Source organism: Bacillus sp. AY2-1, from assembly GCF_008368965.1.
In the GTDB taxonomy this organism is placed as follows: domain Bacteria; phylum Bacillota; class Bacilli; order Bacillales; family Bacillaceae_G; genus Bacillus_A; species Bacillus_A thuringiensis_S.
This window is the reverse complement of the sequence record NZ_QPEL01000052.1, coordinates 357-58,027: the sequence shown is the minus strand read 5'-3', so window position 1 is coordinate 58,027 and position 57,671 is coordinate 357. Positions and strand designations below refer to the sequence as shown.

The following is a 57,671-nucleotide window of genomic DNA, read 5'->3' as shown; positions in this document are numbered from 1 at the left end:
GTATACATAATAGTACAAACTTAGATTTTAGGGGGGAATGGCATGCCTAAATCCACTTTTAAATGGGTTGTTGGTGCTACTGTGAGCGCTGTTTTACTAACAGGGTGTGGCTTTATAAATCAGGAGAAAGCAACTGAACAAATTGATCCGCCAAAACAAGTTACGTATACAGAGGGTGGGAAGAAAGAAGTAGCTAAAAAAGATAAGCAAGGGCAAATGGTAAATAGAGAACTATACCTTGTTGATAAAAATGGTTATGTTGTACCACAAACATTAGCTATACCTACTCCGAAAGCAAATGAGACTGTGAAGCAAACGTTAGAATACCTTGTGAAAGATGGACCAGTAACGAATTTATTACCGAATGGGTTTCGTGCAGTCATTCCGGCGAATACAACGATGACCTTAGATTTGAAAAAGGACGGGACGGCAGTTATTGATTTCTCTAAAGAAATGAAAAACTATGCGAAAGAAGAAGAGCGGCAAATCGTTGAATCTATAGCGTGGACGTTGACGCAATTTACAGAGATAAAACAAGTGCAGTTCCAAATAAATGGTGAGAAATTGGCAAAGATGCCTGTTGGTGGTACACCGCTTGGTGAAGGAGTGAGCCGTGCAAATGGTATTAACTTCGATGATGAACAAGTAGCAGATGTAACAAATACAAAACCAGTCACACTGTATTTTATGGCGCAAAATAATAATAAACAGCAATATTACGTACCAGTAACGCGCCGCGTTGCTGAAGGAAAAGAAAATGATTATGCAGCAATTATAGATGAGCTTGTAAAAGGTCCGATTCATCAATCGCTCCTGAATGATTTTAATCCAGGCGTTAAGCTTATTACGAATCCGAAATTACAAGACGGAAATCTTACATTAAACTTTAATGAAAATATATTTGTAAACCCAGATAAAAATATGATTTCAAATTACGTATTGAAGTCGTTAGTTTTATCTTTAACAGAAAAGAAAGGTGTGAAAAATGTTTCTATTGAAGTGAATGGAAAAGCAAATCTTATAGATGAAAAGGGCGGAAAGTTAATAAAACCTGTAGATCGTCCAGAAAACGTGAATACAGGTAGTTTTTAATCTTGAATAATTTGATATACTTAAGTAAGAAAGGAGAATTGCTTTTTGGGTTCTCCTTCTTTTATTGTATACATATCATACATTTAAAATTGGCTATACTAACGAGTAGTAATTAAGAGGAGGTTATTTTTATGCGAGTAGATGGTAGAGAGAAAACAGAATTACGCCATATACATATTCATACGAATTATTTAAAACATCCAGAGGGATCTGTATTAATTGAAGTTGGGGATACAAAGGTGATTTGCTCAGCGACAATTGAAGAGCGTGTACCACCGTTTATGCGTGGAGAAGGAAAGGGCTGGGTAACAGCTGAATACGCGATGATTCCGCGTGCAACAGAACAACGTACAATTAGAGAGTCAAGCAAAGGGAAAGTAACAGGACGTACAATGGAAATTCAGCGTCTAATTGGACGAGCATTACGTGCGGTAGTTGATTTAGAAGCGCTTGGCGAGAGAACAGTTTGGATTGACTGTGATGTTATCCAAGCAGATGGTGGAACGAGAACAGCGTCTATTACAGGTGCATATGTAGCGATGGTACTAGCTTTTGAGAAGTTATTACAAGCAGAAAAAGTATCTAAAATTCCAGTAAAAGATTATTTAGCAGCAACGTCAGTAGGGATTGTTGAAGAGCAAGGTGTTGTTTTAGATTTAAACTATGCAGAAGATTCTAAAGCAGACGTTGATATGAACGTGATTATGACTGGAAAAGGCCAATTTGTTGAAGTGCAAGGAACTGGAGAAGAAGCGACGTTTAGTAGAGCGCAGTTAAATGAACTACTTGATGCTGCGGAAAAAGGCATTTTCCAACTGATTGATATGCAAAAAGAAGCTTTAGGCGACATCGTATCTCATATAGAGTAGAGGTGGAAAGTATGAAACAAGTTGTTGTAGCGACAAAAAATATGGGTAAAGTACGTGAGTTTGCTGAGTTATTTGAGCGATTTGATTTAGAAGTAAAATCATTACACGATTTTCCTCATATTGAAGAAGTTGAAGAAACAGGTGAAACATTTGAAGAAAATGCGATCTTAAAAGCGGATAGTTTGAGTAGACAGCTGAATTCGATCGTAATTGCGGATGATTCGGGTCTTATTGTAGATGCTTTAAACGGAAAACCAGGAGTGTATTCAGCGCGTTTTGCTGGTGAACCGAAAAATGATCAAGCAAATATCGATAAAGTGTTACAAGAATTAAATGGCATTGACTTTGAAAAGCGTAAAGCACGTTTCTATTGTGCATTAGCAGTTGCTTTCCCTGAAGGTGATAAAAAGCCTGTCATTGTAAATGGGACATGTGAAGGATTTATTTTAGAACAACGCCGCGGAGAAAATGGTTTTGGATACGATCCGATCTTTTATGTGGAAGAATACAAAAAAGCAATGGCGGAATTAAGTTCAGATGAGAAAAATGCTATTAGCCACCGTGGTCGTGCTCTTCGTAAGTTAGAAGAAAAAATCCCGGAATGGTTTTTAGGAGAATAAGGGAGAGAGTATGATGAAAGCTTTAATCGTAAGCGATAGTCATAGCTCTGTGAAGGAATTACAGCAGTTGAAAGAGAAATATGAAGGGAAAGTAGATATCATGATTCATTGCGGTGATTCAGAGCTAACGCCTGCTCATGAAGAAATGCAAGGTTTCCGTGTTGTAAAAGGAAACTGTGATTATGCTAACTTTCAAGATGAAATTGTAACTGATGTAAATGGAATTCGCTTCTTAGTTGTGCATGGACATCGCCATAATGTGAAAATGACATTACAAACGCTAGCGTACCATGCGGAAGAAGTAGGAGCGCAAGTTGCATGCTTCGGACATTCTCACGTATTAGGTGCGGAATTAATCGACGGCGTTTTATTTATTAATCCAGGCAGTATTTTATTACCACGTCAGCGTGTAGAAAAGACATTTGCTGTATTAGAAATGGATGAAAATCAAATGGAAGTTCGTTTTGAAACATTAGACGGACAACTAGTTGAACAAGCAGTTTTTAAAAGAGGATAATAAAATTTATCCTCTTTTAAAAAAGGTGTTGACTTTATGTATGGTTATACATATAATAAATATTGTCGATAGGGCAACGGCGCTAACGAAGAAAAGAAAATAACATATGCGGGTGTAGTTTAGTGGTAAAACAAGAGCCTTCCAAGCTCTGGTCGAGAGTTCGATTCTCTTCACCCGCTCCATGTCCCAGTAGCTCAGCCGGATAGAGCATACGCCTTCTAAGCGTACGGTCGGGAGTTCGAATCTCTCCTGGGACGCTAACAAAAACCTTGTTATCTTTTGATAACAAGGTTTTTGTTTGTCTAAAAATTGATGTTTGGGTTATAAGTGTAGTTCATTCTTAATATCTGCGACCTTTCCTTCGATATTAAGCAGTTGCATATGTACTTCTTTTTCTTAAATAAAAAGAGCGCCGTTTATCCCGCTATTTGCCGGGCAGTAAGACCCCCACCTCAAAATTCAGCGGAAGCAAAGAAGTTAGGTGGGGTCGGGCTGTCCATAAAAGTCCGATTGGTGAGGGTTGATTAAAGTTACACTTTATGCGCCCTGTTCCTCATATTTAATTTAAAGAATCAATAGGCTTATGGTAGAACTCAAATCCATATCCAGATTCTCCTAATTGTTCACTTGCAATGTTATAAAAGTTTTTACCATTCTAGTGTGATTGAGTAGCCGTTATCGGAACTTATCCTTGATAGTGTGTTACAATTAATAGAAGCGGAAAACGAGAATCTCCAATTGACTGGACGTGTGATTAGTTGGACAGTTTAAGAAGGTTGTATAAAAAGGGAGATGGCGCAAAGATGGCGAGAACAAAAGAGAATGATTTAACGGAGAAATTGGCAGAAGGTCAACGGAAATATGGTGACGGCAACTTTACAGTACAGAACATCGGTGATGAAACTAATCCGAATTGGACTGTCGTAAAAAATGTGAGGAAGGGATCGGCAGGCATTCGCGAAGGAGAAGATATATTAAGACTGCGATCAAAATATATAAAATAGTATGGAATGGGCGGAGCGGGAGTTCGAATCTCTCCTGGGACGCTAAAAAAACCTTGTTATCTTTTGATAACAAGGTTTTTTGTTTTAAATTAGTTATTAATAAACTTCTCAAATACAAAACCATAATCTTTCACATTGTATTGTTTCTTCGTATCAACAAGCCAGTTAAAGGCAATCTCGTTCATCTCTTTAAATTGCTCTGCTAAGTTTACTTGTGCGTTTGAAATACGGCTGAAAGCATTAGATGCCATATCTAAACTTTTATGTGCATATTGTAATGTAATGTCGTTGTCGTATGAAATTTCTTCAATTTTAAGTAAAGCCTTATATAAATCTTTTAATTCTTCAATATGTTTTTTATGAACATCAATTGAGTAATGCTCATCTCCCATTTGAAACTTAATTTCTATATCTAAATCAATCGTTCCTGCAGTTTCAAGTGCTACGTTTTTAATTTGATATTTACTATAGCTATAGCGGCGCAGTGTGCGTTTTTTACTTGTTGCGCTTGTACCATCTAGGTGGAGTAATCCTTTGTTTGTGAAGCAATATTCATCTGATTTGGATTTAATTAGAAAATAAATTTTCTCTCCATCTTCGTGCATCACGTAATCATCAGCATCAACTTTATCGTAATCTTTCGGTGTAATGACAGAACCTACATCGCTTAACCCTAAAACATCAGCAGCTACTTTTTTGAACATATATAATCCCCCTTGTAAATTAAATTCTTAATTGTACAAAAATATATTAACATGATTTTCATTTTTTGTTTTCTTGTAATACGAAAATATCTGAAGGTAAGTTAAGAAAAGTAACGCATAATTATTTTGATCCTAAATTATTTAGTAAATCTATTAGTCTAAGAGTCGATTCGCCGAAAAGTAACCAAGAGAAAAAAGCTAATTTTGCAAGTGATTATAGAGAAATTTCGTGAAAGCACCTCAAGCGATATGAGGTGTTTTTCAATCCCTTTTTGAAATCTTACAATTCTGTAAGGTAACTGTAAGGTAGTTCGATGGTAAGAAATTGCTAATCTTTTATAATGAAGATAACAACGATAAAACGAGGAGGAAGAAATGATGAAAGGGTTAGTTGTAACGGGCTTAACGGTTGCTTTTGGATTTGTAGCGTATGAGAAATTAACGTATGTAGTCGATGTTGTGAAACATTTGATTGCTTAGAGAAAACAGCTATGAGAGGGAAAGGGAATGAGTGAATGAATGGAATGGTTATTTGGAATTATAGGTACTTGTAGTGTAGTGTTATTGTTCTTTGTCCCAAGTGGTATACTTAGTTCGACAACAAGTTTGTTCTTCTTAAGTTTGTTTGCTTGTACGATGCTTATTATTATGTTTTTAATGAAGCGAAGTAAACCAATCTTCTATTTTAGCATGATTGTTATGGCAATTATTGTTCTCCAAATTATTACCCTTGTAATATACCCCACAATTATAAAAGCTTTCCATTAATGATGAATCCTCTGCGCTTGTTGCTGGGGATTTTTATTTGTACAATTTTAATTTTTAGTAGAGATTTACTCGTATCGGAATATAAAAATTAAATATTTTTATATTTCAAACAAATGATTTAGGGATGTTGTGTTCTCATTACGCATTTGATATATTTACTTTGAGCATAATTAAAATCAAGAAAAAGAGGCGGACGTATGGATAAAAAAGAAAATACGGTCGTATTGTTTCCACAACTATCAGAGCGCTATATTGATGAAGGTTTTTTAGCGCTGAAAGAGCGGAAATTCGAAGATGCATTGCGTTGCTTTGAAATATTACGTCAGTATAATGCGGAAACGGAACAAACGGAATTAGCTTCAGTTATTTGTTTACTCGAATTAAAACGTATGGAAGAAGCGAAAGATAAATGTGAACAGTTGCTTAAAACAGGAGTTGTCTTATTTGGTGATATTCTTGAAACGTACGTAACAATTTTAGTTCAAACAAATGATTATGAAGGTGTTATTGAAACTGTTGAAAAGGTTTTACAAACGAAAGATATAATGCCTGATCAAAAGGAAAAATTAGCGCAGCTTGCTTTATTTGCGGAAGGTATGCTAAATGAGGGAGACGCATCGCTAGTGGATTCAAACTTTGAATTGGATGAGTTTACTAATGAAATTTTTGGAGAAAACTTTGGACAGAAGCTAAGAGCGATTCAGCGACTTTCGTTAAAAGATTTAGATCTTGCATTACCTGTTTTAAAGAAATTTTTAATAGACGAAGAGCAGCACCCCTATTTGAAAACTTCTATTTTGTATAAAATGATAGAAAGTCAGGTAGAAGAAGAAATAGAGGTAGAAAAGTTTGGAAATACGATTAAGGTGATTCCAGCATTTACAGGTCATAATGAGGAGCAATCCAATAACATTATACATAAATTATCAAGCCGATTAGAGCAAAATTATCCCGATATATTTGAAGCGATGGTTACATATTGGAAAGAGTTGCAAATTAGCGTTTTCCCATTCGCTCTATTAATGGATAAAGAAGAGATTTGGTCAGCTGTTTTAGAGAGAATTGGAAGAAAGCGTTTCGGATTGGCTATTGATGAAGAAGAGCTTATGGCAGCATATAATATCGAATTGGAAGAGTTTCATATTGCCTATCAATGGTTATTACGTGTTGAAAGAGAAGGATATTTGCCCGTATAATTATGAAAAAGAATCGTTCAGTTCTTGAAACGAGCATATTCTATGTTATAATGTAAGGGTTGCAAAAGGCAGAAATCTGCCTGTTTGTAAGAGAAGAGAAGTGCAATTCTCTTACTTAATATGTTTCATATTATTCTCGAACAAAATATACCGTAGTTGTCTTCTGGGCAATTAGTAGATTGGAACATTATATCTGAAAGCTTTTGCTAGAGGGTTATTTGTGTATTTGTTATTTCAAAAAAGAGATAATGAAGATTTTAATCTATAGAGGTATGTGCATACATTATTATAGTTGGAGGGAAAGAATAAATGTCTACAAAATGGGAAAAATTAGAAGGTAACGTTGGCGTTTTAACAATCGAAGTTGATGCTAAAGAAGTAAACAACTCTATCGACGCTGCGTTCAAAAAAGTAGTAAAAACAATTAACGTACCAGGTTTCCGTAAAGGAAAAATGCCTCGTCCATTATTCGAACAACGCTTTGGTATTGAATCTTTATACCAAGATGCTTTAGATATCATTTTACCAAAAGCATACGGTGAAGCGATTGAAGAAGCTGGTATCTTCCCAGTTGATCATCCTGAAATCGACATCGAGAAGTTCGAAAAAAATGCTAACCTTATCTTCACTGCAAAAGTTACAGTGAAACCTGAAGTTAAATTAGGTGAGTACAAAGGTTTAGCAGTAGAAAAAGTTGAAACAACTGTAACTGACGAAGATGTAGAGAACGAATTAAAATCTTTACAAGAGCGTCAAGCTGAACTAGTTGTTAAAGAAGAAGGAACTGTTGAAAACGGTGATACAGCTGTAATCGACTTCGAAGGTTTCGTTGATGGCGAAGCATTTGAAGGCGGAAAAGGCGAAAACTACTCTCTAGCAATCGGTTCTGGTACATTCATCCCAGGTTTCGAAGAGCAAGTAATCGGTCTTAAATCTGGTGAGTCTAAAGACGTTGAAGTATCATTCCCAGAAGAGTACCATGCTGCTGAATTAGCTGGCAAACCAGCAACATTCAAAGTAACAATTCACGAAATCAAAACAAAAGAACTTCCTGAGTTAAACGACGAGTTCGCTAAAGAAGCAGACGAAGCGGTTGCAACTCTTGATGAATTAAAAGCAAAACTTCGCACAAACTTAGAAGAAGGCAAAAAGCACGAAGCTGAGCACAAAGTACGTGACGAAGTAGTAGAATTAGCTGCTGCTAACGCTGAAATCGAAATTCCAGAAGCTATGATCAACACTGAGTTAGATCGTATGGTTCGTGAATTCGAGCAACGTTTAAGCCAACAAGGTATGAACCTTGAGCTTTACTACCAATTCACAGGTACTGACGCTGACAAATTAAAAGAGCAAATGAAAGAAGATGCACAAAAACGTGTAAGAATCAATCTTGTTCTTGAAGCTATCATTGAAGCTGAAAACATCGAAGTTACTGAAGAAGAAGTAACTGCAGAAGTTGAAAAAATGGCTGAAATGTACGGTATGCCAGTAGACGCTATCAAGCAAGCTCTTGGAAGTGTAGACGCTTTAGCTGAAGATCTTAAAGTGCGTAAAGCTGTAGACTTCTTAGTAGAAAACGCTGCATAATAAAATAACAGGGCACGATTTTAATCGTGCCTTGTTTTATAAATATAGAAATATATTTATAAAACTTTTCGATGGAGAAGGAAAAGTTCCTTTACAAGTCGAATATACATATTTCAAAAGTTTTAAAATTTTTTTATTTGTACATAACTAGTCATATTATTTGTATTTCTCGCCACGTAGTGACATAATATGTATTTACATACGATACATTTATCGTGTACATACGAAGGCAAGAGGTTAGCACTTTGTAAGGGGTGTGAAAATATGTTTAAATTTAATGATGAAAAAGGGCAATTAAAATGTTCTTTCTGTGGTAAAACACAAACGCAAGTTCGAAAGTTAGTGGCAGGTCCAGGTGTTTACATTTGTGACGAGTGTATCGAACTTTGTACTGAAATTGTACAAGAGGAGCTTGCGAAGGACGAAGAAGTAGAATTCAAAGATGTACCGAAACCGGTAGAAATTCGTGAAATCTTAGATGAGTATGTCATCGGGCAAGATAGCGCGAAAAAAGCACTAGCGGTAGCGGTATATAATCATTACAAACGCATTAATTCTAACAGCAAAATTGATGATGTAGAATTAGCGAAGAGTAATATCGCACTTATCGGGCCAACAGGTAGTGGTAAAACATTACTGGCACAAACGTTAGCGCGTATTTTAAATGTTCCATTTGCAATCGCGGACGCAACATCTTTAACAGAAGCTGGATATGTTGGGGAAGATGTAGAAAATATCTTACTAAAATTAATTCAAGCAGCTGATTATGATGTAGAGAAAGCGGAAAAAGGAATCATTTATATTGATGAGATTGATAAAGTGGCACGTAAGTCCGAAAATCCATCAATTACACGTGATGTATCTGGTGAAGGTGTGCAGCAGGCACTTCTGAAAATTTTAGAAGGTACTGTAGCAAGCGTTCCACCTCAAGGTGGTCGTAAGCATCCGCACCAAGAGTTCATTCAAATTGATACAACGAACATCTTATTCATTTGTGGTGGAGCGTTTGATGGCATTGAGCCGATTATTAAACGTCGCCTTGGTGAGAAAGTAATTGGATTTGGTTCTGAGAAGAAAAATGCTGATGTAAATGAGAAGCATGTTTTATCTCACGTATTACCAGAGGATCTTTTAAGATTTGGTTTAATTCCAGAGTTTATCGGTCGTCTTCCAGTTATTGCGAACCTAGAGCCACTTGATGAAGATGCTCTTGTTGATATTTTAACGAAACCGAAAAATGCACTTGTTAAGCAATTCCAAAAACTATTGGAGCTTGACGATGTTGAGTTAGAGTTTGAAGAAGGTGCACTAATCGAAATTGCGAAAAAAGCAATTGAACGTAAAACGGGTGCTCGTGGACTTCGTTCTATTATTGAAGGCTTAATGCTTGATGTAATGTTCGAACTTCCATCTCGTAAAGATATCGAGAAGTGTATTCTTACAAAAGAAACGGTAGCTGATAATGAACCGCCAAAATTGGTGTTACAAGACGGTACTGTACTTGATACAAAAACATCTGCATAATGCGAAAGGGAAACAGCAATTTTTATAATTGCTGTTTTTCTTTATGTTTAGCTACGTTCCTCCGCGGAAATACTAAGAGATAAAATATTGCGGGAGGAAATAAATAATGAGCTGGACAAATATATTTTTAGTTGTTCAACTTGTTTTTGGTGTAATTGTCGGATTATATTTCTGGCATTTACTTCGAAATCAACGAACACAAAAAGTTTCAATTGATCGAGAATCGAAAAAAGAATTAGAACAGCTTCGTAAAATGCGTGAGATTTCTTTAACAGAGCCGCTAGCAGAAAAGGTGCGTCCTACAACCTTTTTAGATATTGTAGGGCAAGAGGACGGGATTAAGTCGTTAAAAGCGGCTCTTTGTGGTCCGAATCCGCAACATGTAATCATATATGGCCCGCCAGGTGTTGGGAAAACAGCGGCAGCACGTCTTGTATTAGAAGAAGCGAAACGAAATCCTAAATCTCCATTTCGTACGAATGCAACATTTATTGAACTTGATGCGACGACAGCTCGGTTTGATGAACGTGGTATCGCAGACCCTTTAATTGGTTCGGTGCATGATCCGATTTATCAAGGTGCTGGGGCGATGGGACAAGCAGGTATTCCGCAACCGAAAAAAGGTGCTGTAACAGATGCGCATGGTGGTATTTTGTTTATTGATGAGATTGGCGAACTCCATCCGATTCAAATGAACAAAATGTTAAAGGTGTTAGAAGATCGAAAAGTATTTTTAGAAAGTGCGTACTATAGTGAAGAAAATACGATGATCCCAACATATATACATGATATTTTCCAAAAAGGCTTACCGGCAGATTTTCGCTTAGTTGGAGCAACGACACGTTCGCCAGAGGAAATTCCTCCTGCTATTCGGTCACGTTGCTTAGAAGTATTTTTCCGTGAATTAGATACGGAAGAAATTCAAAAAGTAGCGAAAAATGCCGCGGAAAAAGTAGAAATGCAAATAGGCGAAAATGGTATTGAAATGATTGGGATGTATGCAAGAAATGGACGAGAAGCGATTAATCTCGTGCAAATCTCTGCTGGTATGGCGATAAATGAAGAACGTTCTTTCATTAAAGATGAAGATATAGAGTGGGTTGTTCACTCAAGTCAGCTTACACCGAAATACGAAAAGCACATTTATCCGATTCCAAGGATTGGTCTTGTAAATGGTCTTGCTGTATACGGGCCAAATACAGGTGCGTTATTAGAAATTGAAGTAACAGCAATTCCGGCGAAAGATAAAGGGTCGGTAAATGTTACCGGAATTGTAGAAGAAGAAAGTATTGGTAGTCAAACGAAATCGATTCGCCGTAAAAGTATGGCAAAAGGCTCTGTTGATAATGTATTAACAGTACTTCGTTCTTTAGATGTGTTGCCAGAAGGATACGATATACATATTAATTTTCCAGGTGGTATCCCAATTGATGGACCTTCTGCAGGAATCGCTATGGCAACAGGTGTATATTCTGCGGTGCATCGCACATATGTAAATAATGAAGTAGCGATGACAGGTGAAATAAGTATACACGGAGAAGTAAAGCCTATTGGTGGCGTGTACGCAAAAATAAAAGCTGCGAAAAAAGCGGGAGCTAAGAAAGTCATTATTCCTGCTGAAAATATGCAACCATTTTTGTATACTATAAAGGGAATCGAAATTATTCCTGTCCGTAAGTTAAAAGAAGTATTTGAGTTAACATTTATGCAAGAAAATGCGCATAGAGAGCTAGATGTACATACTAACGTAGACGAAACAGATGCACAATCTATGTAAAAATAAACAATAATAAAATTTGCCAGACTTCGTTTAAGTTTGTATGCTTAATCGGAGTCTTTTTTCTTTTCGTGAGGTAGAAAAATAAGCTATTTATAATTGCGAGGAATCTCAGCAATTGCATCTAGGTGTATTGTAATATAAAATAGTTGAACAGGAGTTTAATTTATTATGGAGGTGCTATGTCTAGTATGAATACGAACGAAAGAATCGTGCCCCTCCTACCATTAAGAGGCGTTCTCGTATATCCAACGATGGTTTTGCATCTTGATGTAGGACGTGATAAATCGATACAAGCACTAGAGCAGGCGGCAATGGATGAAAATATCATCTTTTTAGCAATGCAAAAAGAAATGAATATCGATGATCCGAAAGAAGATGACATATATAGTGTAGGTACAGTGGCGAAAGTCAAGCAAATGTTAAAATTGCCGAACGGTACGCTTCGTGTCCTTGTGGAAGGTTTACATAGAGCAGAAGTAATAGAGTTTATCGAAGAAGAAAATATAGTACAAGTGTCTATTAAAACGGTAACTGAAGAAGTAGAAGATGATTTAGAAGAGAAAGCTCTTATGCGTACGTTACTGGAGCATTTCGAACAATATATTAAAGTTTCGAAAAAAGTTTCAAATGAAACATTTGCAACGGTAGCTGATGTAGAAGAACCAGGGAGATTAGCTGATCTAATTGCTTCTCACTTGCCGATTAAAACGAAGCAGAAACAAGAGATTCTAGAGATTGTATCTGTAAAAGAACGATTACATACACTTATTTCAATTATTCAAGATGAACAAGAGTTACTTAGCCTAGAAAAGAAGATTGGACAAAAAGTGAAACGTTCAATGGAGCGCACGCAAAAAGAATATTTCTTACGTGAGCAAATGAAGGCGATTCAAACTGAACTTGGCGACAAAGAAGGTAAGGGCGGAGAAGTAGAAGAACTTCGTGAAAAAATTGAACAGTCAGGAATGCCTGAAGAAACAATGAAGGCTGCGCTGAAAGAATTAGATCGTTATGAAAAGTTACCAGCAAGTTCTGCGGAGAGTGGTGTTATTCGCAATTATATTGATTGGTTATTAGCGCTTCCGTGGACAGAGGCAACAGAAGATATAATTGATCTTGCTCATTCAGAAGAGATTTTAAATAACGATCATTACGGTCTTGAAAAAGTGAAAGAGCGTGTACTTGAATATTTAGCTGTACAGAAGTTAACGAATTCATTAAAAGGACCTATCCTTTGTTTAGTAGGCCCTCCTGGGGTCGGCAAAACTTCGTTAGCGCGTTCAATTGCAACATCATTGAATCGTAAATTTGTCCGTGCATCTCTTGGTGGTGTGCGTGATGAATCTGAAATTCGTGGTCACCGCCGTACATATGTTGGAGCAATGCCAGGACGCATTATTCAAGGTATGAAAAAGGCGAAAACAGTTAATCCAGTCTTCTTATTAGATGAGATTGATAAAATGTCTAACGATTTCCGTGGAGATCCATCAGCGGCATTACTTGAAGTATTAGATCCAGAACAAAACCATAACTTCAGTGATCATTACATTGAAGAACCATATGATCTATCGAAAGTTATGTTTGTAGCAACCGCTAATACACTTTCAAGTATTCCAGGTCCATTACTTGACCGTATGGAAATCATTTCGATTGCTGGCTATACAGAACTTGAAAAAGTACACATTGCTCGTGAGCATTTATTGCCGAAACAATTAAAAGAGCATGGCTTACGAAAAGGTAATTTACAAGTGCGTGATGAGGCGCTTCTTGAAATTATTCGTTATTATACACGTGAGGCTGGTGTTCGTACGTTAGAACGCCAAATTGCAAAAGTTTGCCGTAAAGTAGCGAAAATTATCGTTACAGCAGAACGTAAACGTATCGTTGTGACAGAGAAAAAGATTGTTGATTTACTTGGTAAACACATATTCCGTTATGGGCAAGCTGAAAAAACAGACCAAGTTGGTATGGCAACAGGTCTAGCTTACACAGCAGCAGGCGGCGATACACTTGCAATTGAAGTTTCTGTAGCGCCAGGAAAAGGGAAACTAATTTTAACGGGGAAACTTGGGGATGTTATGAAAGAATCAGCACAAGCTGCGTTTAGTTATATACGCTCTCGTGCAGAAGAGCTTCAGATTGACCCGAATTTCCATGAGAAAAATGATATTCATATTCATGTTCCAGAAGGAGCAGTTCCAAAAGATGGACCGTCAGCAGGTATTACGATGGCAACGGCACTTATTTCTGCACTAACAGGTATTCCTGTAAGTAAAGAAGTAGGTATGACAGGTGAAATTACACTTCGTGGTCGTGTATTACCAATTGGTGGCTTAAAAGAAAAAACATTAAGTGCTCACCGCGCAGGCTTAACAAAAATTATTTTGCCAGCAGAAAACGAGAAAGATTTAGATGATATTCCAGAGAGCGTAAAAGAAAACTTTACGTTTGTGCTTGCATCTCATTTAGATGAAGTATTGGAGCACGCATTAGTAGGAGTGAAACAATGAAAGTAACAAAAGCAGATATTGTAATTAGTGCTGTTAAACCAGAACAATATCCAGACAGTGATTTACCAGAAATTGCATTAGCAGGTCGTTCAAATGTCGGGAAGTCTTCCTTTATTAATAAAATTTTAAATCGTAAAAAGTTAGTGCGTATTTCTTCTAAACCAGGAAAAACGCAAACACTGAACTTTTTCTTAATCAATGAGATGATGCATTTTGTTGACGTTCCAGGTTATGGATATGCGAAAGTGTCTAAATCGGAGCGCGCGGCATGGGGGAAAATGATTGAAACGTACTTTACAACGCGTAAGCAATTAGACGCAGCTGTATTAGTAGTTGATTTACGTCACCAACCAACAAGTGATGACGTGATGATGTATGATTTCTTAAAGCATTATGAAATCCCAACAATTATTATTGCGACGAAAGCCGATAAAATCCCGAAAGGGAAATGGCAAAAGCATTTAAAAGTTGTAAAAGAAACGCTTGCTGTTGAAATTGGCGATGAAATCGTTCTATTCTCTTCTGAAACAGGAATTGGAAAAGAAGAAGCGTGGAAGGCAATTCATAAAATGACAAAAACAAAAAACGCGTGACGAATGTCGCGCGTTTTTTTCTTTATATAAGCTGTTAACGTACGTTTAATGTAACTTCAATATTACCTCGTGTTGCTTTAGAGTAAGGACATACACCGTGAGCCGCTTCTACAAGTTCTTTTGCTTCGCTATGTGAAACGCCAGCGACATGTACATCAAGCACGGCAGATAGGCCAAAACCACCATCTGTATCTTTTCCGATAGAAACGTGAGCGGTTACTTCTGTACTTTCTACTTTCATACGTTTTGTACGAATGACAAGTTGTAATGCACTATCAAAACAAGCTGCATAACCAGCTGCAAATAGTTGTTCTGGATTTGTTGCTTCTCCGCCTGCACCACCTAGTGCTTTCGGCATTTTTACATCAAGATTTAATATGCCATCATCTGAAACTACTTTCCCATTTCTTCCACCTGTTGCTGTTACTGAAGCAGTATATAATTTATCCATATTTATTCCCCTTTTCCATCATTAATTGTTTTCATTGTTTCAATTAGTTTATTTAGCTCAATTAATAAAGAGCGATATTCTTGCTCTGTAATTCCTAAATTTGTAGCCATCGTTGTCGGTAATGAACAAGCCTTTTCCTTTAAATCTTTGCCTTGTTCTGTTAATTCAATACAAACTTTTCGCTCGTCTTCTTTGGAACGAACACGTTTTACAAGTTTTAATGATTCCATTCGTTTTAACATAGGTGTTAACGTACCGGAATCTAAAAATAGACGTTCTCCAATTTCTTTTACTGTTAGTCCATCTTGCTCCCATAGTACGAGTAAAGTAATGTACTGGGGATACGTAATACCCATCTCTTCTAAATAAGGTCGATAAAAACGAGTAACCTCTCTAGAACAGGCATAAATAGAAAAACAAAGTTGGTTATCTAGATGCAAAGAGTCCTCTGTCATACATAACTCCCTTCTAATTAAGTTGTGCACAATTTAATTTTGTAAAATCAATATAACGAAAAAGAAATAAAATGTCAAATACATTGTATTGAGAAAGTGTTTGCTACATTTTGGAACAATCATACATATTTTCCTTCATGATGAAAGAAGATAGGAAAGATGATGTTATAATTTATATGGAATAGTTTCCATCACTTGATTATGAGGACTTTTTTTGGTAACGTACAAATAGAGTTATTAATTTATAATCATTATAAAGTAGAAGATTTTTTTATTAGTTTACTGAATCTCCTTTATTACATACGGAGAATAATTAAAAAATAATCGGTTGTTCACACGATTGTCAGATTCATAAGAGGAAAGTTGTATTATGATAGTAGATAAAGTGATAAAACGGGTGAAGGGGGACATGCTGCGTGCATATTCTTGTTGTTAGTGTAAATTATCGAACAGCCCCTGTAGAATTTCGTGAGAAACTCACATTTCAGGCAGCAGAGCTAGAGCGAGCGATGACTACATTACAAAATCAAAAGAGCGTGTTAGAGAATGTCATTGTATCAACTTGTAATCGCACTGAGATTTATGCTGTTGTCGATCAATTACACACGGGACGGTATTATATTAAGAAGTTTTTAGCTGATTGGTTTCAGCTTGAAATAGAAGAAGTCGCGCCATATTTAACTATTTTTGAACAAGATGGTGCAATAGATCATTTATTCCGCGTAACGTGCGGTTTAGATTCGATGGTAGTCGGAGAAACGCAGATTTTAGGTCAAATAAAAGATAGCTTTTTAGAAGCGCAACAAGTTAAAGCAACAGGCACAATTTTTAATGAATTGTTTAAGCAAGTCATTACATTAGCAAAACGTGCCCACTCAGAAACAACAATCGGGGAAAGTGCAATGTCTGTTAGTTATGCTGCTGTTGAGCTTGGAAAGAAAATATTTGGCGAGTTAACAGATTGTCATGTGCTTATTCTTGGTGCTGGTAAAATGGGCGAACTTGCACTGCAAAACTTATATGGAAGTGGTGCTCGTAAAGTAACAGTTATGAATAGGACACTTTCGAAAGCAGAAGTAATGGCTGAGAAATATATGGGACATGCAAAATCGTTAAGCGAATTGCAATGTGCATTATTAGAAGCAGATATTTTAATTAGTTCAACTGGTGCATCTGAGTATGTCATTACGAAAGAGATGATGACAAAGGTGGAGAAAATGCGCTCTGGTCGCCCTTTATTTATGGTTGATATTGCAGTACCACGTGATATTGATCCAGCGATTGATGAGTTAGAAGGTTCTTTTTTATATGACATTGATGATCTGCAAGGAGTAGTGGAAGCAAATCGTGCCGAGCGTTTGAAAGAAGCGGAGAAAATTCAATTTATGATTGAAGAGGAAATTGTTCTATTTAAAACGTGGTTAAGTACACTTGGTGTTGTTCCATTAATATCAGCTCTTCGTGATAAGGCACTTGCAATCCAAAGTGAAACGATGGTAAGCCTAGAGCGAAAAATACCAAACCTTAGTGATCGTGAGAAAAAAGTCATTAGTAAGCATACGAAAAGTATTATTAATCAATTATTAAAAGACCCAATTTTAGTAGCGAAAGAAATAGCTGCTGAAGAGGGAGCGAGCGAAAAATTAGCGTTATTTGCGAAGATTTTCGATTTAGAAACGGAAGAAGTAGAGAGTCGTGCGGAAGAAGTAGAACATAAAAGAGTGTGGACACCATCCGTTCCATCTTTATAATTTGGAAGGATGATCGGATGAGTTTTTTAAATAACAGTATTATTTATCATATTGCAATTATTTTATATGCTTGTAGCATTAGTTTATATTTTATAGATTATTTCCAAAGTAACCGAAAGGCGAACCGATTTGCTTTTTGGTTACTTTCGATTGTATGGGTATTGCAGTCTATTTTTATGTTGCTTAGGGCGACAGATTCAGAAACGACCCCCATTTTAACTTTATTATCAGGGATTTATTTTTATGTTTGGTTATTGATTACGATGTCGTTAGTCATAAATCGATTTATGCGCGTTGACTTTTTAGTCTTCTTTACAAATGTTGTTGCATTTGGCGTAAGCGCTTTTTCTATTTTTACACCGCTCGGAAAGATGTCGCCAGTACTTGCAGAGCAATTAGTTTCAGAACTTGTATACGTGCATGTCGGAATGGCGATTATTTCTTATGCAACGTTTACGGTATCATTTATTTTTTCTATTATGTATTTACTGCAATATCGCCTATTAAAAAAGAAAAAGTGGAATGCGAGATTAAGAAGGTTAGGGAATTTACCGAAGCTTGAATCTACGTCTTACGGATTAAATTTATTTTCTGTTCCATTTTTCTTACTAGCAATTTTATTAGGATGTATATGGGGATATACAAAATTAGATAATTTTCATTGGTATGATACGAAAGTAATTGGTTCGTTTGTCGTTCTATTTGTATACTGTGCGGGCTTGTATTTAAGAGCGGCAGATGTGTTGCAAGGGAAGAAAATTGTACTGTGGAATGTAGGGGCCTTTCTCGTAATGCTAGTTAACATTTTTTTATTAAGTAGTTTATCTAATTTCCACTTTTGGTATTTATAATGAGGAGAGAGAATTATGCGCAAAATTATTGTAGGGTCACGAAAGAGTAAGCTAGCATTAACACAAACAAACTGGTTTATTGATCAGTTAAAAGCACTTGGTTTACCATATGAATTTGAAGTGAAAGAAATTGTCACCAAAGGTGATGTGATTTTAGATGTTACTCTTTCAAAAGTAGGCGGAAAAGGTTTGTTCGTTAAAGAAATTGAGCATGCGTTACTTACGAAAGAAATCGATATGGCTGTACATAGTATGAAAGATATGCCAGCCGTACTTCCAGAAGGGTTAATGATTGGCTGTACACCAAAGCGTGTTGACCCTCGTGATGCTTTTATCTCAAAAAATGGAGCATCGTTTAAAGAGTTAGCGGAAGGTGCTATTTTAGGTACGAGTAGTTTAAGACGTAGTGCACAGCTACTCGCTGCGAGACCAGATTTACAAGTGAAGTGGATTCGCGGAAATATCGATACACGTTTACGTAAATTAAAAGAAGAGGATTACGATGCGATTATTTTAGCGACAGCTGGATTACAAAGAATGGGCTGGGATGATGAAGTTATTACAGAACATTTAGATGAAACGTTATGTGTACCTGCTGTAGGACAAGGTGCATTAGCGATTGAATGTCGTGAGGATGATAAGGATTTATTGCAGTTGTTAGCGCATATGAATGATGCGATAACAGAAAGAACAGTGGCAGCGGAGCGAGTATTTCTTCATAAACTTGAAGGTGGATGTCAAGTTCCAATCGCTGGATATGCAACCCTTAAAGAAAACGATACAATCGAATTAACAGCTCTTGTTGGCTCTATGGATGGCTCTGTTTTATTAAAAGAGACAGTAGTAGGTACTAATCCTGAGGAAGTAGGATTAGAAGCCGCGGGCCGTTTAATTAAACAAGGCGCCAAAGAACTCATTCTTGCTGCAAATAAGGAGCAACAATAAATATGAACGCTCTCGCTGGAAAAACGGTATTGATTACACGTGCCCAGCATCAAGCGAAACAAATGAGTGTAGCAGTGAAAGAAAAGAGCGGAATTCCATTGGAAATTCCGCTTTTGCATATGGAAGGTATGTCTCATAGGCAAATTCAACATATTGAAGGGCAGCTACATTCGTATGACTGGGTTATTTTTACGAGCAGAAATGGTGTAGCTTTTTTTCTAGATAGTTTGAACAAGAAACTACCGCTAACCATTAAAATCGCTGCGGTAGGTGTGAAAACAAAATTAGAGTTAGAAAAAAGGGGCTATCAAGTTCATTTTGTTCCAACTTCATTTGTTGCAGAAGCATTTGCAGAAGAGTTTCTAAAAGAATTAAGTGGAAACGAACGTATTTTATTTCCGAAAGGGAATATAGCAAGAGAGGTAATTCCGGTTGCACTTCGGGAAATTGGTGTTTCTCTAGATGAGCTAATCGTATACGGTACGAAAGTGAATATAGAAAAAAAGCAAGAGCTTATAGCGGCATTGAAGTTAGGGAAAGTAGACATTATTACATTTACGAGCCCTTCAACTGTTACTAGTTTTGTTCGTTTACTTGAGGGTGCAAACTGGAGAGAATGGACAAAAAAATGTACAATTGCTTGTATAGGACCTATTACGGAAAAAGAGGCAAGTCGTTATTTTCCGTCTGTTATTGTGCCGAAAGAGTACACTGTAGAAGCATTACTACAATGTGTTTGTGAATCTATAAAATGAAAGAATGGGGATAGAAATCTATGAACTCTTTACAATTTAATCGTCATCGTCGTTTAAGACAAAGCGGTAGTATGCGTGCACTTGTGCGTGAAACGTTTTTACATACGGAAGATTTTATTTACCCTATTTTTGTATTAGAAGGTGAAAATGTTCGTAATGAAGTTCCTTCTATGCCAGGCGTATATCAAATGTCTTTAGATTTATTGCAAGCTGAAATGCAAGAAGTTGTTGATTTAGGTATTCGTTCTGTTATTGTATTTGGTTTACCTGCTGAAAAAGACGAAGTTGGATCATCAGCATATTGTGATCATGGAATTGTACAACGTGCTATTCAACAAATTAAAGGCGATTTCCCTGAGCTAGTAGTAGTTGCAGATACATGTTTATGTCAATTTACAAGTCATGGTCATTGCGGTGTAATTGAAGATGGTATTATTTTAAATGACGAGTCTCTTGCAGTTCTTGCGAAAACAGCTGTAAGTCAAGCGAAGGCAGGAGCGGACATTATTGCGCCATCAAACATGATGGACGGCTTCGTAACAGCAATTCGCCATGCATTAGATGAAAATGGTTTTGGACACGTGCCAGTTATGTCGTACGCTGTGAAATATTCATCAGCGTTTTATGGGCCATTCCGTGATGCTGCGCACGGTGCGCCGCAATTTGGTGACCGTAAAACATATCAAATGGACCCAGCGAACCGTATGGAAGCATTCCGTGAAGCAGAATCAGATGTAATGGAAGGGGCTGATTTCTTAATTGTAAAGCCAGCTCTTTCTTACTTAGATATCATTCGTGATGTGAAAAATAACTTTAATTTACCAATCGTTGCTTACAACGTAAGTGGTGAATATTCAATGATTAAAGCGGCAGCGCAAAATGGTTGGATTAATGAAAAAGAAGTTGTGCTTGAAAAATTAATTAGCATGAAACGTGCAGGAGCAGACTTAATTATTACGTATCATGCGAAAGATGCAGCAAAATGGTTGCAAGAAGGAGGCGTTAAATAATGAAAAAGTTTGATAAGTCAATTGCAGCGTTTGAAGAGGCGCAAGATTTAATGCCTGGTGGCGTAAATAGCCCAGTTCGTGCCTTTAAGTCTGTTGGGATGAATCCGTTGTTTATGGAGCGTGGTAAAGGCTCTAAAGTATATGATATTGATGGAAATGAATACATCGACTACGTATTATCATGGGGGCCTTTAATTCATGGGCATGCAAATGATCGTGTTGTTGAAGCGTTAAAATCTGTTGCTGAAAGAGGTACAAGCTTCGGTGCACCGACAGAAATCGAAAATAAATTAGCGAAACTTGTTATTGAGCGTGTACCATCGATTGAAATTGTCCGCATGGTTAACTCTGGAACAGAAGCGACAATGAGTGCACTACGTTTAGCTCGTGGTTATACAGGCCGTAATAAAATCTTGAAATTCATCGGTTGTTACCACGGTCATGGTGATTCGTTATTAATTAAAGCTGGTTCTGGTGTGGCGACTCTAGGTTTACCAGATAGCCCTGGCGTACCAGAAGGTGTAGCGAAAAATACGATTACAGTAGCTTATAATGATTTAGAAAGTGTGAAATACGCTTTTGAACAATTCGGTGATGATATTGCTTGTGTAATTGTAGAACCAGTGGCAGGGAATATGGGTGTTGTTCCTCCGCAACCAGGATTTTTAGAGGGACTTCGTGAAGTAACAGAACAAAACGGTGCACTGCTTATTTTTGATGAAGTAATGACAGGATTCCGTGTTGCTTATAACTGTGGACAAGGTTACTACGGTGTAACACCTGATTTAACTTGTTTAGGTAAAGTAATCGGTGGTGGCTTACCAGTAGGAGCGTACGGTGGTAAAGCAGAAATTATGCGCCAAATTGCGCCAAGCGGACCGATTTATCAAGCTGGTACTTTATCAGGTAACCCACTTGCAATGGCAGCAGGTTATGAAACGTTAGTACAGTTAACGCCAGAATCGTATGTAGAATTTGAGCGTAAAGCTGAAATGTTAGAAGCTGGATTACGTAAAGCAGCTGAAAAACATGGCATTCCACATCATATTAATCGTGCAGGTTCTATGATTGGTATTTTCTTTACAGATGAGCCCGTTATTAATTACGATGCAGCAAAATCTTCAAACTTAGAGTTCTTTGCGGCTTACTATCGTGAAATGGTAGAACAAGGTGTATTCTTGCCACCATCTCAATTCGAAGGTTTATTCTTATCGACAGCACATAGTGACGCAGATATTGAGGCGACAATTGCAGCGGCTGAAATTGCAATGTCAAAATTAAAATAATGTATTAGAGAAAAATCGCTCTCCATAAGGGGAGCGATTTTTTTTATTCATAAAGTAAGCTTTCCCTACATAAATCTGTAATGACATATAGTTTGGGAGGGGGAAAAGAAGTGGCTGCAGATCATTCGTTACGATTTTCATTAAAAGAATCTGTTTGGTTCCAAAAGGGACAGGAAGTCGATGAACTTTTGTCAATTTCGTTAGATCCAGACGTTGAGATAGAAGAGCTTGATCATGAAGTAATCGTGAGAGGGCAATTAGATTTAACGGGAGAGTATGTTGCAAGGCAAGATGATTCGGCGTATTCACTAAGAGAACTATCGCCAGCAAAGTCAATTGATTATGTAGAAACAAGGGAAGATGGGGTTAATGAACTTGTTCATTCCTTTCCGCTTGAAATATCAATTCCGAGAAATCGCGTGAAAGTAATTGAAGAACTATATGTATCAATTGAGGAATTTGATTATGAATTAAAGGAAAATGGTTGCTTACAATTATTAGCGGATATATCTATTACTGGTTTATGTGATGAAGAGAGAAGCGAGGATGAAGAAGAAACGGTGTATGCTGATTTAGAAGAAGATTCAGCGCAAGAGGATGAGAATAGACCGGCGCCCCATGTAGAAGAACCAACATACAAGGAATCAGATGAGTGGGAAGATTACGCATTTGAACCGTTCCAATTAGAGGAAAGAAAAGAGCAGGAATTAGAAGAAGAGAAAATAGAAGAACATGAATTTGTGGAACGTGAAGAGGAGCAAGAAACAACGCCGCAATTTGAATTGTTCGGACGAAAAGATTTCAAGAAAGAAAAAGCGAAAAAGCAGGAAGAACAAGAAGAAGAGTATTCACAGCGAGATGAAAATGCGCTTTATTTAACAAAACTATTTACGAAAGAACCGGAAGAGGAATTTACAAAGTTAAGAATGTATTTCGTACAAGAAGGGGATACAATTGAATCTATTGCAGACCGTTATGAAACATCGGTACAAAATTTGTACCGTGTCAATCAAACAGAAGATATATTTTTAAATACGGGGCAAATTATTTATATTCCCGTTTCAAGAGTAAAGGCGAAATAAAGAAGTGAGTGTTTTCACTCACTTCTTTTCTTAGAAGTTATGTTTTGAATAGAAAGGGTTATTCGTATGGATATTGAATTGCGAAATCACTATGAACCTATCGTGAGGCAATATAGATTGGATACGCAGCATATGGAAGAGCACGGAAATGTAATGAAAATTTATACGAATCAAGGTCCATATGCACTTAAGAAAATAGAAGGCAGAAAGTTAGAGCGGAATAACTTTCTGCATCATATTCAATATTTGAAGGAGAAAGGTTTTTCAAATTATGTACCTATATACCATGCGACGGATGGAAATTATATTTTAAGTGACGGGACGTATAATTATTATTTAATGCCTTGGTTAGAACGTGCAGAAGGAAATGGTGAGGACAATGATCAATACCATAAAATGTTTCAGACACTCGGAACGTTGCATCAAAAAACTGTGAAGGAAGAAACGTATACGGAAGAAGATTTAGAAAAACATTATACAACTATATCCAATCGCTGGGAAAATGATGGTGAGATGTTAGAAGAGTTTCTCGTAGAATCTGAATCAAAATGGTATATGTCCCCGCTTGAATTGCAATATTGTACGTACTATCATCATGTAATGAGAGCGCGTGAATTTGCAACGAAGCAATTAAATGAGTGGAACGATGCGATGAAAGAAAAAGATAAAACGCGTATTACTTTTGTACATGGTAACGTGTCACTTAATCATTTTTTATTTGACTATGAGCGGAATGGCTATTTTATTAGTTTGGAAAAATCGAAGTTTGCAACGCCTGTGCAAGATATAGTAGGTTTTTATTCACGGTCTTTAAACACATATCCGATCGCAAGAAGTGATCGGTTTGAATGGTTTCAAATGTATCAAAAAAATTTTCCGTTTACGAAAGAAGAGCAACTTCTCATGTTTGCTTATATGACGTACCCATCACAATTTATTCGACAAATCGGTTCGTATAGAAAAAGAAAAGATAATCGCAACGAGGAAAATGAATTGCTGGAAGTAAAGAGTTTGCAACAATCGCATTGGCTCGTTAGCAATATAGAATATTTCCTATCACAATTACAAGCTGCCCAGCAAGGGAACGGGTAAAGTAAAACTTTAATCAGCGGGGCTCCCGCCTAACTTCTTTGCTTCAGCTGAATTTTGATGTAGGGATCTTACTGCCCGCAAATAGCGAGATAAAGAAGATAAGTAGAGAATGCTACTTATCTTTTTTGTGCGCCTGAAAATTCATAGACTTAAATTTATCTTGACGAATAAGGTTTCGTTTTTTACACTATTGTATATAATAATTAACAATCATATAAATGCCTTGAAGGGGAAGAGTATAACATGAAACGTCTTCAGAGAGGAGAATCATTAGCTGGGAGATTCTCTAGATAGTTATGTTAGAAGGTAGCCCTGGAGCATCTTTTCTGAACGGAATAGTTCTTATTAGGAAAAGACGGATTTGTCCGTTATCAAATTAAGAGTATAAACAAATTATGAATTTGTTTGTGAATAAAGGTGGTACCGCGATGTCCCTCGTCCTTTTTGGATGAGGGACATTTTTTATTTTAAGGAGGGAAAATAATGTCAAACACGGAAAAGAATTTACCAACTAAATATGATCATATGTCCGTTGAAGAAGGCCTTTATCAATGGTGGCTTGAAGGCAAATATTTTGAAGCAACAGGAGACGAGAAGAAACAACCGTATACAATTGTAATTCCACCTCCGAACGTAACTGGTAAGTTACACTTAGGTCATGCTTGGGATACAACTCTTCAAGATATTTTAACTCGTACGAAGCGTATGCAAGGATACGATGTACTATGGCTTCCAGGAATGGACCATGCTGGTATCGCAACACAAGCGAAAGTAGAAGGAAAACTTCGTGAAGAAGGTATTTCACGTTACGATCTTGGCCGTGAAAAATTCCTTGAAAAAGCTTGGGAGTGGAAAGAAGAGTACGCTTCTCACATTCGTCAACAATGGGGGAAAGTTGGTTTAGGACTAGACTATTCTCGTGAACGCTTCACATTAGACAAAGGTTTATCAGATGCGGTTAATAAAGTATTCGTTCAATTATACGAAAAAGGCTTAATTTACCGTGGTGAATATATCATCAACTGGGATCCAGCAACACGCACAGCTCTTTCTGATATTGAAGTAATTCATAAAGAAGTTCAAGGTGCATTCTACCATATGAACTATCCGTTAACAGATGGTTCTGGCCACATTCGTCTTGCGACAACTCGTCCAGAAACGATGCTTGGTGATACAGCAGTAGCAGTTCATCCAGAAGACGATCGTTACAAACATTTAATCGGAAAAACAGTTACACTTCCAATTGTAGGCCGTGAGATTCCGATTATTGCTGATGAGTACGTAGAAAAAGACTTCGGAACAGGTGTTGTAAAAATTACACCAGCTCATGACCCGAATGATTTTGAAGTAGGTAACCGTCATGACTTACCACGCATCTTAGTAATGAATGAAGATGGATCGATGAACGAAAAAGCTGGTAAGTATAACGGTATGGATCGTTTCGAATGCCGTAAAGCATTAGTGAAAGACTTACAAGAGGCTGGCGTATTAGTAGAAATCGAGCCTCATATGCATTCAGTAGGTCATAGTGAGCGTAGCGGTGCAGTAGTTGAGCCTTACTTATCAACACAATGGTTCGTAAAAATGGCTCCACTTGCAGAAAAAGCAGTAGCACTTCAACAAAAAGAAGAAGAAAAAGTAACGTTCGTACCAGAGCGTTTTGAAAACACATACTTACGCTGGATGGAAAACATTCATGACTGGTGTATTTCTCGTCAATTATGGTGGGGACACCGTATTCCAGCTTGGTATCATAAAGAAACTGGTGAGGTATACGTAGGTACAGAAGCACCAGCAGATATTGAAAACTGGAATCAAGATAATGACGTACTGGATACATGGTTCAGTTCAGCGCTATGGCCGTTCTCAACACTTGGTTGGCCGGATGAAGATTCAGCAGACTTTAAGCGCTACTATTCAACAGATGCATTAGTAACTGGTTATGACATCATCTTCTTCTGGGTATCTCGTATGATTTTCCAAGGTTTAGAGTTTACAGGCGAGCGTCCATTTAAAGATGTATTAATTCACGGTTTAGTTCGTGATGAGCAAGGTCGTAAGATGAGTAAATCTCTTGGTAACGGTATTGACCCAATGGATGTTATCGAGAAGTACGGTGCAGATGCAATGCGCTATTTCTTATCAACAGGAAGTGCACCAGGTCAAGATTTACGCTTCAGCATGGAGAAAGTAGAATCTACTTGGAACTTCATTAATAAAATTTGGAATGCATCACGCTTCGTATTAATGAACATGGATGATATGAAGTATGAAGAAATCGATTTAACTGGTGAAAAATCAGTTGCAGATAAGTGGATCTTAACTCGCTTAAACGAAACAATCGAAAGTGTAACACGTAACATGGATAAATATGAGTTCGGTGAAGCTGGACGTTCATTATACAACTTCATTTGGGACGATTTCTGTGACTGGTACATTGAAATGGCGAAGCTTCCACTATACGGTGAAGATGAAGCAGCTAAGAAAACAACTCGTTCTATTTTAGCTTACGTATTAGACCAAACAATGCGTCTATTACATCCATTCATGCCATTCGTAACAGAAAAGATTTGGCAACATTTACCACATGAAGGCGAATCTATTACAGTAGCTGCGTGGCCAACAGTTCGCGAGGATTTACAAGATACGGAAGCTGCGGCAGAAATGCACCTTCTAGTTGATATCATTCGCTCTGTTCGTAACATCCGTGCAGAAGTAAATACGCCAATGAGCAAAAAAGTTCAAATGCAAATTAAAGCAAAAGATGAGGCTGTACTTGCTCAACTTACGAAAAACAGCTCTTACATTGAGCGTTTCTGTAATCCAAGCGAATTAACAATTCAAACGGATTTACAAGCGCCAGAAAAAGCAATGACTGCAATCGTATCAGGTGCAGAGTTATTCTTACCATTAGCTGATCTTATCAATCTTGATGAAGAGAGAGCTCGTCTTGAGAAAGAACTTGAGAAGTTCGATAAAGAAGTAGAACGTGTACAGAAGAAACTTTCTAACCAAGGTTTCGTAGCGAAAGCTCCTGCGGCAGTTATTGAAGGAGAGCGTGCGAAAGAGCAAGATTACCTAGAAAAACGCGAAGCAGTTCGTCAACGTCTAGTAGATCTTGAAAAGTAAAAATGTTTTTAGAGACTCACTATATTGGTGAGTCTCTTTTCTTTGCGTATAATAGAACTATGAAAGTTGTCTTTTGAAAGGGGAAAAGCATACGTGATACATACATACGAAGAAGCGATAGGGTGGATTCATAGCCGATTGAAATTTGGAATTAAGCCAGGATTAGAAAGAATGAGATGGATGCTAGAAGAACTCGGAAATCCAGAGCGTCATATAAAATGTGTTCATCTTGCTGGTACAAATGGAAAAGGTTCAACGTTAACATATATGCGCTACATGTTAGAAGGCGCGAAATATAAGGTAGGAACGTTCACCTCTCCTTATATCGAAACATTTAATGAACGCATTAGTGTGAATGGGACACCAATTGCAGATGAAGAGATTACTGAACTTGTAAAGATGGTAAAACAAGTCGTGGAAAAACTAGATGAGACGGATTTAGGGGAAGCGACGGAGTTTGAAATTATTACTGTTATGGCAATTTGTTATTTCGGTAAAGTCAATTTCTGTGATGTTGTTTTATTTGAAACAGGGCTTGGTGGACGTTTTGATTCTACTAATGTTATACACCCTGTTCTCACGATTATTACGAATATCGGTCACGATCATATGCATATTTTAGGGAATACACTAGGAGAAATTGCATATGAAAAGGCGGGGATTATTAAATCTGGTGTGCCGGTAATTACTGGTGTGCAGGACGAAGAAGCTTTGGAAGTCATTCAAAATGTTGCAAAGGAAAACCATGCAAACCTATACGAACTTGACAAGCATTTTACAGCGTTACATAAGCAGTCTAAAGAAGATGGGGAAGAGTTTGATTTTACTTGTCCTTTTGCCGCATTTGAAGATTTGCAAATCTCAATGAAAGGCATTCATCAAGTAGGAAATGCAGCGCTAGCACTTATGGCAGTCATGTATGTAAAAACATATCTATCATTTTTAATTGAGGAAGAGGAAATAAGAACGGGATTACGGGAAGCGTATTGGATTGGGCGCTTTGAAAAGCTGCAAAGTAACCCGGATATTATTATAGATGGTGCCCATAATCCAGAAGGTATTGAAAGCCTTGTGAAAACAGTAGAAGCGCATTACAAAGATAAAAATGTAATAGTTTTATTTACTGCCCTTGGTGATAAACAATTGCATAACATGGTAGGCCAATTAGAAACCATTGCAGATGAAATTATTTTTACAACATTCGCCTTTGATCGTGCTATCTCTGCTGATAAACTTGCATCATATTCACAAAAAGAATCAAAATTAGTTTTTGAAAATTGGAAAGAGGCAATTGATACAAAAGTTGAAATGATAGGAGAAAATGATGTTTTCATCATAACAGGTTCTCTTTATTTCATTTCTGAAGTTCGAAAATATATTCGCGAGAAAAACTAGATAGTCTTTGCTATCTAGTTTTTTGTTCTACAAATGAAGTCAAAAGCATACATATAAGATAAATATATAGGGTTATTTGGCGAATTTCTCTGACAAATATCTCGTTTTTTTGTGAAAGGAATATGATATGATGCGGACAACGATAAGAGGTGAGGTGTGAGTGTATGGACAAGCAATCACGAACGATCTCAGTGAAAGTGAATGGAACAGAAGCGAAGTATGAGGAAAAGAAGAAAGATGAATTTGAATGGATGGTAGTAGAAGGTGAACGACCGAGAAATGTTGTTCCGTTTCAAAAAGCGAAATCGATGTCTGTGGAAAAATACCGAAAGAAGTGGAGTAATACATTAATTGCAATCGTTGCAACCGCAATTATTATCGGTACGGCGTTTGGAATGGGGATGCTTCATTTACTCACCGGACAAGGAACGACAGGAGGAAGTGAAGTAACAGCTTCCAAGCCGACTGGGAATGGAGAATCAAAGGTGGGTGGAACGGCAGGACAAACATCAGAACCAAAAGAAGAAAAACAAAAAGCACAGGCAGGAGCGTCATTGGATCCGATGAAATTATTTTTTGTTCAAGGGGGGCTTTATTCTTCTGAAGAAAAGGGACGAGCAGCTCTTGAAGAATGGAAAGGCAATGGGGGCATTGGAGCTTTGAGACCGAGCGGGGATAAGTATGCAATAGTTGTTGGTATTGCTAGCGATGAACAGGCTATAAATCAATTAATGACTCAGTATAAAAATGATGGTGTCTCCGTTTTAAAAAAGAACTGGGATATAGCAGATAAAGCGTTGCTGAAAGATGATAAAGAAGTAGGAACATTTTTAACAAAAGTGCAGCCATTATACACTCATTTAGCAAAATATGCTTCTAGTGTACAAGTTGGTGGAAAAAGCAGCGCAAAAGATATAGAAGCGATTGAAAAAGAATGGAAAGCGATTGAAAAAGAGGGGAAAAGTATGAAGCAAGAAGAAGCAAAGAAACTGTATATGTATACGTCGGTAGCTGTACAAACAGTAAAAGATGGGAAAATGGATAAGGAATCTTTGGTGAAATTAAATCAAGTTATTATTGATGGCCTACTTTCGTATGAAAAAATTGTTTCGTAGAAAGTGAAATGATAGGATAATAAAATGAGTAAGAAAGAAGTACATGTACTTCTTTCTTTTCTTTTGAATTTAGAGCAAAGTGCTTTCTCTATGACAGGAATATAATCGTATGCAATAAAGAATTGTTATTTTAGTTAGAGAAATTAATATTTCTTTCATTTGTGGACAAACTATTCCTTTGATACGATTGATATAAATTGTTCTGCTTCATGTGAGAAAGGAAGGAGAAAATATGAAAAAAATAATTTTAGCTTCAGGATCACCTCGGAGGAAGGAATTGCTTGAGTTAGCTAGCATACCATTTGAAATCGTTGTAAGTGAAGTAGAGGAAACAATTGGTGCATATTCATCGCCTTCTGATATTGTAATGTCGCTTGCCTTGCAAAAAGCATCAGCGGTGGCAGAAAATAATAGTGATCACATTGTGTTAGGTGCAGATACAATTGTTACATATGAGTCGCGTATTCTTGGTAAGCCTTCTAATGAGGATGAGGCGAAAGAGATGTTACAATTACTATCAGGGAAAACACATGAAGTGTATACAGGTGTTGCGATTATATCAAAAGAAAAAACGGTTACTTTTTATGAGCGTACAGAAGTTACGTTTTGGGAGCTAACAGAAGAGGAAATTGATACATACGTCACGTCGAAAGAACCTCTTGATAAAGCCGGTAGTTATGGGATTCAAGGTAAAGGATCTATTTTCGTTCAAAATATTCAAGGGGACTACTATAGTGTAGTTGGCTTACCAATTGCACGTCTCGTTAGGGAATTAAAACAATTTGATATTGATGTAACCCATGCGTAAAATTGCATGGGGTTTTCTTTGAGAGAACAAATAAAGGAGTGGAGAGATGAACGGTATTCGTGATGTTGTAAGAGAAGAACAGCCACGGGAGCGTTTATTGTTAGAAGGTGCCGGAAGTTTATCAAATCGAGAGCTTCTCGCAGTATTACTCAGAACAGGTTCTAAAGAAGAAACAGTGTTAAAGTTATCAGATAAAATTTTACACCAATTTGATGGCTTACGTATGTTGAAAGATGCAACATTAGAAGAGCTAATTAGTATACATGGTATTGGGATTTCAAAGGCATCGCAACTTATGGCAGCCTTTGAACTAGGCAGAAGAATGGTGCGTTTAGAATATCAAAATAGATATAGTATTCGAAGTCCAGAAGATTGTGCGAAATACATGATGGAAGAAATGCGTTTTTTACAACAAGAGCATTTTGTTTGTTTATATTTAAATACAAAAAATCAAGTTCTACATAGGCAAACGATTTTTATTGGAAGTTTAAACACGTCAATTGTACACCCCAGGGAAGTTTTTAAAGAAGCCTTCCGTCGTGCAGCAGCCTCTATTATATGTCTTCATAACCATCCCTCAGGAGATCCCACGCCGAGCCGTGAAGATATTGAAGTAACAAAACGTTTAGTAGAATGCGGCCAGATTATCGGAATTGAAGTGCTAGATCATATTATAATAGGTGACCATAAATTCGTGAGTTTAAAGGAAAAAGGTCATATTTAAGACTATGCTTTTTACTTATTTTGTTTTATAATGTGATTTATGAGTTTTTTGTAGAAATTTATCTACAAAAAGGATAAAGATATAAAAAACGTACTGTTTTTATAATATAAAGTAAGAAAAAATGAGTCCGTGAAAACAAGAAAGGAAGATAAATAATATGTTTGGATTTGGTGGATTTACTCGCGATCTTGGAATAGACTTAGGAACTGCGAACACGCTTGTATATGTAAAAGGAAAAGGTGTAGTTTTACGTGAACCTTCAGTAGTTGCGTTACAAACTGATACGAAACAAATCGTTGCTGTAGGTAGCGACGCAAAACAAATGATTGGTCGTACACCAGGGAACGTTGTGGCACTTCGCCCGATGAAAGACGGTGTAATTGCTGATTATGAAACAACTGCAACAATGATGAAATATTACATTCAACAAGCTCAAAAATCAAACGGTTTCTTCTCACGTAAGCCGTATGTAATGGTATGTGTACCATCTGGTATTACAGCTGTAGAAAGACGTGCAGTAATCGATGCGACTCGTCAAGCGGGTGCTCGTGATGCTTATCCTATCGAAGAGCCATTTGCAGCAGCAATTGGTGCAAACTTACCTGTTTGGGAACCAACTGGTAGTATGGTAGTTGATATCGGTGGTGGTACAACAGAAGTTGCAATTATTTCTTTAGGAGGTATTGTAACAAGTCAGTCAGTTCGTGTTGCTGGTGATGATATGGACGATTCAATCATTCAGTACATTAAGAAAAGCTATAACTTAATGATCGGTGAAAGAACAGCTGAAGCATTAAAATTAGAAATCGGTTCTGCAGGCGAGCCAGAAGGTATCGAGCCTATGGAAATTCGCGGTCGTGATTTAGTAAGTGGTTTACCAAAAACAGTACTAATTCAGCCAGAAGAAATTGCAGATGCATTAAAAGATACAGTAGATGCGATTGTAGAATCAGTTAAAAATACACTAGAAAAAACTCCACCTGAATTAGCAGCTGATATTATGGACCGCGGTATTGTATTAACAGGTGGCGGGGCATTACTACGTAATTTAGATAAAGTAATTAGTGAAGAAACAAAAATGCCAGTTCTTGTTGCAGAAGACCCATTAGATTGCGTAGCAATTGGAACAGGTAAAGCATTAGACAATATCGATCTTTTCAAAACTGCTGCTCGATAATATTGCAAAATAAAAATCAGTGAAATTAAGAGGGTGTGAACGTGCCACAGTTTTTCTTAAACAAAAGATTAATTGTTTTGTTAGTTAGTATTATTCTTCTCGTGGCATTGATTGGAATCTCATTGAAAGAACGGAACAGTTTAACATGGCCAGAGCAGTTTGTTAAAGACACTGTCGGTGTTGTAGAACGTGTATTCCAAAAGCCAGCGAAATACGTAGCTGGATTCTTCGAAAATGTAGAGGATGTAAAGCGCACGTATGAAGAGAATAAAGAATTAAAAGCAAAATTAGATAATTATGCAGGTCTATCAGGGAAAGTAAAACAATTAGAAGATGATAACAAGAAGTTACAAGAGTTAACTGGAAAAAAGGAGTTGCTGAGCGATTATACTGAGATTCCAGCTACTGTTGTTTCTCGTAGTTCAGATAAATGGTACGATTTAATTGGAATTGATAAAGGGGCACAGCAAGGAATTAAAAAAGATATGGCTGTTATGACTTCACAAGGTTTAGTTGGACGTGTGAAAAGTGTATCTCAGTTTACATCATCAGTAGAGTTATTAAGCTCTATGAGCCGAACAAATCGTGTATCTGCTATTGTACAAGGGCAAGAAAATATCTTTGGTTTAATTGAAGGTTACGACAAAGAAAAACACTTACTTCTTTTCACAAAGATTGGTTCTGATGCAAAAGTAGAAAAAGATCAAATGGTTGTAACATCTGGACTAGGTGATATTTTCCCGAAAGGTCTTGTAATTGGGAAAATCGTTGATGTACAACCAGATGCATACGGCTTAACAAAAACAGCTTATGTAAAACCTGCCGCTGATTTAAATGACGTAGAGCATATTATGGTTGCTAAACGTAAAAAGCCTTCAGCGCCATTAGAATAGGAGGGAGAGAAGAGATGATGAAGATTTTAAAAAGAGCAGCTCTTCCTCTTTTGCTCCTTTTTGTGTTTCTATTTGAAAATATGTTTGCTACCATTGTTCCAACAAATGTGTTTTGGAAAGAGAGTATAGCAGCACCGCATTTCTTTATAATCGTCTTATGTTTTATTACAGTGTATTATAGTCCGGTCCAAGGGATTTATTACGGACTATTATTTGGTTTCTTATTTGATACCGTATACACAGAACTTGTCGGTATATATATTTTTGCTTATCCGATTTTAGCTTATTTAGTTTATAGTGTGATGAAAGTACTGCAATTGAATTTATTTATTGTTGTTTCCATCATATTAGCTAGCGTTGTAGCACTAGAGTATTATGTGTATGGATTTTTAACTTTGTTGGGACGTACTCATATGCCAGCGTATGTCTTTTTCACAGATCGTCTCCTTGCTACTTTATTGTTAAATGCTATTTTCTTGTTGATAGTTTGTTTCCCACTGAGACGATATATATTGCGTCTTTCAAAAGCGATGGAAGAAAAAGAAAAAAGGATTTTCTAATTTTATGTCGAATTGAATCGGTGGGGTGAACTTTAGTGGAAGAAAAAAAGCAACAAAATGTAACGATAAAAGGGACAAAAGATGGGATAACGCTTCATTTAGATGATTGTTGTTCATTCTCTGAATTGTTGATAGAATTAGACGAAAAACTTTCTACACATTACTACGATGGTGATGGACGCTCTTTAATTGAAGTGCATGTGAAAGTAGGAAATCGTTATTTAACAGAAGTCCAACAAGAAGAGATTCGTACGTTAATTCGTAATAAAAAGAATCTTGTTGTGGATTCAATTAAAAGTGATGTTATCACTAAAGCAGAAGCAATAGCTTGGAAAGAAGAAACAGAAATTGTCCCTATTTCCAAAATTGTTCGCTCTGGACAAGTTTTACATGTAAAAGGAAATTTGTTGTTAATTGGAGATGTTAATCCAGGCGGAACGGTTATCGCTGGGGGGAATATTTTTGTTGTAGGATCATTAAGAGGAATTGCACATGCTGGGTATTATGGGGATTCGGATGCTGTAATCGCTGCATCTGTTATGAACCCGATGCAACTTCGAATTAGTGATGTGGCAATGCGGGCTCCGGAAGAGAAAGAAGACGGAGCGGAGGCGGCAGAATGTGCGTATATTAATGAGAACAATCACATTGTTGTCGATCGCCTGCAACTTCTCACTCATCTTAGACCTAATTTAACAAAGTTAGAAAGGGGAATTGTATAGCTGTGGGAGAGGCAATAGTAATTACATCTGGAAAAGGCGGAGTAGGTAAAACTACAACGTCTGCGAACATTGGTACGGCCCTAGCGTTATCTGGAAAGAAAGTGTGCTTAATTGACACAGATATCGGTCTTCGAAATTTAGACGTAGTAATGGGGCTGGAAAATCGTATTGTATTTGATCTTGTTGATGTCGTTGAAGGGCGTTGCCGTTTACCTCAGGCTCTTATTAAAGATAAACGTTTTGATGATCTTTATTTATTACCTGCAGCACAAACGAGTGATAAATCAGCGGTAACACCTGAACAAATGGATGAATTAATACAAGTATTACGTCAAGATTATGATTACATATTAATTGATTGTCCTGCGGGGATTGAGCAGGGATTTAAAAATGCGGTAGCTGGTGCGGATAAAGCAATCGTTGTTACGACGCCAGAAGTATCCTCAATGCGCGATGCGGATCGTATTATTGGGCTTTTAGAAAAAGAGGATATTGAACCACCAAAACTTGTTATTAACCGTGTACGTAGTCATATGCTTCATGAACAGGATATGTTAGATGTTGATGAAATTGTACGTACATTGTCAATCGAGCTTCTTGGTGTTGTCGAAGATGACGATGAAGTTATTCGAGCTACAAATACAGGTGAACCTGTGGCGTTGCAACCAAGCGGAAAAGCAGCGTTGGCTTATCGTAATATCGCAAGACGCTTGTTGGGTGAGAATGTACCATTACAAGCATTTGAACAAGAAAAGGTATCGGTATTTGCAAAGGTAAAAAACTTCTTTGGAATCCGTTAAAAGCACTTCGCACATATGCGAAGTGCTTTCTTTTTTCTTCACACGAATATCTTTCTTTCTTAGCTCATACACATGTACAAACTGTATACAACTGTTTCTATTGAAATTAGCTTACGGAAAGAAAGGAGACAGTATGAAGAATAGACGCGTAGAAGAAATTAAAAAGCGGATTGCGAAAAGGAAGGCCGAGCAAGAAAGGATGGAGGAAGAGCAGTATTTTACCGGAGGGAATTTTGGTAGCGAAACAGTATTTATTGAAGAAGGAGAAAAGGAAATTCACCCTTTATTTCGAAAGGAAGTCTTTTTCTTCAAAGTTTTATTATCAGCAATATTAGTTCTTTCGGTTGCTATTTTATATAAGAATGCCCCGTCTTCGTTCGATGGTGCTAAAGCTGTTACAGAAAAAGTGATGAAAGAGGAATTTCAGTTTGCTACTGTAGCGAAATGGTATGAAAAGCAATTTGGAAAACCGCTTGTATTTTATTCACCGAATGAGAAAAAAGAAGGAAGTATTCAGCAAAAAAATTATGCAATTCCTGCTTCTGGAAAAGTAATGCAAGGGTTTCAAAAAAATGGCCAAGGTGTATTTGTCCAAACAGCTACAAATGCAACAGTTGAGTCAGTGAATGAAGGATTAGTTGTTTTTGCGGGTAAGAAAGAGGAACTTGGAAATACAGTTCAAATTCAACATGCAGATGGTACGGAGTCATGGTATGCAAATTTAAACGATATGTCAGTGAAATTATATGATTACGTTTCAAAGAAACAAAAAATTGGAACGGTGAGTAATGATACAAATGATAAAAATGGAAAGTTTTATTTCGCGATAAAAAAGAATGAAAAATTTATTGATCCGATCCAGGTGATATCATTTGATTAAATATAGGGACGTTTTAACGAAAATTTCCGTGCATCCATTATTTTGGGTTATCATTGTCATTGGTATTTTTACTGCACGTTTTAAAGAATTAATACTGTTATTTTGTATTGTTCTTATTCATGAACTTGGGCATGCTCTTGCAGCAGCGCACTATAATTGGCGTATAAAAAAAATTCAGCTTTTGCCGTTTGGTGGCGTGGCTGAGCTTGAGGAACATGGTAATAAGTCGTTGAAAGAGGAACTTGTTGTCGTAATTGCAGGACCGATTCAACATGTTTGGATGATGCTAGTAGGTTATATATTATTTGAAGCCGGTTGGCTGAACGCGGATTTATATTATTTCTTTATGTGGAATAATATAATTATTTTAGCGTTTAATTTACTCCCTATTTGGCCGTTAGATGGCGGGAAAGTATTGTTTAATATACTATCATATCGTTTTCCTTATTTACAAGCACATGAAAAGATGATGAAATTGTCATGTGTTTTTTTTGGTGTAATATTAGGATGGCAGTTACTCTGGAATAGCAATAATATTATGATGTGGGTACTACTCATGTTTTTGGCAGTGTCGTTATATCAAGAGTGGAAACAAAGACGGTATGCCTTTATGCGTTTTTTATTAGAACGTTATTATGGGAACAAAAGAGGAATTGAAAAGATTGCACCTATTGAAGTGCAATCAGAAGATCATTTATATAAGATATTCACAAAATTTCGTAGAGGATATAAGCACTCTATTATCGTCCATGGAAAATATAAAGAACATTACACATTAGATGAAAATGAACTGCTCTATGCATATTTTACTGAAAAACGAACAACTTCATCAGTTGAAGAATTAATCGGTTAGTGTTGACGATAGCACTAACCTTTTATTATTGTAAAAGCAAAGAAGATTATAAAGTGAGGAAATAATTTTGAAAACGTTATATGTGAATTACGCTGGATCGGAAAAGCGCGTTGCAATTGAAGAGAAGAAAAAAATTGTTGAGTTTTTATGGAAACGTAATGAAGAGCAAGAGATTGTTGGGCATATTTATGCCGGACGTATCGTAAGAACAATCGCTGGAATGAACGCAGCATTTGTAAACATCGGTTTAGAAAAACATGCGTATCTTTCATACGATGATGTACCATCTTGTTATCGTATACATGAAGGGCAAGCGATTCTCGTACAAGTTGTAAAAGAGGCAATTGATACGAAAGGGCCTAAATTGACAGCGAATATAGAATTTACCGGGAAATATGTCGTTTATATGCCGTTTGATGAGATGCGCGCTGTTTCTCGGAAAATAAAAAATAATAAAAAAAGACAACAGTTACTCCAAATTGAGGTAGAAGGAACAGGGGGTTACATTTTCCGCTCTGCTTCTGAAAAAGGAGCGATTGAAGAAATACAAGCTGAAATGCAAATGTTACAGCAGTTATATGAAGAGCTAAAAAGAAAAGAGGGCCAAGGAAAGGCGCCGTTATTACTTCATCGACCGGCCACCTTTTTAGATCGTGTATTCCAAGAGAATCCGATTGAAACAATTGAAAAAGTAGTTGTAGATACAAGAAGTATAGTAAAAGAATTAGAGGAAAAGATTGGAAAAGAAAAAGTATCTTTTTATAATGAAAAATCTTCAATGTTTAACCATTTTGGAATAGAGCGTGAAATCGAGAAAGCACTTCAAAAAATTGTATGGCTCCCGAATGGTGCTTATTTAATTGTGGAACAAATGGAGACGATGACTGTAATTGATGTGAATACGGGCAAGTTTACTGGAAAACAGAATTTACAAGATACAGTCCTTCGTACAAATGAAGTGGCAGCTGAAGAGATTGCACGTCAATTAAGACTGCGTGATATCGGTGGTATGATATTAATTGATTTTATTAATATGAAAAGAAGAGAAGATAAAGAAATGGTAAGAGAATGTCTCATGGCTGCTATGCAAAATGATCGCACATATACAAGAGTGCTTGGGTTTACAGAGTTAGGGATTTTAGAGATGACACGTAAACGTAAGAAACATTCTTTACGCGACGTATTACTAGAAGAATGTGTACCGTGCAAAGCGACGGGGTATATGATGTCATATGAGACAATTGCGTATGAGTTAGAGAGAGAGCTAATTACATATGGCAATATAGAGGATGAGGCAGTATTAATCGCTGCACCTAAAGACTTGCAAAAACAATTTTTGCAAAAAGAATTACAAAAAAATATTCCATTTGAAATTTATTTCAAAGATGATATGATCGAAAAGTATGCAATTGTCCGTTTTGGAAGTAAAACAGAAATTGTAGAGCGGAAAAAATAGTTAGCAGAACATTTATTGACAACCGTCTATGATTCATGATAACATCTTTATGTTATAGTTTATAGCACCTAAACGGCTATATGCTACAACCGCACAAGACAGGTTCCCTAAAGGCATATATGTCTACCTCGTTTTTGGCGAGTCTTAGTAATTAAGAGGAGGTGCAAGTATGTACGCAATTATCGAAACAGGTGGAAAACAAATTAAAGTTGAAGCTGGTCAAGCAATCTACATTGAAAAATTAGATGTTGAAGCTGGTGAAACTGTTACTTTTGACAAAGTTCTTTTCGTTGGTGGCGAAAACGTTAAAGTTGGTAGCCCAGTTGTAGAAGGTGCAACAGTTACTGCGAAAGTTGAAAAACAAGGTCGCGCTAAGAAAATTATCGTTTTCAAATACAAAGCGAAAAAGAACAATCGTAAGAAACAAGGTCATCGTCAACCTTACACTAAGCTAGTTGTTGAAGCTATCAACGCTTAATCCAGGTTAACATGATTAAAATTACGATAAGTCGCACGAAATTAGGAAGTATCCAATCATTTAAAATGACTGGACATGCCGATTATGCGCCACATGGACAAGACCTTGTCTGTGCTGGAACTACAGCGGTTGTGTTTGGTTCTATAAATGCAGTGGAAGAACTTTGTAATGTGCAGGCAACTATTGAACTCGGAAGTGATGGCGGATTCTTAACGTATGAATTGCCTAATGATTTAGACGTTCATACAGTAGAAAAAGCACAGATACTTTTGGAAGGATTGGTTGTTTCGCTTAAGACGATCGAACTTGATTACGGAAAGTATATCCGTTTAATAGAAAAAGTGCAGGAGGTGTAACGTATGTTAAGATTAGATCTTCAGTTTTTCGCATCTAAGAAAGGTGTAGGTAGTACAAAGAACGGTCGTGACTCTCAGTCAAAACGTCTTGGTGCTAAACGCGCAGATGGTCAAACGGTTTCAGGTGGTTCAATTCTTTACCGTCAACGCGGTACAAAAATTTATCCAGGTGTTAACGTTGGTCGTGGTGGCGATGACACTTTATACGCGAAAGTTGACGGCGTAGTACGCTTTGAGCGTCTTGGCCGTGACCGCAAACAAGTGAGCGTATATCCTGTTGCTCAAGAAGCATAAGAACTCACGGAAAACTCTAACCTGAGTGCAGGTTAGAGTTTTTCTATATTAAGGGGTATCTAAATGAATGAAAAATGGACAATTATAGATGCATTGCGCCATTCAAGACATGATTGGCTCAATCGTATGCAGATGGTGAAAGGAAACCTTTCCCTTGGAAAAGTGGAAGAAATTCATAGTCTCATCGATCGTTTTGTCCAAGAAGCGAGACAAGAATCCAATCTGATGGGGCTATCAATGCCTTTATTTTCAGAGTGGATTTTAACATATAATTGGAAACAGCAGCCGTGCTTATTGGAGTACGAAGTATTAGGGAAATTACATAACTTATCTCACTTAGATGAGACTGTGTGTACATGGACGAATCAATTTTTCTCGATGCTTCAGCATAGTTTAGACGTATATGTTGAAAATTATGTTTGTATCACAATTGAATGTGACGCGGATAATGCTCGTTTCTTTTTTGATTTTCGTGGTAAGCTAACGAGTGTAGAAGAACTACAGAATTGGCTTGCGACCCAAAACAATAAATGGTATTCCATTTCTTATACAGTGCGAGACGAAGAAGTCTCAGTTATATTACAACCAATTGAAAAAGTGTGGTGAAATAATGTTTGTAGATCAGGTCAAGATATATGTAAAAGGCGGCGACGGTGGTAACGGTATGGTTGCGTATCGTCGTGAGAAGTATGTTCCTAAAGGTGGCCCAGCAGGTGGCGACGGCGGTAAAGGTGCAGATGTTGTTTTCGTAGTTGAGGAAGGCTTACGTACATTAATGGACTTCCGCTACCAACGTCATTTCAAAGCTGATCGCGGTCAGCACGGAATGAGTAAAGGTCAGCACGGACGTAAATCTGAAGATTTAATCGTAAAGGTTCCACCAGGAACAATAGTAAAAGATGAAAAAACTGGTCAAATTCTTGCCGATTTAGTAACGCATGAACAAACTGCTGTAATCGCAAGGGGTGGCCGTGGTGGCCGTGGTAACTCACGTTTCGCAACAGCTACGAACCCAGCACCAGAAATCGCTGAGAACGGAGAACCAGGTCAAGAACGTGATGTCATTCTAGAACTTAAAGTACTAGCAGATGTTGGACTTGTTGGATTCCCAAGTGTAGGTAAATCTACATTATTATCTGTTGTATCATCAGCACGTCCGAAAATTGCAGAGTATCACTTTACAACAATCGTTCCGAATCTTGGTGTTGTTGAAACTGGTGATAACCGCAGCTTCGTGATGGCTGACCTTCCTGGACTAATTGAAGGCGCACATGCTGGCGTTGGACTTGGACACCAATTCTTACGTCATATCGAGCGTACACGTGTAATTGTACATGTTATTGATATGTCTGGTTTAGAAGGCCGTGAGCCATATGAAGATTATGTTACAATTAATAATGAATTAAAAGAATACAATATGCGTTTAACAGAGCGTCCGCAAGTTGTTGTAGCAAACAAAATGGATATGCCAGATGCAGAAGAGAACTTACAAGCATTTAAAGAGAAAGTGGGAGACGAAGTAAAAATCTTCCCAATTTCAGCTGTAACGAAACAAGGTGTTCGTGATTTACTATTTGAAGTAGCGAACTTATTAGAAACAACACCAGAATTCCCAATGTACGATGTTGTCGAAGAGTCTGAAGCAAGTGTAATGTATAAATTTGATGCTGAAAGTCTTAAATTTGAAATTACACGTGAAAGTGACGGCACATTTGTTATTTCTGGTTACGATATCGAGAAGACATTCAAAATGACAGACTTCTCACGTGATGAATCTATACGTCGTTTCGCTCGCCAAATGCGCGGAATGGGTATTGATGAAGCGCTTCGTGCACGTGGTGCAAAAGACGGAGATATTGTAAAAATTCTTGAATATGAATTTGAATTTATCGATTAAGACTGCCGAAATATGGCAGTCTTTTTTTTATCCCACTATTTGCCCGTAGAACCTCCACTGATTAAAGTATCACTTTATATTGCAATAGTTAGATTATTATAGGGAAAAATCCTCACTAATTAAATTTTCAATTTATAATGGAAAAAGGAGTAAATGTAGAAGAATTCTTTTATGGGGAGAAAAAGAACATGTATAAAATATTAATTGTAGAAGATGATGAGAAAATTGCGGGAATATTAGAGGAGCATTTAGAAAGGTATGGCTATCAATCATTTAGAGCAAGTGATTTACGTCATATAAAAGATGAGTTTGTAAAAATAAATCCTCATCTTGTGTTACTTGATATTAACTTACCGTACTTTGACGGTTTTTATTGGTGTCGTCAAATTCGTACTGTATCGAATGCGCCGATTATTTTTGTTTCTGCAAGAACAGGGGAAATGGATCAAGTGATGGCGATTGAAAATGGCGGCGATGATTATATTACGAAGCCATTCCATTTAGATATCGTAATGGCAAAGGTGAAGAGTGCGCTTCGCCGTGGCTATGGAGAGTATGCCTCTGCTGCTGAGAGTGATTGTTTAGGTGTAAATGGACTGTTGTTATTCCCGTCCCAGCATATCGTTGAGTGGCAGGGACAACAAACTGAACTGACAAAAAATGAGTTTTACTTATTAGAGTGTTTAATGAAACAGGTGAATCAATATGTAACGCGTGAAGAACTGTTAGAAGCTCTATGGGATGAAGTAGCATTTGTGGATGATAATACATTAACCGTAAATGTAAAACGTGTAAGGAAGAAACTAGAAGAGCTAGGCATTAAAAATGCAATTGTAACGAAACGTGGATATGGTTATGCGCTTCTTACGGAGTGGGGCGAAGGGCATGAAGGTTAAAAATTACCTCGTGGATCGCTTTCCTTTAATTCTTTCTTATATTGTTAGCCTTTGTTTATTTGGGCTCGTTTTGCAGTTGCAAAGTCTTTTAGAAAAGAAATCCATTGATTGGAGTACGTGGTTATATGGACTTTTATTAGGAACAGTTGTGTTTACTGTATACCTCATTTACGATTATCGAAAACGGAGTGTGTTTTTAAAGAGGATCGAAAAGTACGTTACTGGCGGAAATACATTACATGACTCTTTACTTATTGATGAATCTTATACATCAGAGCAAGAAATGGTCGTTGAATCTTTTACGTTATTAAGACAGCAATATATGAATGAAATTCATAAACAGCATGCGAAAGAGCAACAGCAAATGATATTTATGAACCAATGGATTCACCAAATGAAAACACCAGTATCTGTTATTGAATTATTGTTGCAGAAGTTTGGCAAAGAGCATCGTGAGGCAAGAGTAACAGTTGAAAGTATCCGTGAAGAAAATAACCGTATACTAAATGGGTTAGATTTAGCGTTACATATGGCAAGACTAGAGCAGTTTGCGAAAGATTATAAGGTAGAAGTAGTAAATGTTATAGATATCGTGCGAGGTATTATTAATGAAAACCGAAAATCCTTCATTCAATCGTCTGTATTCCCGAAAGTGATGTTTGAAGAAGATACTTGTATGGTTGCATCTGATAGAAAATGGCTGGGCATTGCTATAGGTCAAATTGTTGTAAACGCAATCAAGTATACCAAAATTTCAGCGGTAGAGAAAAAAGAAATTCAATTTCAAATTGAAGAGAAAGATCAAAAGGTGTTATTACATATTAAGGACAATGGAATTGGTATTCCAGAGCAAGACGTAAAGCGCATATTTGACCCATTCTTTACGGGAATAAATGGACGTAAAACGAGAGAAGCGACTGGGATGGGCTTATATATTACGAAGGAAATTTGCGATAATTTACATCATGGAATGTATGTTCAATCGGCTGAAGGAGAAGGGACAACATTCACGTTCCAATTTGCAAAAGATGAAGAATATCATACATTGATGAGAAAAATGACAAAACTGTAAGATAACAAAACGTTTTGTAAGGGAAATCACTCGTTTCTTTTTCTTATTTTTCTTATAGTAAATGTAAGAAGAAAACACATAGGGGGATTAGAAATGAGTGTTCTTGAAGTAAAAGGATTAACGAAGGTGTACCAATCAAAAGGTTCAGTAGCGACGACTGCTTTAAACGATATAAATTTTAAAATAGAAGAAGGCGAATTTGTAGGGATTATGGGTCCTTCAGGAAGCGGGAAAACGACGCTTTTAAATTTATTAGCAACAATTGATAAGCAAACTTCAGGTCATGTACTTGTAAATGGTGAAGAAATTAATCAAATGCGTGCTGCCAAATTAGCGGAGTTTCGCCGTACACATTTAGGGTTCATCTTCCAAGATTTTAACTTACTTGATACGTTATCTATTAAAGAAAACATTATTTTACCACTTGTAATGGCGAAGAAATCTGTAAATGAAATCGATGCGAAAGTACTGGAAATTGCGAAGTTTTTAAACATCGAAGAAATTTTAAATAAAAAAGTATACGAAGTATCAGGCGGACAACAACAACGCGCAGCAGCAGCGAGAGCAATCATTCATGAACCGACGTTAATTTTAGCAGATGAGCCAACTGGAAACTTAGACTCAAAGTCAGCGAAATCGCTAATGGGCGCTCTGCAAGATTTACACGAGCAAAAGAAAGTAACGATTGCAATGGTTACGCACGATCCAGTAGCGGCTAGTTATTGTGAACGTATCCTTTTCATACGCGATGGAGAAATTTTCTCGGAAATACATAAAGGAAGAACGAAACAAGCCTTTTTCCAAGAAATTCTGGACGTACTTGCGATGCTAGGAGGAGAATATCATGAACTTTCGCCAGCTCGCGCTTAATAACGTAAAAGGAAATTGGCGTAACTATAAAGCGTTTCTTATAAGTAGTTGTTTATCGATTGTCGTATTTTTCATGTATGCTTCTTTTATTTATCATCCAGATGTCGTAAGCGGTAATATTAGTATGAGAACGATGATCACAAAAGGATTAGAATCGATGAATTATATTGTGGTCATCTTCTCGGCACTCTTTATTTTATATGCAAATTCAACGTTTTTACGAGCAAGAAAAAAAGAGTTTGGTCTACTAACATTAATAGGCGGAACGAAATCGCAGCTCGGCCGAATGATTATATTAGAGCAACTGATGTTAGGTAGTATTGCAATTGTAGTTGGTATTGGGGTTGGAATGCTTTGTTCAAAATTATTTTTCCAAGCGTTAAGCGTATTATTGAAAATAGATAAGACACTTCCACTCGTTTGGAATAGTAAAGCAGTTTTTATTACAGCTGGTGTATACTTTATTTTATTTTTAATCCTATCATTGTTTAGTGTTTGGACAGTAGGACGCTTGCAAATTATTGATTTATTAAGAGAAGCAAGAAAGCAAAAAGTAGAGCCGTTTGCATTTACATGGTTAAGTGTAGTTGGTATAGGATGTATCATTGCTGCATATGTACTTAGCTTCCAAGTAACGTTCCTGAATTTCCTCATTCTATTTTTACCGGTTGTAGGACTGACAATTGGCGGAACGTATTTACTATTTACACAAGGAAGTACAGTTGTATTAAAAGCATTACAAAAACGAAAACAATCTTTTTATACGTATCCAAATATGTTCGTCCTTAGTAACCTTATTTATAAAATGAAAGATAATGCTCGTTTTTTATTTGTAATTTCTATTATTACGGCGATTGTATCCTCGGCAGTTGGCACGCTTTACGTATATTTTGAAAATTTGAGTGCGAAAACGGTAGAACTTACACCACATGCTATCTCATATGAGGAAAAGGGGTTAAATACATATAGCCTTATTAATGAAGAAAAGGTACAGGAGCTTGTGAAGAGACACGGGTTTGAAGATGCACGAAAAGTAACCTACGTTAAACTACCAGCAACACAGAAAATAACGTTGTTTAATAGTGAACATGAAGTACCGATGACGATTATTTCAGAAAAAGAATATAATGCGGAAGTGCGTAAACAAAAGAGAGAGCAACCTTCAGAAATTTATAATGCAATGGGTAGTGCAACGATGGTTATGGTTGATATGTCAAATGAACTGATGAAGATAGACCGTACGAAACCGTATGAATTTACAATTAACGGACAAAAGCAGTCTGTTCAATTAAATGCCCCAACGCAGTATTCTGTTTTTAATGATAGTGAATATCTCGTTGTAAATGATCAAGATTTTGAGAAATATGCAAAACTCGTACCAGATGAAGAAAAGACGAAATATTACGGTTATTATATTGAGGATTGGAAAAGTACAGAAGATCTTGTATTAGATTTGAAAAATGAAATTGCACCAGAAAAGCAAGGAGAATTGAGAAATTCAGTGTTTGCGTATAAGGATATAAGAGAAGGTGGAGCAATTACAATGTTCATCGGTTTCTTCGTAGCGGTACTGTTCTTCTTCTTCGCTTGTAGTATGACATACTTTAAATGGTTTAACGATAAAGAACAAGATCGTATTCAATTTAAATCGTTAAAGAGAATCGGTATGACAGATAAAGAAATTCGCAAAATTGCGATCCGACAAATGGGAGTTATCTTCTTTATCCCAATTTTAATCGGTTCCATTCATAGTGGATTTGCTCTTCATACGTTAGGGAAAATGCTTTATATTGATTTGTGGAAATCAGGTGCGCTTGTAATTGGAGCATACATTTTAGCTTCTGCTATTTACTTTGTGATCGCGCAAAGAGGATATTTAAAACACGTAAAAAGCTAGGGGAACCTCTAGCTTTTTGCCTATGTAGTAAGTTACAGGAGGACGATAGATGAACATTCGGCAACTAGCGCTGCAAAATATAAAAGGAAATTGGCGTAATTATAAAGTGTTTTTCTTAAGTAGTTGTTTTGCAATATTTGCTTCTTACGCATATATGTCTGTCATTGTGCATCCGTATATGCAAGAGACGATGTGGTATCAAAACGTACGCTGGGGACTTATCATATGTAATGTTATAATCATTTCTTTTTTCGTCATATTTATTTTGTACTCTACTTCTATTTTCATAGAAGCACGTAAGAAAGAATTAGGGTTATATATGTTAATGGGAGCAACAAAGTCTAACGTAATAGGAGTGATTATGACCGAGCAAATTTTAATTGGGGTCTTCGCGAATATTTTCGGTATTGGGCTTGGTATGATATTTTTAAAACTCTTTTTTATGGTATTTAGTATGTTACTGGGGCTTCCGAAAGAACTGCCTGTCATATTTGACGTAAGGGCGATTGGTGTAACATTTATTACATATATAGTCGTTTTTATTCTATTATCTTTTATAAGTGCTTTACGTATATGGAATATAAAAATCATTCGGTTATTGAAAGAATTTCGAACAGATAAAAAAGAGAAGAAAACATCAAAGTGGCTCTGTTTATTCGGTTTTGCTTGTTTAGTGGGCGGGTATGCGTTGGCGCTACAAGTGACGATGGCTACGATAGCGATATACTTTTTCCCTGTGTCTATACTTGTCTTTTTTGGAACGTACTTTTCTTTCGCGCATGGTGCTACCCAAGTGTTAGAAATGATAAAGCGAAATAAAAAGATTATGTATACATATCCGTATTTATTTATAGTGAATCAATTGTCACATCGAATGAAGGAAAATGGTCGCTTTTTCTTTCTGATGTCTATGGCAACGACGTTTGTAGTTACAGCAACAGGTACGGTGTTCTTATATTTTTCTAGCATGCAAGATATGTGGCGAACTGGAGGGATACACTCGTTTTCGTACATAGAAAAAGGTATTTCTACTCATGAAGTCTTTGAGGAAGGTGCGGTTGAAAAATTACTGCATCAATATGAGTATGATGATTTTCAATATATGAGTTTTATTGGAGTGTATGCATCCTTTCAGTCTAATAAGGGAGAAACAACAATAGTACCGCTTATAAAAGAAAGTGAATATAACCAAGAAGCGAGGAAACAAAAACAGAAAACGTATCGTCCTAAAAAAGGTACAGTGACACTCGTTTATTATAATAAATACAATAATTCGAATGTATATAATCAAAAAGAGATTCAATTGCAAGTAATGAATCAACCATATCAATTCGTATTTAACGGTCAGAAAGAAGGTGTTCAATTTAACCATCATCCTTCGTACATTAATGGTCTGTTCTTCGTTATGAATGATGAAGATTTTGACAGTATAGCAAATCAGGTTCCTGATTCTGAAAAAATGATATATAGAGGCTACACATTACCAAATATCGAAAAGACGAAGAAATTAAATGAAGATTTACGGAAACATATGAAACAAGATAATAATGCATTTCGAAGCAATATGGAGTTATATGTAAATATGAAAGAAGGCGGCGATATTACTCTATTTGTAGGCTCATTTATTAGTATATTATTTTTTCTTACTTCATGTAGTATCGTGTATTTTAAATGGTTCCATAATATTGCATCGGACCGAAAGCAGTATGGTGCACTCTCTAAACTTGGAATGACGAAGGAAGAAGTATGGAAAATTTCTCTTTGGCAATTATGTATGCTATTTTTTGCGCCAATTATAGTAGGGAGTATGCATAGTGCAGTTGCGTTATATACGTTTCATAATACGCTTTTTATGGATGGATCATTAAGAAAAGTAGGTTTGTTCATTCTGTTTTATATCGCAGCATGTATCATTTATTTCTTCTTCGCTCAAAGAGAATATAAGAAACATTTAGACTAGCGAAAGCCAATATTTTTTTAATATTCGAAATTTACATAGAAGAATATAAAAAAGTATGGTATAACAGTAAGAAAACGAAAAAGAGGGGAAAAGACGATGATTCGAGTAGGATATTTAGGACCAGAAGCAACATTTACAAATATGGCGGTGAGTCGTTTTTTTCCAGAAGCAGAGCATGTACCGTATCGAACGATTCCAGATTGTATAGATGCAGCTGCAAATGAAAATGTAGACTTCGCAGTTGTACCGTTAGAAAATGCAATAGAAGGTTCAGTGAATATAACGGTTGATTATCTTGTACATGAGCAGCCGCTTTCCATTGTAGGAGAAATTACAGTACCAATTCAGCAGCATTTACTTGTACATCCGCAGTATGCAGAAGTGTGGGATGAAGTATATGCGGTGCATTCTCATCCGCATGCCATTGCACAGTGCCATAAATTTTTAAATGAAGAATTAAAAGGAGTAACTGTTCGAGATATGACATCCACAAGTGCCGCTGCGCAATATGTGAAAGAACATCCTGAAGAGAAAATTGCCGCTATTGCAAATGAAGCAGCTGCAGAAAAATATGGATTAACAATTGTGAGGCGTAGCATTCATACGCATAAAAATAATCACACACGTTTCCTAGTACTCCATAAGAAAAAGAAAGCAGTACTCCCGAATAACGGAGAGAACCGCGGAGAGAAAACGACGCTTATGATAACGTTACCTGCAGATTATGCAGGTGCCCTATATCAAGTGTTATCAGCTTTCGCATGGAGAAAATTAAACTTATCAAAAATCGAATCGCGTCCGATGAAAACAGGTCTTGGAAATTACTTTTTCTTAATCGATGTCGATAAAGCATATGATGACGTATTATTGCCAGGCGTAACGATGGAACTTGAAGCACTCGGTTTTTCTGTTACTGTGCTGGGGAGTTATTCTTCTTATTGGTTGTAAAGGGAGCTGTTGTTAAACTTGTTTGAAATGAAAAGTTGTTTATCGGTTTGAGGCAGAGTAAGCTATCGATTCTATTGGAGTAAGTGATGTAATTAAGCTAGCAAAATAAAGAAGCCGTCCTAAAAGATATTTTAGGACGGCTTTCTGTTAGGAATAGGTCACTCTTTTGTCGTGTTTTTAGTACGCATCATTACAACTATTATAATAATAGGATTCATCATTGTTCGAATTACTGCAGCAAATACAATTCGTTTGTTGTATTAATAGATTAAGTGTAGATGGAGCTACAGTATCTGAGAAAGTAATACTCAAAACATCTTCTACTAAAAATGTTTTAATATCTCCTGGTGTTAAGGTAAATGTAAGTGGAGAGCGATGGTTTAATCTTGCAATTGTTAATCTAATCGTTGTTGCAAATGCAGGACTGAAACTAAATTTAATAAGTGTCTTATTATGATTTTTAGTGAAGTTTTCAAATACAGTTCGAGGAATTCCAGTTGTTATATCAAGATCTTGAGGGGTATCTTCCGTACCGAAAATAGTATAGTTCTGTATAAAACAGTTAGTTGAATCTGAATTTGAAGAATTACATGGATGATCATTTTTCTTATAATATTTTTTTCCATTTTTTAAGAAGTAATCTGCCATAACTAATCACTCCCTTCATATATAAGGGTTAAAGGTTGTCCATATATAATATGAAATATATTTTTATATGTTTGGACGTGAAGGAAGAGAAAATAAAAATACTCCCATTAGATAAACAGATTTTTATTTTTTATCTGTCTACCTAATGGGGAGCATATCAGAACTCAATACTGTTTTACCTGGTGGGATTCTTTATTTTAACTTCACAAGACGCTCTTCTAACTGACCACGCCAAATATCAGCTAGTTCTGGAACAGCAAGAATTTTTTCTATGCCATCTTTATCTTTTCTATTATGAAAATAGATTTCGTTAGAGAACAACACAGAAATATTGCTCGGTTGACGTTCTAGTAATGTAATTTTAGAATCTTTACGTACAGTACCTTCTTGAAGAACACGGCATAGGTAGCCAGTAAATCCAGTTGCTACAATGCGCGGCAAAATGCCAGGAATACCGAGGCGTTTTGAAATAGTGCTACAAGGTACTCTTGCTTGTGTCACTTGAATGATTGCTTCACCTAGTTGATATGTATCTCCGATGCAAACATCACGCTCTAACATATTTGTTACGGTAATGTTTTCGCCAAATGTGGAAGCTGGAAGCGTAGTTTGAAATTCCTCTTCCCATAGTGCGTAATGCTCGTGTGGGTATACACAAACAGCTCGATCAGGACCGCCATGATGTTTTAAATCTGCTACGTCATCGCCGAGGAATCCATCTTTTGAGAGGAAAGCTTCTTCTGTAAGTTCCTTACATATACCAGTAATCATTTCTTTATCTTCGCTATATTTCATTTGTTTCGGTTTGCCAATGCTAAAGTGAACGAGTTTAATTCCCATAAGTGATCTCCTTTACGATTGATTACAATATTATAGCATTAAAAAAGCACAGAGAATTATAAAAACTCTGTGCTTTACATTAATAAACGAGAAATCCTGCTTTATCCAGTGCCTTGCAAGCAGCATCTAACTTTTCTTTAGAATCGGCCTCAATTGTATGTAAGTGAATACCATCTGTTAGTTGCGAAAGGTAAGAAGCATTTGTGTTTTCTATTTTTTGTAAATATTGTTCTACATCAAAGCGATTACTTACCATAATAGATGCTGTTAAATCGCCGTATACAGGATGCTCAACTTTTACGTCTTTAATCGTAACACCGTGATCAACAAGCATTGTAAGTTCTTGACGTACTTCTGCTGGTTTGTGCTGGCATACGATTACGCGTTCAAAAGCTTGTTGTTTCTCTTGTGGCTTTAAATATAAATAGCCTTGAGCAGTCGCAATAATTGGTTCGTTTCGTGCTTTAAGTAAGGAAATATCTTGCACGATAACTTGCCTACTTACGTTTGTCTTCTTCGATAGTTCATTTCCAGATAACGGCTCATTTGCAGCGAGAAGCCACTGGAGGATAAGCTGTCGTCTTTCTTCACCTAAAATCTTTTTTTGTTCATTTTGTTTCATTATGATTTAACACCTCTATAAAATTGATTTCCAATTGTGTGTAGTGCATGAATAGTAGTATCAATTTGATCTTTCGTTGTTTGTTGTCCGAAAGAGAAGCGGACATATTGTTTGACCTCTTCATACGTTTTTCCAATTGCAAGCATGGTTTTCGAAGGTTCTTGTTTACCGACTTGGCAAGCACTTCCGGTGGAAATGGCAATACCATGACGATTACATTCTAGCATAGTATATTGACCTTCTATTCCTTTTATTGTAACCCCAACAATATGTGGTAAACAAGAAGTAGAATGACCTTCTACTTCAATTTCTAGCGGAAGTGTTTGTATTTGCTCTAAAAAGTAGGATCGTAACTCTTTAAAACGTAAACTTTCTTCCCATTGAGTTTTTAATATATTTTCAGCAGCTGTTAAAAAAGATGCGATGCCGGGAACGTTAACTGTACCTGGGCGAAATCCTTTTTCGTGAGAAGTTCCTGGAAATACTTGTTCCCAGCGAGATTGCGGATTTATGTAGCAAGCGCCGACACCTTTTGGTCCGTATATTTTATGTGCTGAAACAGAAAGACTATCAATCCCCATCTCAAAAACATGGATAGGCAGTTTACCAAACGTTTGCACACAATCCGTATGAAATAAAACATTATATTTTTTCAAAATTGCCCCGATTTCTGTAATGTTTTGAACGGTTCCGATTTCAGAGTTTCCATGCTGTATACTTGCTAGCACAGTATCTTCTGTAATAGATGCCTCTAAATCTACTAAACAAATGAGTCCGCTTTTATCAACAGGAATTTCAGTGATCGTATAGCCTTTTGATTTTAGAGATTGAAAATAACTTCGAATGGATGCATGTTCCATAGGTGTCGTAATAATATGCTTCTTATTTCGGGCATTTAGAAGTGATTGGATCGCAAGATAGTTTGATTCTGAGCCACCGCTTGTGAAGAATACTCCTTGTTCTTTTCCACCAATCATTTCCGCGAATGTTTTTCGGCAAACTTGTAATAAAGAAGAAGCCGTTCCTCCAATGTCATGTAAACTTTGTTCATTTCCGAAGTATTGAGAAGCTGCTTTCATATATGTTTGTAACGCTTCCTCGCTCATAGGTGTAGTAGCTGCATAGTCAAGATATATCATCATGTAAGTTCCTCTCTCTAGTAAGAGTTACATTTCTTTTACTTTTTAAATGGTAGTGAAAATAAGAATTATAAAAAAACTCTTGTCATTATTTTAAAACTATGTAAATATAGGTGTCAAGACAGTTGAAAAGTGTAAAGTAGGAGGCAACAATTATGCCAAGTGCAGATGTCTTAATTATTGGAAGTGGCGTTGCGGCACTTCGTGTTGCAAAAGAGATTTGTCACGAAAAGAATGTGATTATTATCACAAAGGAGACGAAACGTAATAATAATACACATTTAGCTCAAGGTGGAATTGCCGCAGCGGTAGCTACATATGACAATCCTAATGATCATTTTGAAGATACGTTAGTAGCAGGGTGTCATTATAATAATGAAGAAGTGGTCCGTTATTTAGTCGAGGAAGGGCCGAAAGAAATTAATAATCTTATTGAAAGAGGAATGAAATTTGATGGAGATGAAACAGGTCCTCATCTTGGAAAAGAAGGAGCGCATCGAAAACGTCGTATTTTACATGCAGGTGGCGATGCAACAGGAAAGAATTTATTAGAGCATCTTATTCAAGAAGTAGCTCCATACGTTACGGTAGTGGAACAGGAAATGGTGCTCGATTTTATTATAGAAAAAGATAAATGTGTTGGGGCTTTAACTCGTAACAATAAAGGAGAACTGAAACGTTACAATGCAGATTATACGGTGTTAGCTTCAGGCGGTATTGGCGGTTTATACGCCTTTACTTCTAATGATGAGACAATTACAGGCGATGGACTTGCAATGGTGTACCGTGCAGGCGGAGAGCTTGTAGATTTAGAGTTTATACAATTTCATCCGACGATGTTATACGCGGGTGGGCGTTGTTCCGGCCTCGTGTCCGAAGCTGTTCGCGGAGAAGGAGCTGTCCTTATAAATGGAAAAGGGCAGCGTTTTATGATGGATATACATTCCGAACAGGATCTAGCGCCTCGTGATGTAGTCGCAAGGGCTATTCATGAACAGCTACTTGCGGGTGAAAAAGTGTACTTAAACATCGGAATGATTCAAAACTTTGAACAACGCTTTCCGACCGTGTCATCGATATGTAAAACAAATGGAGTCGATATAAATAAAAAACTTATTCCAGTCGTGCCCGGTACTCATTTTCACATGGGCGGCGTGAAAACGAACTGTGATGGAGAGACGTCTATTCCGAACCTATACGCAGTCGGTGAAGTAGCTTGTAATGGGGTTCATGGTGCAAATAGATTAGCGAGTAATTCATTATTAGAAGGTCTTGTGTTTGGAAAAAGAATCGGACGACACATTTTATCTAGAGAGACAAAAGAAAAGGTGAGCATGCTAGCCGAAAAGGAAGCGAAGTTTATCGTTCTGAATCATTTACCGACGAAAGAAGAAATACAAAAATGCATGATGAAATATGTTGGGATTGTGCGAACAGAGCAAAGTTTATCTTATGCGAAGAGATGGCTTAGTAAGTACGGTGTTCGAAATATGATATTACAACATGATGTTCTTACGAATGAAGAGATAACACTTATTAATATGTTAACGGTTTGTGAGCTTATAGTTGTGTCAGCTCTGCAAAGAGAAGAAAGTATTGGTGGGCATTACCGGAGTGATTATCCAGATAGAAATGTAGGAAAGAAAGAGATTGTTCGAGTAAAGAGAAAACTACAACTTGTGTGATGAGGGGAAGAGGGGCTTTATGAACACGATAAAAGTGAAAGAAGCATTAAATCGATTTTTTTTAGAAGATATAGGAGAAAGAGATGTAACATCTCAGCTTATTTTTCCAGATAACTTGCTTTCAAAAGGAACGTTTCTTTCGAAGGATACAGGGGTCTTTGCAGGACGTTTAGTAATTGAATCGGGATTTAAATTAATTGATGAGAGAATTGAAGTAGAGCTTCATAAAAAAGATGGGGATCTTGTAGAAAAAGGCGAAATCATTGCAACTGTGCAAGGTCCAATTGCATCGTTATTAACAGCAGAGCGCGTTATATTAAATGTTATCCAGCGTATGAGCGGAATAGCGACGATGACGCGTAAAGCGGTTCTTGCTTTAGATAGCAGCCATACACGTATTTGTGATACGCGAAAAACAATGCCGGGGCTACGTATGTTTGATAAGTATGCAGTCGTGTGCGGAGGAGGATTTAATCACCGTTTCGGTTTATATGATGGTGTCATGATCAAAGACAATCATATTGCCTTTGCTGGTTCTATTACGAAAGCTGTTACATCGCTGAAAGAAAAATTAGGACATATGGTGAAAGTAGAAGTGGAAACAGAAACGGAGGAGCAAGTGAGAGAGGCTGTAGCGGCTGGAGCGGATATTATTATGTTTGATAACCGTACGCCAGATGAGATTAGAGAGTTTTCAAAGATTGTACCAAGTGCCATCGTTACGGAAGCATCAGGAGGCATTACAATTGAAGATTTATCGAAATACGGAAAAACAGGGGTAGATTATATTTCACTTGGAGCGTTAACACATTCAGTGAAAGCACTTGATATTAGTTTCAATATTGAAGGATAAGGAAAGTGGCTTAGAGGGGGGAGAAAGGAATATGAGTATTTTAGAAAAAGTGCAACCAATTGAAACGATGTTACCGGAGCGTTATCACAAGATGTCAAAAGAAGATATGGAAAAGCGTGTTCATGAAATTAAAGAAAAAATGGGAAAAATGTTATTCATTCCAGGACATCATTACCAAAAAGATGAAGTGGTACAATTTTCAGATGCAGCAGGGGATTCACTTCAGCTTGCGCAAGTTGCAGCGAGCAATAAAGACGCAAAGTATATTGTGTTTTGCGGGGTGCACTTTATGGCGGAAACAGCAGATATGTTAACGACAGATGATCAAATCGTTATTTTGCCAGATATGCGTGCAGGATGTTCGATGGCAGATATGGCAGATATTGAACAAACAGAAAGAGCGTGGAAAGAGCTCACGAAATTATTTGGAGATACGATGATTCCGTTAACGTATGTGAACTCTACAGCTGCAATTAAAGCGTTTTGTGGTCGTAACGGAGGAGCAACAGTAACTTCTTCTAATGCAAAGCAAATGGTATCTTGGGCGTTTACTCAAAAAGAACGTCTCGTCTTTTTACCGGATCAACATTTAGGAAGAAATACAGCGTACGACTTAGGTATCCCGTTAGATAAAATGGCAGTATGGGATCCGCATACTGATTCTTTAGAGTACGATGGAGATATAGAAGAAATTCAAGTGATTTTATGGAAAGGTCATTGTTCAGTTCATCAAAACTTTACAGTGAAAAACATAGAGAATGTACGAAAAAATCATCCGGATATGAATATTATTGTACATCCAGAATGTTGCTATGAAGTTGTAGCTGCTTCAGATTATGCAGGGTCAACGAAATATATTATTGATATGATTGAATCAGCGCCATCTGGTAGCAAATGGGCGATTGGTACAGAAATGAATTTAGTGAATCGAATTATTCAGCAACATCCAGATAAAGAAATTGTTTCGCTTAATCCATTTATGTGTCCATGTTTAACGATGAACCGAATTGATCTGCCTCACTTATTATGGGCACTTGAAACGATAGAAAGAGGAGAAGAAATTAACGTTATTAGTGTAGATAAACAAGTAACCGCAGAAGCGGTTCTTGCATTAAATCGTATGTTAGAGCGTGTGTAAAGCAACGGTATTCCCGTTGCTTTTTTTCATGCACATAATCATAACGAGAACGAAATGGGCATACATTGTTGTGAAGAAATCATTGCGATTTTTTTATGCTTATTCCACTTCAAATGATATTGAAAATCGAAGAAGTGATGAAAGTGAAAAGAAGTTAACGTTATTTAGAAAGAGTTACTTCATGAGATTTGTTACTTATAGATAAGTTATACAGGAGGGGGAAAATTTGAAAATTCATATCGTGCAAAAAGGGGATACCCTTTGGAAAATTGCGAAAAAGTACGGAGTGGATTTTGATACGCTGAAACAAACAAATACACAACTTAGTAATCCTGATCTAATCATGCCAGGTATGAAAATTAAAGTGCCATCAAAGAGTGTTCATATGAAACAACAGGCTGGAGCAGGCTCAGCGCCTCCAAAGCAATACGTAAAAGAAGTGCAGCAAAAAGAATTTGCAGCAACACCAACTCCGCTTGGAATAGAAGATGAAGAAGAAGTTACGTATCAATCAGCACCAATTACACAGCAGCCAGCTATGCAACAAACACAAAAAGAAGTGCAAGTAAAACCGCAGAAGGAGATGCAAGTAAAGCCGCAAAAAGAAGTACAGGTGAAACCACAGAAGGAGATGCAGGTAAAGCCGCAAAAAGAGGTGCAAAAAGAACAGCCAATTCAAAAAGAAAAACCAGTTGAAAAACCGTCTGTTATTCAAAAACCACCTGTGATAGAAAAACAAAAACCGGCGGAAAAAGAAAACACGAAGTTTTCGGTAAATGTATTACCGCAGCCGCCACAACCACCAATAAAACCAAAAAAAGAATATAAAATTTCAGATGTAATAAAAAAAGGAAGCGAGTTAATTGCTCCTCAAATTAGTAAAATGAAACCTAACAATATCATTTCTCCGCAAACGAAAAAAAACAATATAGTATCGCCGCAAGTGAAGAAGGAGAATGTAGGGAATATAATATCGCCGCAAGTGAAGAAAGAGAATGTAGGGAATATAATATCGCCGCAAGTGAAAAAAGAAAATGTAGGGAATATAGTGTCACCACAAGTGAAGAAAGAGAATGTAGGGAATATAGTGTCACCACAAGTGAAGAAAGAAAACGTAGGGCATA

General features: G+C 36.9%; 54 protein-coding genes, 2 tRNA genes, 1 pseudogene and 2 other annotated features. Of the genes and pseudogenes, 50 read left to right on the top strand and 7 right to left on the bottom strand.

All coding sequences use genetic code 11. The features are described from left to right. Positions 1-42: 42 nt before the first annotated feature. The 7 genes from gerM to DN403_RS13215 all read left to right on the top strand — a co-directional run bounded on the left by gerM (position 43) and on the right by DN403_RS13215 (position 4,102). On the top strand, positions 43-1,092 hold the full coding sequence (gene gerM / locus DN403_RS13245) for a spore germination protein GerM (RefSeq protein ID WP_001126747.1): 1,050 nt from the start codon (positions 43-45) through the stop codon (positions 1,090-1,092). A 131-nt stretch (positions 1,093-1,223) separates the two neighbouring features. Continuing rightward, the gene (rph, locus tag DN403_RS13240) at positions 1,224-1,961 is read left to right on the top strand and encodes a ribonuclease PH (RefSeq protein WP_001261763.1); all 738 of its coding nucleotides are present in this window, start codon (positions 1,224-1,226) and stop codon (positions 1,959-1,961) included. Positions 1,962-1,972: 11 nt separating this feature from the next. After that, positions 1,973-2,581 carry an XTP/dITP diphosphatase gene (locus tag DN403_RS13235; RefSeq protein WP_000815946.1) on the top strand — a complete coding sequence of 203 codons (609 nt, stop codon included), beginning with the start codon at positions 1,973-1,975 and terminating at the stop codon, positions 2,579-2,581. A gap of 13 nt (positions 2,582-2,594) precedes the next feature. Beyond that, complete coding sequence (locus DN403_RS13230) at positions 2,595-3,098, top strand: metallophosphoesterase (protein WP_000645510.1); 504 nt, start codon at positions 2,595-2,597, stop codon at positions 3,096-3,098. Positions 3,099-3,206: 108 nt separating this feature from the next. Beyond that, positions 3,207-3,280 (top strand) — tRNA-Gly (locus DN403_RS13225). 1 nt (position 3,281) lies between these two features. Next, a tRNA-Arg gene (locus DN403_RS13220) sits at positions 3,282-3,355 on the top strand. A 546-nt stretch (positions 3,356-3,901) separates the two neighbouring features. After that, positions 3,902-4,102, top strand: coding sequence for a hypothetical protein (locus DN403_RS13215; protein WP_000124591.1), 201 nt, complete (start codon positions 3,902-3,904; stop codon positions 4,100-4,102). Between the two features lie 89 nt (positions 4,103-4,191). Here DN403_RS13215 and DN403_RS13210 read toward each other — a convergent pair whose 3' ends face one another. After that, on the bottom strand, positions 4,192-4,806 hold the full coding sequence (locus tag DN403_RS13210) for a PH domain-containing protein (protein WP_000475213.1): 615 nt from the start codon (positions 4,804-4,806) through the stop codon (positions 4,192-4,194). 519 nt (positions 4,807-5,325) lie between these two features. On the opposite strand from DN403_RS13210, the gene DN403_RS13205 reads away from it, so the two are divergent. From DN403_RS13205 to yihA, 7 genes are all read left to right on the top strand, one after another. After that, on the top strand, positions 5,326-5,574 hold the full coding sequence (locus DN403_RS13205; protein ID WP_001983650.1) for a hypothetical protein: 249 nt from the start codon (positions 5,326-5,328) through the stop codon (positions 5,572-5,574). 197 nt (positions 5,575-5,771) lie between these two features. Next, positions 5,772-6,770, top strand: a complete 999-nt coding sequence (locus tag DN403_RS13200; RefSeq protein ID WP_000358275.1) for a hypothetical protein — start codon at positions 5,772-5,774, stop codon at positions 6,768-6,770. A 309-nt stretch (positions 6,771-7,079) separates the two neighbouring features. Next, on the top strand, positions 7,080-8,357 hold the full coding sequence (gene tig / locus DN403_RS13195; protein ID WP_000105215.1) for a trigger factor: 1,278 nt from the start codon (positions 7,080-7,082) through the stop codon (positions 8,355-8,357). 264 nt (positions 8,358-8,621) lie between these two features. Beyond that, the gene (gene clpX, locus DN403_RS13190; protein ID WP_000472289.1) at positions 8,622-9,881 is read left to right on the top strand and encodes an ATP-dependent protease ATP-binding subunit ClpX; all 1,260 of its coding nucleotides are present in this window, start codon (positions 8,622-8,624) and stop codon (positions 9,879-9,881) included. 106 nt (positions 9,882-9,987) lie between these two features. Continuing rightward, a complete protein-coding gene (lonB, locus tag DN403_RS13185; RefSeq protein ID WP_000119171.1) occupies positions 9,988-11,658 on the top strand; it encodes an ATP-dependent protease LonB in 1,671 nt (556 codons plus the stop codon). Positions 11,659-11,840: 182 nt separating this feature from the next. Further along, on the top strand, positions 11,841-14,171 hold the full coding sequence (gene lon / locus DN403_RS13180) for an endopeptidase La (protein WP_149185531.1): 2,331 nt from the start codon (positions 11,841-11,843) through the stop codon (positions 14,169-14,171). Further along, complete coding sequence (gene yihA, locus DN403_RS13175) at positions 14,168-14,764, top strand: ribosome biogenesis GTP-binding protein YihA/YsxC (protein WP_149185530.1); 597 nt, start codon at positions 14,168-14,170, stop codon at positions 14,762-14,764. Before lon ends, yihA begins: the two co-directional genes overlap by 4 nt. A 34-nt stretch (positions 14,765-14,798) precedes the next feature. Here yihA and DN403_RS13170 read toward each other — a convergent pair whose 3' ends face one another. Then, positions 14,799-15,215 (bottom strand): organic hydroperoxide resistance protein, encoded by a 417-nt coding sequence (locus DN403_RS13170; protein WP_000359773.1) that lies wholly within the window; start codon positions 15,213-15,215, stop codon positions 14,799-14,801. Positions 15,216-15,217: 2 nt separating this feature from the next. Further along, a complete protein-coding gene (locus DN403_RS13165) occupies positions 15,218-15,670 on the bottom strand; it encodes a MarR family winged helix-turn-helix transcriptional regulator (protein ID WP_000133913.1) in 453 nt (150 codons plus the stop codon). A gap of 416 nt (positions 15,671-16,086) precedes the next feature. Between DN403_RS13165 and hemA the strand changes: the two genes are divergently transcribed. From hemA to pheA, 32 genes are all read left to right on the top strand, one after another. Further along, positions 16,087-17,421 (top strand): glutamyl-tRNA reductase, encoded by a 1,335-nt coding sequence (gene hemA, locus DN403_RS13160; RefSeq protein ID WP_000547868.1) that lies wholly within the window; start codon positions 16,087-16,089, stop codon positions 17,419-17,421. A 17-nt stretch (positions 17,422-17,438) separates the two neighbouring features. Beyond that, entirely contained in the window at positions 17,439-18,272 is an 834-nt protein-coding gene (locus tag DN403_RS13155) for a cytochrome c biogenesis protein (protein ID WP_017763624.1), read from the top strand. 15 nt (positions 18,273-18,287) lie between these two features. After that, positions 18,288-19,217: a hydroxymethylbilane synthase gene (gene hemC / locus DN403_RS13150; protein WP_001226403.1), complete on the top strand. Its 930-nt coding sequence runs from the start codon at positions 18,288-18,290 to the stop codon at positions 19,215-19,217. Between the two features lie 2 nt (positions 19,218-19,219). Further along, positions 19,220-19,972, top strand: coding sequence for a uroporphyrinogen-III synthase (gene hemD, locus DN403_RS13145; RefSeq protein ID WP_000992324.1), 753 nt, complete (start codon positions 19,220-19,222; stop codon positions 19,970-19,972). A 20-nt stretch (positions 19,973-19,992) separates the two neighbouring features. Then, the gene (gene hemB / locus DN403_RS13140; protein WP_001087080.1) at positions 19,993-20,982 is read left to right on the top strand and encodes a porphobilinogen synthase; all 990 of its coding nucleotides are present in this window, start codon (positions 19,993-19,995) and stop codon (positions 20,980-20,982) included. After that, positions 20,982-22,268 (top strand): glutamate-1-semialdehyde 2,1-aminomutase, encoded by a 1,287-nt coding sequence (hemL, locus tag DN403_RS13135; RefSeq protein WP_000712938.1) that lies wholly within the window; start codon positions 20,982-20,984, stop codon positions 22,266-22,268. The genes hemB and hemL overlap by 1 nt, the downstream gene beginning before the upstream one ends. Positions 22,269-22,378: 110 nt before the next feature. Beyond that, positions 22,379-23,350 (top strand): stage VI sporulation protein D, encoded by a 972-nt coding sequence (gene spoVID, locus DN403_RS13130; protein WP_000718528.1) that lies wholly within the window; start codon positions 22,379-22,381, stop codon positions 23,348-23,350. A gap of 66 nt (positions 23,351-23,416) precedes the next feature. After that, the gene (gene ysxE / locus DN403_RS13125; RefSeq protein WP_000350652.1) at positions 23,417-24,442 is read left to right on the top strand and encodes a spore coat protein YsxE; all 1,026 of its coding nucleotides are present in this window, start codon (positions 23,417-23,419) and stop codon (positions 24,440-24,442) included. A gap of 214 nt (positions 24,443-24,656) precedes the next feature. Continuing rightward, positions 24,657-24,888, top strand: a binding site (T-box leader). Positions 24,889-24,925: 37 nt separating this feature from the next. Further along, positions 24,926-27,571 carry a valine--tRNA ligase gene (locus tag DN403_RS13120; protein ID WP_000072243.1) on the top strand — a complete coding sequence of 882 codons (2,646 nt, stop codon included), beginning with the start codon at positions 24,926-24,928 and terminating at the stop codon, positions 27,569-27,571. 93 nt (positions 27,572-27,664) lie between these two features. Further along, on the top strand, positions 27,665-28,966 hold the full coding sequence (locus DN403_RS13115; protein ID WP_000582079.1) for a bifunctional folylpolyglutamate synthase/dihydrofolate synthase: 1,302 nt from the start codon (positions 27,665-27,667) through the stop codon (positions 28,964-28,966). Positions 28,967-29,130: 164 nt separating this feature from the next. Next, positions 29,131-30,081 carry a hypothetical protein gene (locus tag DN403_RS13110; protein ID WP_017763621.1) on the top strand — a complete coding sequence of 317 codons (951 nt, stop codon included), beginning with the start codon at positions 29,131-29,133 and terminating at the stop codon, positions 30,079-30,081. A gap of 232 nt (positions 30,082-30,313) precedes the next feature. Then, complete coding sequence (locus DN403_RS13105) at positions 30,314-30,889, top strand: Maf family protein (protein ID WP_000720491.1); 576 nt, start codon at positions 30,314-30,316, stop codon at positions 30,887-30,889. 46 nt (positions 30,890-30,935) lie between these two features. Next, positions 30,936-31,613: a RadC family protein gene (gene radC, locus DN403_RS13100; protein ID WP_001013396.1), complete on the top strand. Its 678-nt coding sequence runs from the start codon at positions 30,936-30,938 to the stop codon at positions 31,611-31,613. Positions 31,614-31,770: 157 nt separating this feature from the next. Next, positions 31,771-32,790 (top strand): cell shape-determining protein MreB, encoded by a 1,020-nt coding sequence (mreB, locus tag DN403_RS13095; protein WP_000466736.1) that lies wholly within the window; start codon positions 31,771-31,773, stop codon positions 32,788-32,790. A 41-nt stretch (positions 32,791-32,831) separates the two neighbouring features. Next, a complete protein-coding gene (gene mreC / locus DN403_RS13090) occupies positions 32,832-33,683 on the top strand; it encodes a rod shape-determining protein MreC (protein WP_001135484.1) in 852 nt (283 codons plus the stop codon). A 14-nt stretch (positions 33,684-33,697) separates the two neighbouring features. Continuing rightward, complete coding sequence (gene mreD, locus DN403_RS13085) at positions 33,698-34,243, top strand: rod shape-determining protein MreD (protein ID WP_000975762.1); 546 nt, start codon at positions 33,698-33,700, stop codon at positions 34,241-34,243. A 35-nt stretch (positions 34,244-34,278) separates the two neighbouring features. Then, positions 34,279-34,965 (top strand): septum site-determining protein MinC, encoded by a 687-nt coding sequence (gene minC / locus DN403_RS13080; protein WP_000391514.1) that lies wholly within the window; start codon positions 34,279-34,281, stop codon positions 34,963-34,965. A 2-nt stretch (positions 34,966-34,967) separates the two neighbouring features. Beyond that, positions 34,968-35,765 (top strand): septum site-determining protein MinD, encoded by a 798-nt coding sequence (gene minD / locus DN403_RS13075; protein WP_000503309.1) that lies wholly within the window; start codon positions 34,968-34,970, stop codon positions 35,763-35,765. A gap of 133 nt (positions 35,766-35,898) precedes the next feature. Next, positions 35,899-36,645 (top strand): stage IV sporulation protein SpoIVFA, encoded by a 747-nt coding sequence (gene spoIVFA, locus DN403_RS13070; RefSeq protein WP_000797477.1) that lies wholly within the window; start codon positions 35,899-35,901, stop codon positions 36,643-36,645. Continuing rightward, positions 36,638-37,498 carry a stage IV sporulation intramembrane metalloprotease SpoIVFB gene (spoIVFB, locus tag DN403_RS13065; RefSeq protein WP_000599046.1) on the top strand — a complete coding sequence of 287 codons (861 nt, stop codon included), beginning with the start codon at positions 36,638-36,640 and terminating at the stop codon, positions 37,496-37,498. The genes spoIVFA and spoIVFB overlap by 8 nt, the downstream gene beginning before the upstream one ends. 67 nt (positions 37,499-37,565) lie before the next feature. Continuing rightward, on the top strand, positions 37,566-38,954 hold the full coding sequence (locus DN403_RS13060; protein ID WP_000855474.1) for an Rne/Rng family ribonuclease: 1,389 nt from the start codon (positions 37,566-37,568) through the stop codon (positions 38,952-38,954). A 77-nt stretch (positions 38,955-39,031) separates the two neighbouring features. Further along, positions 39,032-39,109: a sequence feature (ribosomal protein L21 leader region), on the top strand. Positions 39,110-39,123: 14 nt separating this feature from the next. Then, on the top strand, positions 39,124-39,432 hold the full coding sequence (gene rplU / locus DN403_RS13055) for a 50S ribosomal protein L21 (RefSeq protein WP_000270907.1): 309 nt from the start codon (positions 39,124-39,126) through the stop codon (positions 39,430-39,432). Between the two features lie 11 nt (positions 39,433-39,443). Continuing rightward, positions 39,444-39,788 carry a ribosomal-processing cysteine protease Prp gene (locus tag DN403_RS13050; RefSeq protein ID WP_002082112.1) on the top strand — a complete coding sequence of 115 codons (345 nt, stop codon included), beginning with the start codon at positions 39,444-39,446 and terminating at the stop codon, positions 39,786-39,788. Between the two features lie 3 nt (positions 39,789-39,791). Then, on the top strand, positions 39,792-40,082 hold the full coding sequence (gene rpmA, locus DN403_RS13045) for a 50S ribosomal protein L27 (RefSeq protein ID WP_000944957.1): 291 nt from the start codon (positions 39,792-39,794) through the stop codon (positions 40,080-40,082). Between the two features lie 63 nt (positions 40,083-40,145). After that, entirely contained in the window at positions 40,146-40,688 is a 543-nt protein-coding gene (locus DN403_RS13040; RefSeq protein ID WP_001003585.1) for a sporulation initiation phosphotransferase B, read from the top strand. A 4-nt stretch (positions 40,689-40,692) separates the two neighbouring features. Then, positions 40,693-41,979, top strand: a complete 1,287-nt coding sequence (obgE, locus tag DN403_RS13035; RefSeq protein WP_000497121.1) for a GTPase ObgE — start codon at positions 40,693-40,695, stop codon at positions 41,977-41,979. Positions 41,980-42,167: 188 nt separating this feature from the next. Next, complete coding sequence (locus tag DN403_RS13030; RefSeq protein ID WP_002082113.1) at positions 42,168-42,875, top strand: response regulator transcription factor; 708 nt, start codon at positions 42,168-42,170, stop codon at positions 42,873-42,875. Then, positions 42,865-43,947, top strand: a complete 1,083-nt coding sequence (locus DN403_RS13025) for a HAMP domain-containing histidine kinase (RefSeq protein ID WP_000865416.1) — start codon at positions 42,865-42,867, stop codon at positions 43,945-43,947. The genes DN403_RS13030 and DN403_RS13025 overlap by 11 nt, the downstream gene beginning before the upstream one ends. A 93-nt stretch (positions 43,948-44,040) precedes the next feature. Further along, complete coding sequence (locus DN403_RS13020; RefSeq protein ID WP_000114529.1) at positions 44,041-44,817, top strand: ABC transporter ATP-binding protein; 777 nt, start codon at positions 44,041-44,043, stop codon at positions 44,815-44,817. Next, complete coding sequence (locus tag DN403_RS13015; protein WP_001011431.1) at positions 44,792-46,714, top strand: ABC transporter permease; 1,923 nt, start codon at positions 44,792-44,794, stop codon at positions 46,712-46,714. The genes DN403_RS13020 and DN403_RS13015 overlap by 26 nt, the downstream gene beginning before the upstream one ends. 49 nt (positions 46,715-46,763) lie before the next feature. Next, positions 46,764-48,674, top strand: coding sequence for an ABC transporter permease (locus DN403_RS13010; protein ID WP_149185529.1), 1,911 nt, complete (start codon positions 46,764-46,766; stop codon positions 48,672-48,674). A 96-nt stretch (positions 48,675-48,770) separates the two neighbouring features. After that, positions 48,771-49,622: a prephenate dehydratase gene (pheA, locus tag DN403_RS13005; RefSeq protein WP_000621701.1), complete on the top strand. Its 852-nt coding sequence runs from the start codon at positions 48,771-48,773 to the stop codon at positions 49,620-49,622. Positions 49,623-49,799: 177 nt separating this feature from the next. Here pheA and DN403_RS13000 read toward each other — a convergent pair whose 3' ends face one another. The 4 genes from DN403_RS13000 to DN403_RS12985 form a co-directional block, all read right to left on the bottom strand. Then, on the bottom strand, positions 49,800-50,270 hold the full coding sequence (locus DN403_RS13000) for a hypothetical protein (RefSeq protein WP_000796367.1): 471 nt from the start codon (positions 50,268-50,270) through the stop codon (positions 49,800-49,802). 192 nt (positions 50,271-50,462) lie between these two features. Beyond that, positions 50,463-51,110, bottom strand: coding sequence for an MOSC domain-containing protein (locus DN403_RS12995; protein ID WP_000511662.1), 648 nt, complete (start codon positions 51,108-51,110; stop codon positions 50,463-50,465). Between the two features lie 79 nt (positions 51,111-51,189). Beyond that, positions 51,190-51,732, bottom strand: a complete 543-nt coding sequence (locus tag DN403_RS12990) for a transcription repressor NadR (protein ID WP_000812273.1) — start codon at positions 51,730-51,732, stop codon at positions 51,190-51,192. Next, a complete protein-coding gene (locus tag DN403_RS12985) occupies positions 51,732-52,874 on the bottom strand; it encodes an IscS subfamily cysteine desulfurase (RefSeq protein ID WP_149185528.1) in 1,143 nt (380 codons plus the stop codon). The genes DN403_RS12990 and DN403_RS12985 overlap by 1 nt, the downstream gene beginning before the upstream one ends. Before the next feature lie 152 nt (positions 52,875-53,026). Between DN403_RS12985 and nadB the strand changes: the two genes are divergently transcribed. The 4 genes and pseudogenes from nadB to exsA form a co-directional block, all read left to right on the top strand. Beyond that, a complete protein-coding gene (gene nadB, locus DN403_RS12980; RefSeq protein ID WP_016098985.1) occupies positions 53,027-54,556 on the top strand; it encodes an L-aspartate oxidase in 1,530 nt (509 codons plus the stop codon). Positions 54,557-54,575: 19 nt separating this feature from the next. Then, positions 54,576-55,409 carry a carboxylating nicotinate-nucleotide diphosphorylase gene (nadC, locus tag DN403_RS12975; RefSeq protein ID WP_001092241.1) on the top strand — a complete coding sequence of 278 codons (834 nt, stop codon included), beginning with the start codon at positions 54,576-54,578 and terminating at the stop codon, positions 55,407-55,409. A gap of 31 nt (positions 55,410-55,440) precedes the next feature. Further along, positions 55,441-56,547: a quinolinate synthase NadA gene (gene nadA, locus DN403_RS12970; RefSeq protein ID WP_000025283.1), complete on the top strand. Its 1,107-nt coding sequence runs from the start codon at positions 55,441-55,443 to the stop codon at positions 56,545-56,547. Between the two features lie 226 nt (positions 56,548-56,773). Next, positions 56,774-57,671 (top strand): annotated as a pseudogene (gene exsA / locus DN403_RS12965) (spore coat assembly protein ExsA); the annotation flags it as partial.

Excerpts from the sequence above, each read along its gene's own strand:
- gerM (WP_001126747.1), top strand. The coding sequence starts at position 43 with ATGCCTAAATCCACTTTTAAATGGGTTGTTGGTGCTACTGTGAGCGCT.
- DN403_RS12995 (WP_000511662.1), bottom strand. The coding sequence starts at position 51,110 with ATGGGAATTAAACTCGTTCACTTTAGCATTGGCAAACCGAAACAAATG.
- clpX (WP_000472289.1), top strand. The coding sequence starts at position 8,622 with ATGTTTAAATTTAATGATGAAAAAGGGCAATTAAAATGTTCTTTCTGT.
- DN403_RS12985 (WP_149185528.1), bottom strand. The coding sequence starts at position 52,874 with ATGATGATATATCTTGACTATGCAGCTACTACACCTATGAGCGAGGAA.
- DN403_RS13235 (WP_000815946.1), top strand. The coding sequence starts at position 1,973 with ATGAAACAAGTTGTTGTAGCGACAAAAAATATGGGTAAAGTACGTGAG.
- yihA (WP_149185530.1), top strand. The coding sequence starts at position 14,168 with ATGAAAGTAACAAAAGCAGATATTGTAATTAGTGCTGTTAAACCAGAA.
- DN403_RS13120 (WP_000072243.1), top strand. The coding sequence starts at position 24,926 with ATGTCAAACACGGAAAAGAATTTACCAACTAAATATGATCATATGTCC.
- pheA (WP_000621701.1), top strand. The coding sequence starts at position 48,771 with ATGATTCGAGTAGGATATTTAGGACCAGAAGCAACATTTACAAATATG.
- nadB (WP_016098985.1), top strand. The coding sequence starts at position 53,027 with ATGCCAAGTGCAGATGTCTTAATTATTGGAAGTGGCGTTGCGGCACTT.
- DN403_RS13020 (WP_000114529.1), top strand. The coding sequence starts at position 44,041 with ATGAGTGTTCTTGAAGTAAAAGGATTAACGAAGGTGTACCAATCAAAA.
- mreD (WP_000975762.1), top strand. The coding sequence starts at position 33,698 with ATGATGAAGATTTTAAAAAGAGCAGCTCTTCCTCTTTTGCTCCTTTTT.
- DN403_RS13165 (WP_000133913.1), bottom strand. The coding sequence starts at position 15,670 with ATGACAGAGGACTCTTTGCATCTAGATAACCAACTTTGTTTTTCTATT.
- radC (WP_001013396.1), top strand. The coding sequence starts at position 30,936 with ATGAACGGTATTCGTGATGTTGTAAGAGAAGAACAGCCACGGGAGCGT.
- DN403_RS13155 (WP_017763624.1), top strand. The coding sequence starts at position 17,439 with ATGAGTTTTTTAAATAACAGTATTATTTATCATATTGCAATTATTTTA.
- DN403_RS13210 (WP_000475213.1), bottom strand. The coding sequence starts at position 4,806 with ATGTTCAAAAAAGTAGCTGCTGATGTTTTAGGGTTAAGCGATGTAGGT.
- ysxE (WP_000350652.1), top strand. The coding sequence starts at position 23,417 with ATGGATATTGAATTGCGAAATCACTATGAACCTATCGTGAGGCAATAT.
- tig (WP_000105215.1), top strand. The coding sequence starts at position 7,080 with ATGTCTACAAAATGGGAAAAATTAGAAGGTAACGTTGGCGTTTTAACA.
- hemD (WP_000992324.1), top strand. The coding sequence starts at position 19,220 with ATGAACGCTCTCGCTGGAAAAACGGTATTGATTACACGTGCCCAGCAT.
- DN403_RS13170 (WP_000359773.1), bottom strand. The coding sequence starts at position 15,215 with ATGGATAAATTATATACTGCTTCAGTAACAGCAACAGGTGGAAGAAAT.
- nadC (WP_001092241.1), top strand. The coding sequence starts at position 54,576 with ATGAACACGATAAAAGTGAAAGAAGCATTAAATCGATTTTTTTTAGAA.
- DN403_RS13215 (WP_000124591.1), top strand. The coding sequence starts at position 3,902 with ATGGCGAGAACAAAAGAGAATGATTTAACGGAGAAATTGGCAGAAGGT.
- DN403_RS13230 (WP_000645510.1), top strand. The coding sequence starts at position 2,595 with ATGAAAGCTTTAATCGTAAGCGATAGTCATAGCTCTGTGAAGGAATTA.
- rpmA (WP_000944957.1), top strand. The coding sequence starts at position 39,792 with ATGTTAAGATTAGATCTTCAGTTTTTCGCATCTAAGAAAGGTGTAGGT.
- DN403_RS13015 (WP_001011431.1), top strand. The coding sequence starts at position 44,792 with ATGAACTTTCGCCAGCTCGCGCTTAATAACGTAAAAGGAAATTGGCGT.
- obgE (WP_000497121.1), top strand. The coding sequence starts at position 40,693 with ATGTTTGTAGATCAGGTCAAGATATATGTAAAAGGCGGCGACGGTGGT.
- DN403_RS13030 (WP_002082113.1), top strand. The coding sequence starts at position 42,168 with ATGTATAAAATATTAATTGTAGAAGATGATGAGAAAATTGCGGGAATA.
- DN403_RS13110 (WP_017763621.1), top strand. The coding sequence starts at position 29,131 with ATGGACAAGCAATCACGAACGATCTCAGTGAAAGTGAATGGAACAGAA.
- spoIVFA (WP_000797477.1), top strand. The coding sequence starts at position 35,899 with ATGAAGAATAGACGCGTAGAAGAAATTAAAAAGCGGATTGCGAAAAGG.
- DN403_RS13105 (WP_000720491.1), top strand. The coding sequence starts at position 30,314 with ATGAAAAAAATAATTTTAGCTTCAGGATCACCTCGGAGGAAGGAATTG.
- DN403_RS12990 (WP_000812273.1), bottom strand. The coding sequence starts at position 51,732 with ATGAAACAAAATGAACAAAAAAAGATTTTAGGTGAAGAAAGACGACAG.
- DN403_RS13200 (WP_000358275.1), top strand. The coding sequence starts at position 5,772 with ATGGATAAAAAAGAAAATACGGTCGTATTGTTTCCACAACTATCAGAG.
- lon (WP_149185531.1), top strand. The coding sequence starts at position 11,841 with ATGTCTAGTATGAATACGAACGAAAGAATCGTGCCCCTCCTACCATTA.
- rplU (WP_000270907.1), top strand. The coding sequence starts at position 39,124 with ATGTACGCAATTATCGAAACAGGTGGAAAACAAATTAAAGTTGAAGCT.
- rph (WP_001261763.1), top strand. The coding sequence starts at position 1,224 with ATGCGAGTAGATGGTAGAGAGAAAACAGAATTACGCCATATACATATT.
- lonB (WP_000119171.1), top strand. The coding sequence starts at position 9,988 with ATGAGCTGGACAAATATATTTTTAGTTGTTCAACTTGTTTTTGGTGTA.
- DN403_RS13040 (WP_001003585.1), top strand. The coding sequence starts at position 40,146 with ATGAATGAAAAATGGACAATTATAGATGCATTGCGCCATTCAAGACAT.
- DN403_RS13205 (WP_001983650.1), top strand. The coding sequence starts at position 5,326 with ATGGAATGGTTATTTGGAATTATAGGTACTTGTAGTGTAGTGTTATTG.
- nadA (WP_000025283.1), top strand. The coding sequence starts at position 55,441 with ATGAGTATTTTAGAAAAAGTGCAACCAATTGAAACGATGTTACCGGAG.
- hemL (WP_000712938.1), top strand. The coding sequence starts at position 20,982 with ATGAAAAAGTTTGATAAGTCAATTGCAGCGTTTGAAGAGGCGCAAGAT.
- DN403_RS13025 (WP_000865416.1), top strand. The coding sequence starts at position 42,865 with ATGAAGGTTAAAAATTACCTCGTGGATCGCTTTCCTTTAATTCTTTCT.
- mreB (WP_000466736.1), top strand. The coding sequence starts at position 31,771 with ATGTTTGGATTTGGTGGATTTACTCGCGATCTTGGAATAGACTTAGGA.
- hemC (WP_001226403.1), top strand. The coding sequence starts at position 18,288 with ATGCGCAAAATTATTGTAGGGTCACGAAAGAGTAAGCTAGCATTAACA.
- DN403_RS13000 (WP_000796367.1), bottom strand. The coding sequence starts at position 50,270 with ATGGCAGATTACTTCTTAAAAAATGGAAAAAAATATTATAAGAAAAAT.
- DN403_RS13010 (WP_149185529.1), top strand. The coding sequence starts at position 46,764 with ATGAACATTCGGCAACTAGCGCTGCAAAATATAAAAGGAAATTGGCGT.
- hemB (WP_001087080.1), top strand. The coding sequence starts at position 19,993 with ATGAACTCTTTACAATTTAATCGTCATCGTCGTTTAAGACAAAGCGGT.
- DN403_RS13050 (WP_002082112.1), top strand. The coding sequence starts at position 39,444 with ATGATTAAAATTACGATAAGTCGCACGAAATTAGGAAGTATCCAATCA.